The following is a 57,671-nucleotide window of genomic DNA, read 5'->3' on the forward strand; positions in this document are numbered from 1 at the left end:
AAAATCTAACCCACCAACACCCACTTCCCATATCACAGCGCCTTGCCGATGCCCTCGCTCGCCAGCGCCTGGAAGGCGGCCTCCTTCGCGATCGCCATCAGCCCCGAGAAACGCGAGCGGAGCGGACGCGGCTCGGCTCCTGGGGAGTCCGCGGTGAAGTAGATGTCCGTGGTGCTGCTCACCGCGGGCTGGGCCGGCGCCAGCGCGGCCGCCACCTCCACCTCGATGCGCGCCTCCTCCACGGCCTCGGCCTCGCTGTCCGGGGCGTACTCGTCCTGGCTCTCGTCGAGCACCTCGACCACCACCGTCCTGTCCGCCCGGAACTCCACGTCCTCGAAGCCCGGCACCACCACCGGCCCCGTGGGCAGCGGCTCGCCGATCGCCTCCTCCAGCTCCCGCAGGGCCTCCACCGCCGTGAGCTCCTCCGCCGCCCGCTCCAGCAGCTCCGCGTCCAGCTCCGCTTCCCCGGCCTCGGAAGGCCCGGCGGCGGACGAGGGCTCGCGCGGCTCCATCGGCTCCTCGACGAAGGCCCGCGCCTCCGCGGAAGCCGGTGCCTCGGCGGGCGAGGGCGGCGGCGTGACAGTCCTGGCGGCCGTCTCGCGCACCTCCGTCCGGGACGCAGCCTCCCGGGTGTCCCCGGTGGCCGTCTTCCGGGCTCCGGCGGCAGCGGCCGTCTCGGGCGTGGCGGTCTTCCCCTTGGGCGTCTCCGCCTTCTTCCCCCGGGCCTCGGCCTTCGCCCGAGCCTCCTTCACTGGCTTGGGGGCCGGCTTCGACTCCGCCCGCTTCGACTCCACGGGCTTCGGCGCGGCGGCCTTCTCCTTCGCGGCGGGCGCCTTCTGCGCCGCCTTGGCCGCAGGGGCCTTCTTCGCGGCGGGCGGCGTGGCGGGGGCCTTCTTCGGCTCCGGCGTGGTGGCCGCCGTGCTGGCCGCCTTGGGCTCCGAGGGACGCTGCGCGGCGCCCCGCTGGAAGGGATCGTTCCCGAGCACTCCCTTGGCCATGATCAATTCCTCCGCATCGCCGCCACGGCGTCCCGGGCGTGGAACATGGGAATGAAGCCGAGCTCCTCTTCGGCCCGCTCGCCGTCGGCGACCCATCCGTAATGCATGTAGTCGAGCAGCGCGGTGGGGAATCCCGGCCCCCCCAACGAGGTCATCGTCTTCAGGGCCGCACGGTAGAGCGGTCCGGGAAGGGGGAGCGGCTGCGCGCCCGCCTGGCGGATGAGCCCCGAGAGCGGCAGCACCCCCCGCCCCACGATATTGAACTCGCCCTCGGCGTTGGCGCTCATCGCCTGGTACAGCGCCCGGGCGGCGTCCTCCTCGTGGAGCGCCTGCCAGAGCGGATCGAACCCCAGCAGCGTGGGCACCACGCGGTGGGCCAGCATACGGGTGGCCGGGTTGTCCATGCGCGGGCCGAACAGCGGCGCGAAGCGCAGGACGATGACGCGCGTCTCCGGGTGGCGCTCGCGGTAGGTGCGCACCTGCCGCTCCACCTCGACCTTGTCGGTGACGAAGCGGCTGCCCGGGCAGCCCATGAGCGGCGTCTCCTCGTCCAGCAGGGCGGGGTTCTGGCCGCGCGCCCCGTAGAGCGCCGTCAACGAGGGAACAATCAACCGTGGCACCCGGGCGCGCCCCGCCGCGCTCAGCACGTTCATCGTGCCGATGACCTCGAGCTCGTGGGCCAGGGAGCCATCGCGCACCGGCCCATGCAGGAAGGCCAGGTGGTAGAAGACGTCCACGGGCAGCTCGGCGAGCGCGTCGGACAGCTCGCCCTCGGCGTCGTGCCGCGTGAGGTCCACGCGATGGAAATCCACCTTGTCCCCGGCCGGCTTGGCCACGTCGAGGACCAGGATGCTCTCCACGTCGGGGTCTCGCTCCAGCAGTGGCAGCAGCAGCCGGCCCATGTCACCAGCCGCGCCCGTCACCGCCACGCGAAGCCCCCCCTTGCTCGCCTGAGTTGCTTCCATACGGAAGGGGGCGTGATAGCTCAGAAGCCCCACGTTGTCAGCCGCGACGCGTCAGGATTGCTGGCCAACTTCTCACGTCCTGCGCATGATGTGACCTCCCATGGCACGTATCGCCCGTCTCAGTGATGTCCTCGTCAACAAGATCGCCGCCGGCGAGGTGGTGGAACGTCCCGCCTCCGTCGTGAAGGAGCTGGTGGAGAATTCCATCGACGCCGGCTCGCGCACGGTGCGCGTGGCGCTGGAGAAGGGAGGGCTGGGGCGCATCACCATCTCGGACGATGGGCAGGGCATGGGGCCCGAGGACGCGCGGCTGTGCCTGGAGCGCCACGCCACCAGCAAGCTGCGCGAGCTGGAGGATCTGTTCACCATCAGCACCAAGGGCTTCCGGGGCGAGGCGCTTCCGGCGATTGCCTCCGTGTCGCGCTTCACCCTGCACACGGCCGAGCCCGGGGCGCAGGTGGGCACGCGGGTGGTGGTGGAGGGGGGCGGCGAGCCGCGGGTGGAGGAGGCGCCGCCGCGGGTGGGCACGGTCATCTCGGTGGAGGATTTGTTCTTCAACACTCCGGCGCGGCGCAAGTTCATGAAGCGCGAGTCCACGGAGCTGCAGCACGCGGAGGAGGCGGTCATCCGGCTGGCGCTGGCGCACCCGGACGTGGGCTTCTTCGTGGAGCACGGGGGCCAGCAGCTCTTCACCAGCCCGGCGAGCCCCGGGGACGCGCGCGAGCGCATCGCCGCGGCGCTGGGGCCGGGGGTGCACCCGCACCTGGTGCCGGTGGAGGAGCGGCGGCTGGGGGTGAGCGTCACCGGGCACATCGCCTCGCCCGAGTACACGCTGCCCAACGCGCGCGGCATCTACACCTTCGTCAACCGCCGCTACATCCGGGACCGGGGCCTCAACAGCGCGATTCAGCGTGCCTTCCAGGAGTTCCTCGCGGCGGGGCGCCAGCCGGTGGTGGTGCTCTTCATCGACGTGGACCCGCGGGCGGTGGACGTGAACGTGCACCCGCAGAAGCAGGAGGTGCGCTTCGCGGACGCCAAGGGCGTGGGGGACACGGTACACGCGGCCCTCTCCCGCGCGCTCCGGGCCGCGCCCTGGCTGGGCAACAAGGGGGAGGGTGGGGGACTCGAGCCGCCCCGTCAGGCCGCGCACTACGCCATGGCGGTGGAGCGCTTCCTCACCCGAGCCCAGGAGGCCACGTGGGGCGCGCCGCTGCCGCTGCCGGGCACCCAGGACGCGCCCGCGCCCATGCCCGGGGCCTCGGAGTCCCTCTTCGGCGCCATGCCGCCTGTGCCCGGCTCCTCCTTCGCGCCCACCACGCCGCTGCTGCCGGGGCGCTCGCCCGCCTTCGGCCAGGCACTGCCCCAGCTCAACGAGGCCCCGCCCCCGGGCTACTTCGGCGCGCTGCGGCCCATGGGCGTGCTCGGCGAGCGCTTCCACGTCTGCGAGGGGCCGGGCGGCACGTTGGTGGTGCTCGACGCCCACGCGGCCCTGGAGCGGGCGCGGTTGATGACCTTCCAGCGGATGCTCGGGCGCGAGGAGCCGCCGGTGCCCACGCTCTTCGGCGCCACGGTGGAGCTGCCCGTGTCGGTGGCCAAGGCGCTGGTGGAGGGGCGCGAGGCGCTCGCCCGCCTGGGGCTGGAGGTGGAGCCCTTCGGTGGGACGACGCTCGCCCTCAAGGCGGTGCCGCCCGCGCTGGTGGGGGCGGATGCCCGGGCGCTGCTGGAGGCCCTGGCGCGGGCGCTGCCTCCGCCCGGCGCGGCGCTCGACGCGGTGTCCCTGGCCGAGGCCCTCCGGGTGCTGGCCTGCCACGCCGCGCGCCATGCCGAGGGCCAGCTCACGGACGGCAAGCTGCGCGCGCTGCTCGGCGAGCTGGACGCGGCCGACTTCCACCCCTCGTGCATCCACGGCACCGTGGTGGTGCTCGAGGTGCCGCTGCTGGAGCTGGAGCGGCGCGCGCTGCGGCCTCCCGGCTCGAGAATTTGACCTCCGAGGGCTCGCTGCTACGGTGCGCCACCTGCCTGTAGCCCCCCCCCGGGCGGACTGACGCGAGGAGAGCGCATGCGCGGCGTGATCACCCTGCGGGACGTGCTGGCCAACCTGGGCCTGGTCCGCCGGGAGTTCGGCTCGGCCTGCGTGGTGCGGTGCCTGCTCGCCGCGCTGTCCCGCCGCCGCACCACCTTCCTCGAAGTCGCGCTGCGCCTGAAGGACTCCTGAACGATGCGCCGTCTCGTCCTGCTCTCCGTCCTCCTCGCCGCCGCGAGCGCCTCCGCACAGGACGACTACGACGACGAGCTCGCGCCGCTCAACGGGGTGGGCCGGCTCACCATCCAGGGCGGTTGGCGGCTGTCCCCCAACGGCACCTTCTACGACAGCTTCTACACGCTGCCCGACTACCAGGGTGTCACCCGGGCCCCCGTCTCCCCGGGAGGCCCCTTCCTGGCGGGCTCCTTCGGCTACGCCATCACCGACGTCATCGAGCTGGGGATCGATCTCTTCGCCACCGGGGAGCAGCTGCGGCTCACGGGCGCGCCCACGCTCACCAACGTCACCTACGGGGCGCTGGTGGGGCTGCGCTTCCAGACGCTGCTGGATGTCCTCACCCCCGAGGGCGTGGTGCCCTTCGTGGGCTTCGCGCTCGGACCCACGCTGATGTATTCGCAGGCCGAGGGCGTGGGCCAACGCGAGCTCCTCACCCAGGCCTGGGCGGGCACCGTGGGAGCGACCTTCCGGTTCTCCGCCAGCTGGGGGCTCACCGCCGAGTACCGCCTGGCCTTCGCGCGCGGCCAGAGCGCCTTCGCCAACCGCCCCGAGTTCTCGGGTCTCTCCTCGTTCAACGGGGGAGGGAACTGGTTCGCGCTCGGGGTGACGTACCTGTGGCCGCCGGATCCGAGCCGGCCATTCACTTCACCGTAAGCAAGGGCTTGCCTCCCCGGCCCCTTGGCCCCAAAGAATGCACCGGAAATTCCTGGGGGCTCGGGGCCTGTTTCCGGGGCCGACACACGAACAGGTGTGACAGTCCACGAACCGCCCAGGGAGCCCCTGACGATGCGCGAAGAGGCCGAAATTCTTTCCGGGCCCAATAGGAAGATGTCCATGGCTGCTGCTGCTGAGTCGAAGCCCGAGCAAAACAAGGAACTGAGCGAGATCCGTAAGGAGGTCATCGAGGCCCGCAACCTCGTGATCAAGACGGACAGCCTGCTGAAGAACCTCCATGCCGAAGTGAAGTCGATCGGCAAGCGTCACGAGGATCTCCAGAAGAAGGCGTGGATCTCCTCGGGCGTGGCGTACGCCATCTTCGCGGCGCTGTGCGTGGCGGGCGCGGTGGTGGTGACGTCGGCGCGCAGCTCCAACGCGGGCGCCGAGCGCGAGCGGCTGGAGAAGACGGTGGCCGAGCTGACCACGCAGCTGGACAAGGCGCGCGTGGAGCAGACGGCGGTGGCCAACGCGCAGCGCCAGGCGGGCGAGGTCTTCCGGCTGATGACGACGCTGCCGGGCGACGAGCGGCTCAAGGGCGTGGACGAGCTGGTGAAGCTGGACACCTCGAAGCTGACGGCGCTGGAGCGCAACGCGCTGACGGACAAGGCGACGCAGCTGCGGCGGGAGATTGGCGACGCGGCGTTCGAGCGCGGCAAGTCGGCCTTCCGGCGCAACGAGATGAAGACGACGATCGAGGAGATGTCGCGCTTCGTGGCGATGAACCCGCCGCAGGATCAGCTGCTGGACGCGTCGTTCTTCCTGGGCGTGGCGTACAACATGGAGAAGAAGCACGAGCAGGCGGTGCCGCTGCTGGCGCGCTTCGTGGACGGGGACAAGAAGGCGAAGACGCGCGACTACGCCATGCTGCTGCTGGCGCAGTCCTACCAGGAGACGAACCAGCTGGATAAGGCGCTGTCGACGGCGCAGGACGCGCTGGGGGCGTACCCGGCGAGCGAGTTCGCCCCGCAGCTGCGTGGCCGTTCGGCCACGGTGCGCCGGCTGAAGGCCGGTGGGACCGAGGCGGCTCCTGCTCCGGCTCCGCAGCAAGCGGCTCCGGCGGCGGCGCAGCCCGCGGCGCCGGCTCCGGCCCCCGCGACGCAGCCCGCGCCCGCTCCGGCGCACTGAGAGTCGAGCGCAACTCCCCGCGAGGGTATCGAGGGCCCGGGTTCCAATCCCCGGGCCCTTTTGCTTTTACGGCGAGCCCGCCGGCCACACGGGAGCGTCCGAGAGCTCCGAGGGCCACACCGTGCCCCGGTTGCCCGGAATCTCGCGGCCGGTGGGGTCGGTGACGAAGTTGCCCACGTCGCCGAAGGCGCGCTCGGCATTCACCTGGCCGTCGCGCTGGCGCAGGGGCTCGACGGAAGCACCGCGCCGGACCGCGACCACTTCATGCGGCCCCGGACGCAGGTCCACCAGGGCGCCCTTGCGAGCGGCGTCGAGCAACTGCTGCTCGTTGCCGATGGGGTCGGCCACGGTCTTGGCCTTGAGCGTCCACACGAGCAGGCTGGTGGGCTCGCGGCCGGCGAAGGCGTGCTCGAGCAGATCCTTGCTGCCGAAGAACTGCTTGCCGATGTCGTTCTGGTTCACCGGCCCGGCCATGAGACAGATGCCGCCGAGGAGATCACACCCCTCGGGGATCTCCGTGGAGCCGGCCACTTCGGCGACGAGCGCACTGCGCGCCGCGCCCGCGCCGAAGGCCCGCACCGCGTGGGCGAAGGACAACCCCGCGGTCTCGACCTCGCGGCGGGAGAGCCCTCCGACGTAGATGCGCTGCCCCGCGAGCGCGAAGGCCTTGCGCCCGCGAGCACTGTTGCGAGAGAGCGCCCGCCCGAGCGCCAGGTCCGCCCACAGCGGCAGCCGGGAGATGAGCGTGTCGGTGACCCGCTCCAGCTCCTCGCGGACCGAGCGCAGCCGCTCCTTGCCGTGGGGCGTGAGCACGTCGATGCGCTCGAGCAGCACCAGCTCCTTCGCCCGCTCGCGGGGCAGGCCGGTGAAGCGGGCGAAGGCATTGTAGGCCGCGCGGCCCGCCTGCACGGTCAGCTCCTCGGGTACGTCCATGGGCTGCCGGGCCTGGTAGGGCACGGGAGCACTCTGCTCGGCGTTGACGCCGGGCTGGATGCGCTCGCTGCGCAGGGCCACGAGCGCCGCGCCGAGGCGCCGGGCCGTGGAGCGCTCCAGCGGAACGCGCTCCTCCTCGGAGACAGCGCCCACCTGGGCCACGAGCGAGATGCGCCAGCCCGCCGAGCGCTCGGCTGGAGTGAGGCCCACGAGCGCCTCCAATTCGCGCAGGGCGGCGGGGTCCTGGGGCTGATCGAAGGGCTCGAGGAAGACCTGGGCGCGCCGGGAGCCGGCCGAGGCGATGACGGAGGCGCGCTCCATGGCATCGGCGAGGACGCCGAGGTGCAACTCCTTGAGGTAGCCGATGGTGGGGATGTCATCGGCGTGGCGGAAGCGCTTGGCCCAGGCGCGCAGCGGCACGGTGACGAGGCTGGCCAGCGGCTTGTGGCCCACGAAGGTGAGCAGGAAGGTGAAGGGGGTGCGGTAGGGACGCGCGAGGACGACGTGGGTGAAGGCGGCGCCGTCGAGCACGGGCGCCTCCTTGCGGCCGATGCGCCGGAGCAGGGAGGCGGCGCGCTCGGAGTCGGCGGGGCCGAGCAGCACCTCGCGCTGGCCGCGGAAGTTGGTGGACTGGCGCGCCGAGAGCACGCCGAGCGAACACTCCTCGAAGAGCTCGCGCTCGGTGGGGGCGGGGCCGGGGACGAAGCGGGTGGGGCGCGGCAGCGCGAGCAGCGAGAGCAGCGTGCTGGCCTCCTCACGCGAGAGCGAGACGCGCGTGCGGTAGCCGATGGGGGAGGGCGACTCGAGCGACTCGGGGAGGTGATAGCGGGTGCGCTTCTCGCCGGGGGCGGCGAAGCGGGCGTCGCGGCGGACGCGGGATTCAGAAGGGGGGGCGGGGATCGTCACCAGCTCGAGCGGCTTGCTGGTGGACAGCTCCTCGACATGGATGGGCTTCCTCATGGCGCGCGAAGAGTGCCAGGGGCGGGAGCGGGTTGTCGCGCTCCCCCTTCTGGCGCCCTGCGTCATGACGCCAGGCTATTCGCCCTCCCGGGTCTCCGGGCATGCTCGCCGCGGCGGCCATCCCGGCCACCCGAAGGGAGCCCGATGTTCCAGGTCGACGGACGCAGCGTGGTGAAGCTCGGAGCGGAGGACGTGCCGGCCCTTCGGGGGCTGGTCGAGCGCTGTCACGCCTTCATGACGCTCGTCTACGGCGCCGTGGAGCCCGATGCCGCGGAGCAGCTCCTGGAAGGCCTCCCTCCGGACAAGACGCTCGAGGACAAGTTCGCCCTCGGCCTGTACGCGGACGGGACGAAGGAGCTGCTCGGCGTGCTCGATGCCGTCCGCGGCTTTCCCGAGCCCGACGAGTGGATCATCGGCATGCTCCTGATCGACCCGGATCACCGCCGCGCCGGGCTCGGGGCGCGCTTCGTCACCGTGTTCGAGCAGTGGGTGCGTGGCCAGGGGGCCTCGGGCATCCGGCTCGTCGTGCAGGAGCAGAACCCGGACGCGCTCCGCTTCTGGCAGAAGCAGGGCTACGAGGTCACCGGCATGACGCTCCAGCAGACGCCCCGGCGGCAGAACCTCATCCAGCTGCTGCACAAGTCTTTGGCCTCCCCGGCGCCGGGCGCTTCGTGAAGAATGGCCGCATGTCCATGCAAGGCAAGACGATCATCATCACGGGGGCCTCGTTCGGAATCGGAGCGGAGCTCGCCGCCATGCTCGCGGCGCGGGGGGCGAACCTGGTGCTCGCGGCGCGGAGCGAGGAGTCGCTCGGCGAGGTGAAGCAGCGGTGCGAGAAGGCGGGAGCAAAGGCCATCACCGTGGCCACGGATGTCACGGACCCGGAGGCGTGCCGGCGCATGGTCGAGCGCGCCATGGAGACCTTCGGGGGCATCGACATGCTCGTGAACAACGCGGGCACGTCCATGTGGGCGCGCTTCGAGGACATCACCGACCTCACGCTCTACGAGCGCCTGATGCGCGTGAACTACCTGGGGGCCGTCTACTGCACCCACTACGCGCTGCCGCACATCAAGGCGCGCAAGGGGCTGCTGGTGGCAGTCTCCTCGCTCTCCGGGAAGACCGGAGTGCCCCTCCGGACCGCCTACGCCGCGAGCAAGCACGCCATGCAGGGGTTCTTCGACTCGCTGCGCGTGGAGCTGCTCGGCACGGGAGTGGATGTGCTCATCGTGTCGCCCGGGTTCGTCGCCACGGACATCCGCGCGCGGGCGCTCGGCCCGGACGGTAAACCCGTCCAGGAGAGCAAGCGCGACGAGGAGCGCGACACCATGGATGTGCACACCTGTGTGGCCCAAATAGTCCGGGCCATCGAGCGCCGCGATCGCGAGCTGGTGATGACGGCCCGGGCCAAGGTGGGCATGTTCCTCAAGCTCGTGGCCCCCGGGCTGGTGGACCGCATCGCCTTGCGGGCCATGCGTGAGAAGGGCTCCTGAGCCTCACCCCGGCGATCCGTCGTGCGACCTCTGGGATTCGCCGAGCTGAGGCACCCCTTGTGACACAGCACACCCCTGCCCAAACGCCTACTCGGCGCGGACCCAGTACTGGGTGCGCCCGAGGAGTGCCATGCCGATGTAGCCGCGGACCTTCAGCTTCTTGCCGCCGTCCTCGACGGCGATCTTGCACTTGTAGGTCTTGCCATTGGCCGGGTCGAGGATCGTGCCACCCGACCACTCATCGTCGTCCTTCTCGAGGTTGCGCAGGATGACCATCCCGAGGATGGGCTGGTTCTTCAGCGCCCCCTCGCACTTGTCGCAGACCGGATTCTGCTCCTCGTTGGGCTCGCGGTAGAGCTTCTCGATCTTCCCGAACAGCTTGCCGCCCTCTTCGTAGATGGTGATGACGGACTTCGGCTTCTTCGTCTCGTCGTCAATGGTGGTCCAGCGCCCCACCGCTTTCGGCGCCTGGGCCAGGGCGCTCGTGGCGAACAGCAGGGTCAGCGTGGCCAGTCCAAACCAACGGGTTGCAGTCATTCTGAGATCCTCAGGCGCTGGGAGTCACATGCCGCGAGGGGCCGTGCGCCGCGGTAACGTCCCCTCCACGTTCCGTCCGAACTCAGCGGCTGAGCCTACCCCCAGAGCGGAAGCACCCAAAGTCCTCCTTTTCTCCACGAAAGAAACCCGGGCCATGGGACCCCAGGCCCTTCGGACTGACGGGCCGTGCCCGCTCGCTTAAGATGCCTGGTCATTCCAGAGCACGTCTTGGTGCCCAGCTCTCACCCTGCTTCGCGAGTCACCCGTATGCGCATCTCTTCCGCCCTCTCCCCGCTGTCCCTGCTTCTCCTTGTCACCGCGTGTGGCCCGACCTCCCTCGAGGATGCGCAACGCCAGGCCACTGATGCGGCCTGCGACTACTACGAGGAGTGTGAGGAGATCGGCTCCGGCGAGGGCCAGCAGTTCCAGGACCGGGACGAGTGTGAGGTGAAGTCCCGCGATTTCTTCCAGGCCGCGTGGACGGCGAATAACTGCCCCGCCATCAACGAGAAGGGGCTCGACACGTGCCTGGAGCGCATCCGCACCACGTCCTGCACGAGCGGGTCGGACTTCTTCAACACCGTGTTCATCGTCTGTGGCACGGGCTCGGTCTGCCAGGACGCCGAGGACTGAGCGCGCGGGCGGTTGCCCGGAAAATCCCGTCGCGGGTCCAAGCTCACGAACGCCGCAGGGACGAGGGAGGCGCGTCGTGAGGAAGCATCTGTTCACCGGGGTGTCAATGCTGGGGTTCGCCGCCGCTCCCGAGGCAACCAGGCGTTCGCCCCGACGGTGGGAACTACCCCGGGGGCAGCGAGTCGTGGGAGTCCACCCGCGGCACGCCCGCGTCACGAATCCGCGCCGGAGATGGAGCCGGGCGGGCTGCTGTTAGGATGCGAACGCCACAGGGGGCCTCATGAAATCCACCATGTCTTGGGTGGGCTGCGCCGTCGCGCTGCTCGCCTCACCCGTCTTCGCGTCGTCTCCCGCCGCTTCTCCGGCAACGGCGCCCGTCGCCCCCGCCAGTGCCCAGCAGGCCTCGCTCGATCCCAGCCGGATCGCGGCCCACCTGGAAGCGGAGCTGACCGGGGCCATCCAGTCCGTCGAGAGCCACGGCGCCCGGCTGGAATCCGCCCTCCAGGCCAGCGCGCAGGACACGTCCAAGGGCAGCGTGCTCGCCTCGGAGGTCCAGGCCCTCCGGGCCGCGCTCCCGGGGCTCGTTCGTGACAACCCGCACCTCTTCGAGGAGTTCCTCGGAGATCTCCAGACGTTCGAGCAGCTCGGCGGATCGCTCGCGGACGAGAGCGATGCGGCGAAGCGGCGCGAGCACCTGGGCGTGCTGCCGATGCAGGGGCCGGGAGTGACCGCGCGGCTGCTCGCGCACCTGCGCATGGGCATCATCCGGTTCGGCAACCGGGTCGGCGCCCCCCCGGCGCTCGTCGTCTCCGGCGGTGTCAGCCTGGGCTCGTACCAGGCGGGCTTCCTCTACTACTACACGCTCTTCCTCCATGACCGTGCCCGGGTGCTGCGCGCCATTCCTCCCGAGCACCGCACGGCGCTGATGGCGCTCGGGCTCGAGCTGCCCGAGGATCCTCCCAGCGGCTTCACCATCGTCACCGGTGCGTCGGCCGGCTCGGTGAATGCGTTGCTCTCGGCGTACACGGGCTGCCGCGAGCCGGAGCGCACCCCGGGCAAGAGCCTCTTCTTCCAGACGTGGAACACGCTCGCGCTCGAGTCGCTGCTGGAGCCGGGGAGCGTGGGGCTCGACCATGCCTTCTCGTCCAAGCCCATCACCCAGGCCATGGAGCGCCTCAAGAACCTGGATGCGGACGGCTGGAGGCACTGCCGTTTCTCCCTCGGCGCGACGACCACCCGCCTCCAGAGCCGGGAGATCGATCTCTCCCAGGCCGCCAACCTCCACCCCCGCACGGGCGAGCCGCTGCGCCTGGCGCGCTACACCGAGAAGTTCCTGCTCACCGCCCAGGGCGAGCCCGGCAAGGCTCCCGCGTTCTGCGCCTTCCCGGGGTGCGATGGCCAGCCGCCGTCCGGCGCGTTCTACCCCCGGCTCGCGCAGCCCGAGGGCAGCTCCATTCCCCTCGACAACGTCTTCAACATGGTGGCCGCCTCGGGAGCGTTTCCCACCGCCTTCGAGCCGCGCGTCATTCCCCACCGCTACTTCGATTCGGCGAAGGGCCAGTGGGTGGATGACACCACGACCCGGTTCGCCGATGGCGGCATCTTCAACAACAACCCCCTGGACCTGGCGCTGCGCATGTCCCAGTGGGAGAAAGCGGGCCTGCGCGGAAGCCACCGCTTCCTCTACTTCGATCCGAACGCCGTGGACTGGAAGTGGTCTCCCGAGGAGCAGCATCCCTGGGCGGGCCCGGGCCTGCTGTCCACCTTCGAGAACCTGCTGACGGGCTTCGCCGACACGGCGATGCGTGCCCAGCTCATGGACACGCTGGAGGCCGAGCCGGACGTGCGCGAGCGCATCGACGTGCCCATCCGCCACGCGCCGCTGGCGGGCGAGTACCTGCTCGCGATGAGCGCGTTCCTCGACGAGGACTTCCGCACCTTCGACTTCCACCGGGGCATGGTGGACGCCTGGCGCTTCGTGGCGAAGGAGTCCGACACGCGCATCCTGTTCGACGAGCTGGCCCACGCCAACCCCGAGGCGCCTCCCACGACGGTGGAGGTGGACTCGCCCCTCTTCGAGTGCTTCCTCGCCTTCGAGCAGTCCAAGGCCGACGAGCCGGCGGCGCTGCCCGCGTGCGGCCAGCTCCATGGGGAGGACAGCCGCAACATCCTGTCCCTCATGGCCGTCACGCGGAAGATGGGCAAGGACCCCTCGCTCTCGCAGAGCAACAAGTTCGAGCGCTTCACCCAGGCGCTCGCGGAGCGGGGCTATGTGTTCCGCTCGGGCCTGCTCCAGGGGCAGCGCGCCACCGCGCTCCAGGACAAGTTCCGTCAGGTCTTCGGGGACGCGGTGACGGAGATGAATCACCAGCAGCCGTCCTCGCAGCAGCTGGGCTTCGAGGTGGGCACCAAGCTCGCGCTGGACAGCGCCATCGCGTACCAGCCGGTGCCGTTCTACACGCTCGTGGGGGTCACCTCGGGCGGCCTCGAGTTGGCCATCTCGCCGTCGCTGAGGCACTGGAACGAGAAGGAGCTGCGGCTGCGCTCGGGCCTGCGCGTGGCCTACGGTGAGTCGGCGCGGTTCTCGGGCGGCGTCAGCCCTCCGGCGGTCAGCACGGCGGCGTACGTCAGTGGCGTCTTCGGCTTTGGCCTCCCGCCCCTGCGGTTCGAGTTGGGCGCGGGCCTGCTCACCGAGGCCTCCTATGTCCCCGAGACGGAGAAATGGGTGGCGCTGCGCTTCGCGGCGGAAGGTGCCTTGATGCTCGTGGCCGCCGAGCACCTGGAGATCAGCTTCCGTCCCCGGCTCTACCTGGACGGAGGCCGCGCGAGCGGGCCCCTGCACGTGACCACCACCCAATCCGCCGACGCGCCCCAGAAGTTCGAAGCGGTAGGCCTGTTGCTCGGCGTGGGCTGGCGTTTCTAGGTGACGGAACGCCTGGGGTCCTGTCACCCGGGCGTTGCCACGCGGGGCCGGGGGTCGTAAGACGGGCCCGTGTCCGAGCCCGATCCCCGGAAAGATCCCCGTTTCCGTCCCTTCCGAGCCGCCGCCTATGGCGTCTACATCGCCGTGGTGACGGCCTTCTGCCTGGCGATCACCATCAGCGTGACGCGCTCGGTGGCGGCGATGACGCCGGAGCGCAAGCCCGCGGCGGAGCCGGTGCTGTCCTACCGCGAGTGCCTCGACGGAGCGGACAAGCTGTGGTCCGAGCTGGAGAGCGAGCGCGAGAAGCTGGTGCGCACCTCGCCGGCGAGCAAGGTGGACCAGCAGTGGATGGACTTCCGCACCGTCTGGCTGCGGCGGCTGAGCGACCAGGAGGCGCAGTGCGCGCTCGAGTCGCGCGACCGCACGAGCCTCAAGGAGGTGTACCGCCGGCTGGAGGAGGTGCAGGACCTCTACACCATCCACGCGGTGCAGTACGCGGGCGAGGTGGGCGGTGCGGTGGACGCGCTGCGCGGGGCCTTCTCGGCGGCGCGGAAGAACCCCGCCGCCGGCCGCTTCTGAGCGCTTGCGTCAGCTGCCGCGGAAGGCCGGTTTGCCGCTGGCCTTGGGGCCCTGATGGAGCCGCGCGTGCAGCGTGTCCGTCACCAGGAACCAGAACTGGACGTTGCCGAAGCTGAGGATGTCGCCGTCCTTGAGGGTGGCCTCGCGGGTGGCGAGCGAGGCGCCGTTGAGGAAGGTGCCATTGGTGGAGCCGAGGTCCTTCACGGAGCAGCGGCCCTGGGGCTCGTTCCAGTTGAGCACGGCGTGACGCTTGGACACGGAGGCGTCGTCGAGGAACAGGTCACAGTCGGGCAGGCGGCCCACGCTCAGCTCCTCCATGCGCTCGAGCGGGGGGAGGGTGGTGATGAGCAGCTCCTCGAACTCGAAGAGGAGCGAGAGCATGCCCCGCTCGATGTCCGCGGGAGCGGCGACGCGGGTGGGCTCGAGCACGGCGGACACGGGCCGGCCGGGCGTGCGTTGGATGAGGACGAAGGGGCCGAGCTGACGGCGGAAGGCCCCGGTGGACAGTGACGCTCCGAGCGAGCGCAATTCCTGGATGGACAGCACGGCGCGGCAGCATGCCAGAAAGAAGCACGGCGGGCCCTACGAGCGTGTAGCGGGCTGTCGCGGGTGCGACGGACGGGTTTCGTTGACCGGGTAGTCAAAGCTCCCCTACAGTTTCCCTTTCGGCCCGCTCGCCGCCATCGTCGTGGGTGGCGGGGCGGGCCGCGGCGTTCACCTTTTGCAGTGAGAAGGAGCAGTGGAGATGAGCGAGAGCGGGAACATTCCGATGACCCCCTCGGGTCTGCGGAAGCTGAAGGCGGAGCTGAAGCACCTTCAGTCCGTCGAGCGCGGGAAGATCTCCAGGGAGATCGAAGTGGCGCGCGCGCACGGGGACCTGCGCGAGAACGCCGAGTACCACGCGGCCAAGGAGAAGCAGTCCCACATCGAGGGCCGCATCCTGGACCTGAACGACTGGATTGCGCGGGCGGAGGTCATCGACCCGAGCAAGCTGGGCGGGGACAAGGTGGTGTTCGGGGCGACCGTGGACCTGCTGGACGTGGAGACCGACAAGACGGTCACGTACCGGCTGGTGGGCGAGCTCGAGGCGGATCTGAAGAAGCGGTGGATTGCCGTGACGTCGCCGGTGGCGCGGGCGCTGATTGGCAAGAAGGTGGGCGACGTCGCGACGGTGCAGAGCCCGGGCGGCGTGCGCGAGTACGAGCTTCAGGAGGTCCGTTTCGAGGACCCCGAGCCGGACGCGGCGCCGGAGAGCTGAGCGGCCTCGAAAGGGGTAGCCGAGCGGGGGAGTGGGCGGAAGCTCGCTCCCCTGTGTCGTTTGGGTGGGCGGAGACAGGGGAGCGACTTAGGATGAACCGTTCGGAATCCACCTGTGAACCACCCGCTCGCCAGCCTCGTCGGACCCCTGAAATACGCCTGCCGGAGTGACTTCGCCCATCTGTCCACGGTGAAGGACCTGCGGAGTCTGTTGGAGCGCGCGCTCGCGGGGGCGTCGGGAGTAGACGGCGAGGCGCTGAAACAACTGCGTTCAGCGTTGCCGCACGTGGACCATCCGGAGCAGGAGCGGCGCAAGGCGGCGCTGCGCCGGGTCCTCGCGGGACTGAAGCTGAGCGGAGTGCAGCTGCCGGAGGAACTGGCGCAGGTCGCGACGCCGGTGCCCCCTCCCGCGGCCAGTGGACCCAACACCCCGACCGTGCCCCCCACCCCTCGCCCTCCGGGAGAGGGACGGGGTGAGGGTAGCGAGGGCCGAGGGTTGAACCCGCGCCCTCGAGCAGAGGAACGGGTGGACGTTCACGCTGAGCGAGTCCCGGAGTGGAAGTCGAGGGCTCCAATCCCGGGGCCACCGGGAAGCCGGACCGCGACACCGGCGATGCCACGCCATCCCGAGAACCCCATGGCCCGCCCTGTCTCCGCGCTGCCCACGCGCAAGAGCGCGGCACCGTCGCCAGCGGCACTCGCGAAGCCCGCGCCACCCCCGGAGGACAAGCCGAAGTCAGCGGGGAAGCGGAAGAAGAAGGCGGCGAAGGGGCAGGAGGAGTCGAGGGCGGAGGCGAAGCTGTTGTCGATCGCGCCGCGTTCGGGGCCACTGGCCATCCCGCTGAAGACGATGGGCAAGAAGCTGGGCCCGAGGCTGATCGCGGCGCTGAACAAGAAGGGGCTGAGGAAGGTCGGGGACATCCTGTTCCTGCTGCCGCGCTGTTACGAGGATCGGCGCAGGCTACAGACGATCGCCGAGCTGATGCCTGGGGAGCGCGGCGTCACGGTAGGCGAAGTGAAGCTGGCGGACTTCGTGCCGAGCCGGACGGGGAAGCGCTATTTCCGGGCGGTGGTGGCGGATCGCTCGGGGAGCATCGCGGCGACGTACTTCAACGCGGGCCCGTGGCTGAAGGCGCGCTTTCCGGTGGGCAAGAAGCTGGTGCTCTCGGGCGAGGTGCGCGCGTCGTTGTCGGGGCGCGAGATGGCGCATCCAGAGATCGAACCGGCGGAGGACCTCGAGAGCTCCTCGGTGCACTTCAACCGGATCGTCCCGGTGTACCCGGGCTTCGAGCGCGGCGATCAACGGATGTTCCGCGAGCTGGCCTCGATCGTGAGCGAGTCCTACGCGAACCACGTGGAGGAGCCGCTGCCGGAGTCCCTGCGCCGGAAGCTGGAGCTGATGTCGCTGCCGGAGGCGCTGCGCTCCATCCACTTCCCGCCGGGGGACGCGGATACGGAGATGCTGGACCGGCACCTGAGCCCGGCGCACCGGCGGCTGGCGTTCGACGAGCTCTTCTTCCTTCAGCTCGGGATGGGGCTGAAGCGGCAGGGGGTGAAGACGGAGAAGGGCATCACCTTCGATGTCTCGGCGCCGCGGCTCGACAAGGCACGGGGCGCATTGCCCTTCCAGCTCACGGGAGCGCAGAAGAAGGTCATCGAGGAGATTGCCCAGGACATGGGCCGCGCCGAGCCGATGAACCGGCTGGTGCAGGGAGACGTGGGCTCGGGGAAGACGGCGGTGGCGGTGGTGGCGTCGCTGCTGGCGTTGCAGGACGGCTACCAGGTGGCGGTGATGGCGCCCACGGAGATCCTGGCCGAGCAGCACGAGCGCACGTTCCGCAAGCTGCTGGAGCCGCTGGGCTACAAGGTCGGGCTGTTGAGCGCGGCGGGGACGGCGAAGCGCAAGCGCGAGGTGCGCGAGGCGGTGGCGCGAGGCGAAATCCACCTGGCGGTGGGCACGCACGCGCTCATCCAGGGGGACGTGAGCTTCGAGAAGCTGGGCTTCGTGGTGATCGACGAGCAGCACCGGTTCGGCGTGTTGCAGCGGCACACGCTGATGAGCAAGGGCGTGTCGCCGGACGTGCTGGTGATGACGGCGACGCCGATTCCGCGCACGCTGGCGATGACGCTCTACGGGGACCTGGACGTGTCGATCATCGACGAGCTGCCGCCGGGGCGCACGCCGGTGAAGACGCGGGTCTTCAACGACAAGCAGCGGGCGCGCGTGTACGAGGCGGTGGCGTCCGAGGTGCAGAAGGGCCACCAGGCGTACGTGGTGTACCCGCTGGTGGAGGAGTCGGAGAAGCTGGACCTGGAGGACGCGACGCGCGGGGCGGACAAGCTGCGGCAGGTGTTCCCGGGCGTGGAGGTGGGGCTGCTCCACGGGCGGATGAAGTCCGAGGAGAAGGACTTCGTGATGGACGCGTTCCGGGCCGGGACGGTCCAACTGCTCGTGTGCACCACGGTGGTGGAGGTGGGCGTGGACGTGCCCAACGCGTCGGTGATGGTGATCGAATCCGCCGAGCGCTTCGGCCTCTCGCAGTTGCACCAGCTGCGCGGACGCGTGGGCCGCGGCGCGGCGGTGAGCCACTGCTACCTGGTGGCGAACCTCGCGCGCTCGTCGATGGATTCCTCGGAGCGGCTGGGGGTGATGGAGCACAGCAGTGACGGCTTCGTCATCGCCCAGAAGGACCTGGAGATCCGCGGCCCCGGCGAGTTCCTCGGCACGCGCCAGAGCGGCATGCCGGAGCTGGCGGTGGCCAACCTCGCGCGGGACGGAGATCTGCTGTCGCTGGCCCAGCAGGAGGCGCGGCGCATTCTGGCGATGGATCCCCGGCTCGCGGCGCCCGAGCACCAGGGGCTGGTGAAGGCGCTCGAGGAGCGCTGGGAAGGCCGGCTGTCGCTCGCCCGGGTGGGATAGGGCGCGCGTCGTTGGGCGGAAACCCGGACCCACGACATGAAAACGGCGGCCCCCGGGAAGGAGGCCGCCGTTCGTGTTACCGGACGAGGGGGCTCACTTCGCGGTGAGCTTCCCCACGGCCACGTCGATGGGGCCGAGCGTGCCGGACTCGGACAGCGAGTGGGCCTTGGTCACGGCGAGCCGGACCGCGCCCGTGGGCAGCGTGGGACCGGTCTTCAGGTCCACCGCCACCGACAGCACCGCGCCCGTGGAGGACGCGGCCGGAGCGGCGGTGCCCTTCTGGAACACGCCCAGGGACAGGTCGCTGTCCTTGACGGTGCTCCGGAAGAGTTGCGGACCGCTGCCCAGGTCGAACACGTGGTTGAGCGCGTACTCGGAATCACCCGAGGCCAGCTTCGCCCAGCTCGCGCGGGGCGCGTCGGCGATGAGGCTCAGGTCCACGCCGCGGCTCTTCGCACCGGCGGGAGCCACCAGGTCCAGCACGAGGCGGTTGGTTGTGGACAGCCCGGTGTTCTTGACGAGCTTCCAGCCGTTGCCCGCCGGGTCCTCGTAGGTGATGCCCGACGAGGCGGCCGGCACGGTGACGACGGCGGAGGCCTGCTTCGTGCGATTCGCCGTGTTGGTGGCCACCACCGTGAAGCGGCCGGCGGCCGCGGGAGCGGTGTAGATGCCGGTCTTGGTGATGGAGCCCCGGCTGTCGCCACCACCCACGGACCAGGACACGTCCTTGCGGGTGGTGCCCGTCACGGTGGCCGAGAACGTCTGCTCGGCGCGCGCGGTGAGCGTCACGGCGGCGGGGGTGAGGGTGATCACCACGTCCCGCACCGTGAGCTCGACGGAGGCCCTCTTGGTCGGGTCCGTCACGCTGGTGGCGGTGACGGTGAAGGTGCCCTTCTTGTCCGGGGCCGTGTAGACGCCGTCGGGGGAGACCTCGCCGTTCTCCAGCCCGGCCACGGTCCACATCACGTCGGGGCTGGGAGCGCCCGTGACCTCGACGGAGAGGGCGGTGGTGGCGCCCTGGTCGAGCGTCGTGTCCGTCGCGGAGACCTTCACGGCCACCTGGCTCACCGTCACCTGGGCGGTGGCCTTCTTGGCTGGATCGGCCACGCTGGTGGCCACGACGGTGAAGGTGCCGCCGCTGGTGGGCGCCGTGTACACGCCCGCGTTGGTGATGGTGCCGTGGTCGTCACCGCCCTCCACGGACCAGTTCACCGCCTTGTTGCCGGCGGTGCCCGTCACCGAGGCGGAGAAGGACACGCTGCCCGTGGTGTAGGTGCTCTGATCGCCCGGGACGATGACCACGTCCACGGGGGTGACCGTGAGGGTGGAGATGGCCGTCTTCGAGGGATCGGCCACGCTGGTGGCGATGACGGTATAGGTGCCGCTCTGGGTGGGGGCCGTGTACACGCCCGTGGGGGTGATGGTGCCGTTGGCGTCGCCGCCTCGCACCGACCAGGTCACCGTCGAGTCGCCGCGCGTGCCCGCCACCGAGGCGTAGAGCACGATGCTGCCCGCGGACGGCACGTTCTGCGAGCCCGGGGTGATGGTCACCGCCACGGGGCGCACGGTGACGGTGACGGAGGCCTTCTTCGCGGGATCGGCGGCGCTGGTGGCCACGACGGTATAGGTGCCCTCCTTCGCGGGCGGCGTGTAGATGCCCGAGGAGGTGATGGTGCCGTTGGCCTCACCGCCCTCCACGGCCCAGTCCACCGCCGCGTCGCTGGAGCCCGCCACGCTGGCGGAGAACGCCACCGTTTCGCCCTGATCCACCGTCGGGCTCGTCGGCTCGACGGTGACGGGCATCACCGGCTCGACGGTGATGGTGGCCTTGTCCGTCTTCGAGCTGTCGAAGGCGTTGATGGCCACCACCGTGTACGTGCCCTGCTTCGCAGGCGCGGTGTAGACGCCCGAGGAGGTGATGGTGCCGCTGTCGTCCCCGCCCTCCACGGACCAGATGATGCGCGTCTGCTCGGCATCCTGGACGGAGGCGGTAAGGGTCGTCTTCTCTCCGGCCTTCACGGTGACGCTCTTGGGCGAGACGGTCACCGGTCCAGCGTTGGGATCGCCGCACGCGACGAGCGTTCCGAGCAGCAGCGGAACAATGAGCTTGATCAACGTTTTCATGGGTTACCGTCCGAACTGGCTGACGAAGAGGGTGACGTCGTTGTCGTTCACGGCACTATCGGCGTCGAGGTCCGCGGCCGTGCTGTAACCGGCCTCGCTCGAGCCGCTGCCGTACGACTGGGCAATCAGGCCCATGTCCTCACCGTCCACGACGCCATCGCCGTTGATGTCGCCGGTGTAGACGATGACGGTGGCCGTGGCGCTCGTGCCCTTGCTCGCGTTGCTGATGGCGACGACGCGGCAGGTGCCGGCCTTGGACGACGCCGTGTAGGCGCCGGTGTTGGTGACGGAGCCGCATGGCTCGCCGTCCTTCACGGCCCAGCTCACCGACGTGTCGGCCGCGTTCTCCACGCTCGCGGAGAAGCTGGCCGAGCCGCCCACCGCCACCACCACGCGCGCCGGCGAGAGGGTGAGGTAGGGCGCCGTGAAGATGAGAGGGGTGGTCGCCTCGCCAAAGTTGCCGGCCTCGTCGTACGCCACCGCCTTCACCGTGTGCGCGCCCTCGGTCAGCAGGGTGGCCTTGTAGGAGACCGTGAAGGGTGCCGACCAGGCCTGGCCCACGAAGGCGCCGTCCACGTAGTACTCCACGTGGGTGATGCGCGTGTCGTCATGGGCGGTGGCCTCGAGCGTGTAGTTCTCGAACACGCCCGACGCGGTGACGCTGTCGACCACCGGCGCGCTCGTGTCGTTCGTCGTGGCGTTGCGGGTGTCGAAGTCCACCTTGACCGTGGCGGTATTGCCCGCCGTGTCCACCGCGTCGACCGTCAGCGTGTGGGTGCCGTTGGTCAGGCCGGAGGAGTCGAACGGCACCGCGTAGCGGCCTTTGGGGTCGGGGCGCATGGCCACCCCGCTGCCGTCCACGGAGAACCGCAGGCTGGACGTCCACACGTTGTCGCTCACGGTGGCGTTGAGCTGGAGGGTGCCGGAGGAGCCATCCACCGACGCGGTGAGCGCGGGCTTGACGGTGTCCGGCGTGCTCGTGGTGAAGAGCGTCACGTCGTCGAGGAACATCTCCGTGTCGGCGCCGCGCGGCATCGGCTCGGTCATGTCGGCCTCGAAGACGAGCTGGATCGTCTGTCCCTTGTAGGCGCTCAGGTCGAAGCGGCGCTCGAGGTACTCGCCGTCGGTGACGTCCAGGTTCGAATACGTCCGCAGCGTCTTCTCCGCGCCGCTGGCGTCCCGCACCCTGGCGGTGAGGGTGTGGTGCACCTCCCCATCGAAGAAGGCGTCGCTGTAGATGCGCAGCCAGAAGCTGTAGATGGCCGAGGTGCTGTCCGCCGGGATGGCGACGCTCTGGCTCACGGTGGAGGTGTGGGGTCCCGCGTAGGCCCAGAGGAGAAGGAAGTTCGTACCCGCGTGGGCGAACCTGGCGTCGGGGTAGGCGAACACCCCGCCGGGCATGTCGGTGGAAATGGCCCAGTCGGCCGGATCCTCGCCGCGCAGCTCCTCGAAGCCCGGGTTGAGCACGAGCTGCTGGCGGTGGACGTCCACGTAGAACGTCACGGGGGCCGAGTCGCCCACGTTGCCGGCCGAGTCCACGGCGCGGGCCACGACGGTGTGCACGCCGTTGCTCAGCGACGCCGCGTCGAGCGCCAGGGCGAACGACGGGGCCGAGGTGCCCCGGGACGTGCCATCGACGAAGAACTCGACGGAGGCCACGTGGCCGTTGTCCATCACGTCCGCGAAGAGGCCCACCTGGCTGTCCGTCACCACGGCGCTGGCCGTCACGGCCGGGGCCTCGGTGTCGGCGTACTCCTCGCTGACGCGCAGCGAGAAGTCGTCCACCTTGAAGCTGGTGGCGGTCTCCGGCACGTCGTCCTCGTAGCCCTCCAGGTAGATGCGGATCGTCTGTCCCGCGTAGGCGCTCAGGTCGAAGCTGCGCTGCACCCAGCCGAGCGTCGCGTCCAGGTTGGACCAGGTGGCCAGCGTCTCCAGCACCGCGCCCGAGGTGTCGCGCACCTGCACCACGACGTAGTCGTGCACCTCGGGGCCCGTCTCGGTGGTGGTGAGGTTGAGGTAGAAGCTCAGCGAGGTGCGCTGCGCGGAGGCCGGAATGGTGACGTCCTGGTACAGGTTGTCCCGGTGCACGGTGCCGTCGCCGTAGCCGTTGAGCCACGTGAAGCCCACGCCCGTGCGCGCCCCGTCGGCGGGGTAGTTGATGTTGCCGCGGGGATCGGCCTCCCAGCCCTCACCACCGGCCTCGAAGCCCGGATCCTTCAGGAGCTGCGCGAAGGTGTGGGCCACGTTGAAGGTGACGGGGGTGGACGAGGCCGTGTTGCCGGCCTTGTCGAAGGCCACCGCCACCAGCTGGTGCGTGCCATTGGAGAACGGGGTGATGTCGAGCGAGCCCTCATAGGGCATCGAGGTGTCCGTCGCCACGCGGGCGCCGTCCACGTAGAAGTCCACGCGCGTGACGCCCACGTCGTCCGAGGCCGTGGCGTGCAGCTGGAGCACGGGCGCGCGGCCCGAGACGCCCGCGCTGACGGACGGCGGAGTCTTGTCGTCACGGGTGCCGGCCGAGTAGCCCACGTTGATGGCGGTGAAGGCGTTCTCCACCGCCCGGTACTCGGCGGACTGCGTGCCGAAGAGATCCTGCGCCGCCTTGAGGCTCGCCGTGCGGGCCGCCAGGTAGTTGGCCGAGGGGTACAGGTAGGCGGTGATGGCGCGGTACCAGATGGCCGCCGCCTTGTCGTTGCCGATGCCCGTCATGCCCGCGGGCAGGTACTCGCTGTTGACGTCGCTCTCCACGTCGAGCGGATCGGCGCCCTGGGACAGGAAGTAGTAGGCGCGGTTCATCGGGCCGCTGCTGAAGTGGACGTCGAGCTTCTCGAGGTCCGGGGACCACGCGTCCGCGCTGGAGCCGTCGTAGCTCGGCTTGAACATGTAGCGGAACGGGAAGAACGGGTTGAGATCCTCGCCGATCATCCAGTTGCCCTTGTCGCCATTGCCGATGGTGTCGCCGCGGCCATTGCGCACCCAGAACTCCGTCATGGTGCCGAAGATGTCGGAGTTGGACTCGTTGAGGCCGCCGGACTCACCCGAGTAGATGAGGTCGGCCGTGCGGGACATGACGCCGTGGCTCAGCTCGTGGCCCGTGACGTCCAGCGACGTGACGGACTTGCTTCCGCCGAAGACGTTGCCCACGCTGAAGGAGCCGTCGCCGTAGCTCATGCAGAAGCAGCTGTCGCTCCAGAAGGCGTTGTCGTAGTAGCTGTCGATGTGCACCCGGTTGTAGGTGGGCGTGCCCGCGTCATCGACGCCGAACCGGCCGTGGATGCGCTGGTAGTAGTCCCACGTCATCTGCAGGCCGAAGTGCGCGTCCACGGCGGCCGTCTGGCCGTTGTCGTCGAGCGTGGGCCCGTCGGGGATGTAGTCCTGGCCGTCGCCCCAGGTGTTGTCGTCGTCGAGGTAGGCGGTGAGCGTGGGATCGCTGTCACGCTCCGAGGCGTGGTTCACGTCGAAGGTGCGCAGGCCCTCGCCGTAGGTGCGCGTCGTGTCACGCAGCTCGAAGGTGCCGTCGGGGCGCTGCCAGGTGTTGATCTGCACCCGGCCGCTGTACTGGGAGAGGCCCTGGCCCACGGCGGCCACGGTCTCCAGCGACTTCCACTTCTTCAGCTGCTCGCCCGTGCGCGCGTCGAGGATGAAGTCCGTGTGGACGACGCCGTCCTTGGGGTTGTCCAGCTCGGTGTGCACGTGCCAGGCGAGCCGGTAGCCCGTCACCTGCTCCTGGAAGTCCGCCGCGTTCTGCTTCTTGAGGGGCTTGTCCGGCGCGAGGTTCACCCGGCGCGTCTCCGGGTAGATGATGAGCTCGGCGGTCGGCTCGGTGCCGAACGGGCCCGTGGGCATGACGTCGATCGTCGCCAGGGAGATGGCGCCCGCCATGTCCAGCACCGGCTGGGTGCCCACGCGGATGCCCGTGCGCAGGCCGTCCGTCGTCGCCGGCAGGCTCAGCCCCGAGGCATTCAGGTGGGTGATGGCCCGGGCGCCCCACACCGGCACGCCCTGGTGGAGCTGCTGGAAGTGGGCGTGGGTCTGGCCGAAGCGATCCGTCTGCGCGTGGGCCAGCTGGAAGTCATCCCGCTCGTTCAGCCCGAGGCTGGACTTCTGGGTCCGCAGGGCGGCGAGGGAGGTGGCCACCCGCGAGAGCTCCCGGGCCTGGAGCTGGGTCACGGCGGTGGGGGACAAGGGGGTGAGTCTTTCACCCGCCAGGGATGGGCTCGCCGCCAGGAGCGCGGCGAGGAGCAGAGGCCAGCGAGGCCACGGCATGGACATGGATTCACTCCACCAGACTGCGTCGAGGGGAGACATGGCCGGCCACCGCCACCCGTCACCGGGCACCAGCGCCGACAGAGACACGCTCCGCTGATGCTCGAAGAGTCCGGGCCAGCGACGATCAGGGGTTCTTCCCCTGGACTTTCGCCATCAGCACAGCGGACCCGGACTATAGGCAAATGAACCCTTGATTGAAACGGCGCGGACCCCGCCACCCACGAGTCGGCCACACGCGCGGAAAAAACCGGAGTTCCCCTCGGAACGCCACCCTGCCGGAGCGGGGCGGGTAGGGGATTTCCCGAGGGTCGCCCGCGGAGCAGGCGGCCGCGCGGGGACGGGGTGGACGGGGAGAGGCTCGAGGCCCCAGCGCTCAGCGCCGCGCGAAGCGGTTGACGAGGTGGGCGAGCGCCATCACCAGCTCGGCGGGATCCACGGGCTTGGGCACGTACACCTGGAAGCCGGCGCCGAGCGCGCGCGTCCTGTCCTCCAGCCGCGTATGGGCGGTGAGGGCGGCGGCGGGCACCCGGCCTCCCTCCTCGGGCGGAAGGGCGCGTACGCGGCGGATGAGCGAGTGGCCATCCTCGTCCGGCAGGCCGAGGTCCGAGACGAGCAGCTCCGGCGGCGAGCGCCGCAGCGACTCGAGGGCCTCGGCCGCGCACGAGGCGGTCGTCACGTGCGCCCGGCGCTCCTCGAGCACCGCCCGGAGCAGCTCGCGGGTCTCCTGCTCGTCGTCCACCACCAGCACGCGCACGCCGGAGAGGTCGGGCAGGTGCTCGGGCAGCAGTGCCTCCGGGGGCGCCGGGGGAAGCCCCGGGGTGGAGGACTCCGGGGCCTCCGGGGCACGCGCTCCGGCGAGCGGGAGCCGCACGGTGAAGCGGGAGCCCTGGCCCTCGCCATCGCTGTGGACCTGGACGGTGCCGCCGTGCAGCTCCACCAGGTGGCGCACGATGGCCAGCCCCAGGCCGAGTCCCCCGTACCTGCGGGTGGCGCTGCCATCCGCCTGGCGGAAGCGCTCGAAGACGTGGGGGAGGAACTCGGGAGGAATGCCCTGGCCCGAGTCGCTCACCTCCAGCTCCGCGTGCGTCTGGGCGCGCCGCAGCCGCACCGTCACCCGGCCGCCCTCGGGGGTGAACTTGAGGGCGTTGGTGAGGAGGTTGCCCGCCACCTGCTGCAGCCGCTGGGCGTCTCCCCGCACGGGCCCCACCCCGGACTCCAGCAGGGGCTCGAGGCGGATGTCCCGGGCCGCCGCCGCCGGGCGCACCGCGTCCAGCGCCGCGTCCACCACGGGCGCCAGCTCCACCGGCCGTTGCTCCAGGCGCATCCTCCCGGCGACGATGCGCGAGATGTCCAGCAGGTCGTCGACAATCTGCGCCTGGGCCCTCGCGCTGCGCTCCACCGTCTCCAGGGCACGCGCCTGCTTGTCGGGAGGGAGCGGGCCGGAGCGCAGGATGCTGGCCCAGCCGAGGATGGCCGTGAGCGGGGTGCGCAGCTCGTGCGACACGGTGGCGAGGAAGTCCTCCTTGGCGCGGTTGGCCTCCTCGGCGCGGTCTCGCTCCTGACGGGACAGCTCGAAGAGGCGCGCGTGCTCCAGGGTGATGGCCGTGCGGTGCGCCAGCTCCTCGGCCACGCGGACGTCCTCGGCGTCGTAGGCGCGGTAGCCGTCGCCGGCCGCCACGAGCAGCACGCCCAGCAGGCGCCCGTTGGTGGTGATGGGCACCGCGAGCCCCCGCAGGCCCACGAAGGCACGCCGCGGCTCGCGCCGGGACACGTCCGGCTCCGAGGCGAGTGCCTCTTCGGTCAGCGCCGGGAACACCACGGACCGGCGGCCCTCGAGGACTCCGTGCGGCGCGTGCGGCCCCTCCATCGGCCGGCCCGCCTTGCGCAGCCGCAGGGCGCGGACCGGATCCACGTCGCTGAAGGCCACCCGCTCGAGGGGGCCATCGCCCTGACGCAGGTAGACGCCGCACCACTCGCCGAAGCGCGGCACCAGGCTCTGGGTGAGGCGCTCCAGCGACTGGTGGATGTCGAGGGTGGAGGAGAGCGCGGCACTGGCCTCGGAGATGAGCTCCAGGGCCTGGCACGCGCGCCGCTGCGCGGTGATGTCGGTGATGGAGCCCACCCACTCGCGGATGGAGCCATCCCGCTCCAGCACGGGGACGCCGCGCGACACCACCGGGGTGTACGAGCCGTCGGCGCGGCGCAGGCGGTACTCCACCTCGTAGAGCCCCCGGGTGGAGAAGGCGCGCTTCCACGCGGCCGCGGCCTTCGCCCTGTCCTCGGGATGCACGGCCTCCAGCCACCCCGAGCCGTTGCGCCACTGCTCACGGGACTGGCCGGTGAAGGCGCACCAGGTGGGCGAGTCCTCCTGGAAGTGGCCCGTGGCGTCCGTCGTCCAGAGGAGGGTGGAGGTGGCCACCACCAGCGAGCGGAAGCGCGCCTCGCTGCGGCTCAGGTCCGTCACGTCGAAGGCGAACGCGGCCACGCCGTCCACCCGCCCGGCGGCGTTGCGCAAGGGCTGGCAGGTGAGGTGGAAGCGGTGCTCCTCGCGCTGGCCACTCGGGCCCCGCACCCGCAGCGACACCTGCTCCAGCACGAAGGGCACGCCGGTGACGTACACCCGGTCCAGCACCTCGAGCAGCCCCTGGCCCTCCAATTCCGGCAGGGCGTCGCGCGCGGGCCGGCCGAGCACCTCGCGGCCTCCATGCAGCTGCCGGTGGCGCGGGTTGGACAGCTCGAAGACGTGCTGGGGCCCACGCGTCACGAAGGCCACGGCGGGAGCGCTCATCACCAGCGCGTGCAGGCGCGTGTACTCGGCCTCCACCTGCTTGAGGGCCGTCATGTCCCGGAGCAGCACGAGCAGTCCCTCTCCGGTGGGGAACACCCGCGCCTCCAGCCAGGCCCCGAGGGGCGCGAGGTACTCCTCCACCGTGGTGGGCACGCCCTGCGCGAGCGCGCGCTGACAGGCCCGGCCCAGCTCCGTCTCCTCCAGCTCCGGCAGGCGTGTCCACAGCGTCTGGCCGAGCAGCTCGGTGCGGGCGAGGCCCAGCAGCCGCTCGGCGGCGGTGTTGACGTAGGTGGGTCGCCCGTGGACGTCGAGTGCGAGCACTCCGTCCGTGACGACCTCGAGGAGGCGCTCGAGTCGCGGCGGCGGGGAGCCGTGCGTGTCCGTCAGGGGTAACATGTGCGGCAGCGTGACAGGTCGATCGCCCGGCGGCTCCCCACCGCTCCGCCCCATCGCCCGGCAGTGAACGGGGGGGGCCGGGATTCTCGGTCGCCAAGGTGCCCAGCGTTGGGCGGCGCACATCCGGGCCGCCACGGATCGCCGCACGTCCTTCTGCCAGTCGGGCGTGCCCGTGCGGCCGGTGTCGGAGTAGCCTGCGAGCCGCGGTGCGAGGGGGCCATGAACCTTCCCAGAGAGCTGATCGAGGCGGTACGCAGGCATCAGGTCGTTCCCTTCGTGGGAGCGGGCGTGAGCATGGGGGTGAAGCGGGAGCTGTTTCCCTCGTGGAAGCAGCTGCTCGAGGGGCTCGCGGAGAGGCTGGAGCAGGAGGCGCTTCCCGAGCCGGTGATCGCCGAGGTGCGGCAGCGCATCGCCGGGGGAGACTTCCTCACGGCGGCGGAGCTCGCCTTCAAGGAGCTGGGGGCGTTCCGCTTCAACCGCTTCCTGCGCGAGCGGCTGCGGGTGCGCCGGCCCACCGACGCGGATCTCTCCGTCGTCCGGGCGCTCTGGGCGCTGAAGCCCGAGGTGATGCTCACGACGAACTACGACGACGTCCTGCTGTGGGGCCGGGAGGGCACGGAGCCCATCTCCAACGACCAGGAGGACGAGCTGCACCTGATGGACGCCGAGGCCTCGCCCGACACGCCGCGGCTCTGGTACCTGCATGGCACCATCCACCGGCTCTCGACGCTGATCCTCGGCGGGGCCGATTACACGCGGCTCTACGGGGACGGGACGCAGCAGGATGGCCGCTACTCGCACTACACGAACGCGCTGGTGCGGCTGCGCGATTGGATCCGTTCCAAGCCCTTCCTCTACGTGGGCTTCAGCTTCAGCGACCCGTACGTCATCAAGCAGCTCGAGCACGTGCTCGGAATCACCAAGGGCCGGCAGGTGCCGAGCTTCGCGCTGATGAAGAAGGGGAGCATCGAGCGCGGAGCGCTGTGGCCCCGGTACAACATCCAGCTCATCGAGTACGAGGACCACGGGCCGCCGCTGGCGGCGTGCTTGAACGCGCTGGCGCGAGCGGCCTTCGGGCAGCCGCCGGCACCGGCCTCCCTCGATCCCTTCGCCTTCCTGTCCCCCGGGCCGGCGCACCCACCACCGCAGGCGGCGCCCCGCGCACCCGTGCCCTCGCCGGGCCCCTTCGCGCTCGAGTCCTTCTCGCTCCCGGCCCAGGCCGGCCCGAGCGAGCCTCCCGTATCCCAGGCGGAACCCTCTGTCCCGCTCGACCCGCCACACGTGCTCCGGCCCGCGCTGGAGCAGGAGTGCGCGCGGATCCTCCGGAGCGAGCAGCGGCTGGTACTGCTCGCGCCCGAGGAGGGAGGCGCGAACTCGCTCGCGCGGCGCGTGGCGGCACAGTACGGGAAGCAGGTGACCTGGCTGGTGCCACCGAACCTGCCGGAGTGCACGGAGACGGACTACTGCCGGGCGCTCGCGGAGGACGCGAAGGTCACGAGCTCCGATGCCCTGGTGGCGCACTTGCGGAAGCGGGCCGAGGGACTCGGGCGTGAGCACCTGCTCGTCCTGGGCTGCGAGTGGGGGCCCTTGGGACACCTGGACCTGCTCGGCAAGCACCTGCTGAGGTTGATGGAGGGGACGTCGACGGTGGAGTTCCACCTGCTGGTGGCGGGCGGCGAGCGGATGGCGCGGCTGCTCCACGAAGCGCCGGAGTCCTCTGTGTACAAGGACGCGCCGCGCCGCGAAGTGCCCGGCTTCACGGTGGACGAGGTGCGCCAGTTGCTCGAGGGCGTGGGCCTGAACGGGAGCCAGTGGGCCGGGGACGTGCACGAGGCCACGGGCGGCCACCTGGGCCTGCTGAAGGAAGCCCTGCTCGGAGCGGGAGCGCTCGACCGGGAGTCGGTGACGGCGAGGCTGGTGCGCAGCCCCTCCGTGCGGGGCGCGCTCCAGGAGCGGCTGCGCGAGGACGAGCGCAACGGCTACACGGGGAGGCTCAGCTGCCGCTTCGTGCTGGAGGAATTGCTCGCGGGCCGGACGGTGGAGGCGCTCGAGCCACTGGACCACCGCACCAGGTACCCGGAGGTGCGGCTGTTCTTCGCCGGGCTGGTGCGCGGCGACGCACAGGGGAAGACGGTCCTGCGATGCCAGGCGGTGGAGCTCGTCGCGAGGGAAGTGCTGGCGCGCGACGACGCGCGGGCATGAGGCACTTCAGCATCCCGTGTCGTGCGGTGCCTCCGCCCGCTGTCTGAGAGGAGGGGGCTCCGGCCCCGGACTCGTCAGCCGAGCAGCGAGGCCACGAGGGCCATCCAGTCGGTAGTGGGAGGCAGGCGTCCCTCGGCGTGCTCGGGGCGGCCACCGCCACGGCCACCGGCGGCCTCGGCGGCGCGCTTGAGGAAGGCCCCGCAGCCGAAGCTGGAGCCACTGCCGCGGGTGATCAGCACGGCCAGGCCCTCGGGGGCGCGGCCGGCGAGCAGCACCACGGCCTCGGGCTGGCTGGTGAGACGCGCGGCGACGGAGCGCAGGTCCTCGGGCGTGGCGCCATCGAGCACGGCCACCACGCGCTTGTCCGGGGACTGCGCGAGCTGGGCGGCGAGCTGGGCGGCGGTGGACTCGGCGAGCTTCGCCCGGGCGGCGCCGAGCGCCTCGCGCACGTCGGTCAAATCCCTGCGCAGCTTGTCCACGGAGGCGGTCACATCGAGCGGTCCGCACGAGAACGACCGGCCGAGCGCGCGCAGCGTCGCGGCCTCCTGCCACAGCTCGCTTCGGGCGCGGCGGCCCGCGGAGAAGAGGACGCGGCCCTTGCCCTTGTAGCGCTCCACGCCCAGCACCCGCACCATGCCCACCTGCGCCGAGCGCGTGCAGTGCGTCCCGCCGCAGGGCGACACGTCGAACCCGCCGATTTGAATCACGCGGACGTTGTCCGTCACCTTGGGGGCGCGGCGCAGGGGGAGGGCGGCCAGCTCCTCGGGCGTGGGGAAGAAGGCGCGGATGGCGATGTCGTCGTCGATGATGGCGTTGACGAGGTCCTCGGCCTCGGCGACGCGCCGCTCGTCGAGCACGTCCAGGTCCACGTCGAGGGTGCACAGCGTCTCGCCCAGGCGCGAGGACACGGTGTGGGCGTTGGCCACGTCCACCAGCGCGCGCGACAGCATGTGCTGGCCGGTGTGCAGGGCCATGTGCACGCGGCGGCGCACGCGGTCGATTTCACCCGTCAGCTCGGCGCCGACCTCGGGGAGCCCGGTGCCCTCGGGCAGCTCCAGCACGTGGTGCACCACGCCCGCGTCATCCACCTGCACGTCGCGCAGGGCCTGGCCCCCGAGCACGCCCCGGTCGGCCATCTGGCCACCGGCCTCGGGGTAGAAGGCGGTGCGGTCGAGCACGACGGACGGGGCTCCGTTCCACGTGCCATGCGCGAGGACTCGCCCGCTGAAGCGGAAGAGGAAGGGATCGCTGTAGTAGAGGCGCTCGGTGGGGGTCATGACTCTGAAAGCAATAACACGCGGGCTACTTGGGCCCGTAGCGCGTCTTGAGCTCGGCCATGGACAGGCCGCTCCAGCGCGAGAGCAGCTCCACCACGTCCTTCGCGTGGAGGAAGTGGAGCGTGTCCCCGGAGAACACGGAGAGGAACACGCCGCCGCAGTGGGGCAGCTTCGCGCCGCTCGACTCCAGGTAGTCCACCAGCCGCGGCAGCATGTACTCGAGCAGCCAGGCGCGGACGTTCTCCTGGGGAAGCACGAGCTCGTAGCTGGTGGCTCCGGAGAGCTCGTCGCCCGCGCTGTCGCGGATGCGCGCGATGGCGTGGTTGGCCTCGAGGGCGGGCGCGCGGTCGAAGGCGAGGCGGATCAGTTCATCGGCAGCGGCGTCCATGCGGGTTCCTCCGGCGCGGATTCCCACCACGCGCCTTGCGCGAGTGCAAGCGAGAAGACACCTCCCCCGGGCTCCCCCCGCTGCCCTGGCGTGGGAGCGGCCAGCGCTGCGCCTGCCCGCCTCGCCGTCGGCTCCACTGTTCACCTCGCACTGGTGGACGGGACGACGGGGAGGGGAATCATTCCCATGATGAACACACCATGAAAGCCCTCGCGTGTGTTCTGGGTGTGCTGGCGTGGGTGCTCGCACTGCCGGCCCGTGCGAGCGCCGAGCCCTCCGCCTGGGGCGAGGACGCCATGGAGAAGGTGCGGCCCCAGACGGCACCGGGCACCCACACGAGCGTGCGGCTGTTCGCCGCGCGCAACGAGTTCGTTTCCTTCCAGGTGGGACTGCACGGAGGGGACTCGGGGTGGAGCGGGGTGAGCGCGAGCCTGCCCGCGTTGCTGGGTCCGGGCAGCATCGAGGGCGCGGACCTCGTCCTGTACCGGGAGACGTTGCTGCTCACCACCCATCCGACGCCGTACTCGGAGGTGGGGTGGTGGCCGGATGGGCTGGTGCCGGACGTGGACGAGACGGTGGGCGAGAAGCGCCAGGCCTTCCCGATGGACGTGCCCGCGCGCGAGTCGCGAGCCCTCTGGGTGGACGTGCACGTGCCGGTGGATGCGCCCCCGGGCGAGTACCACGGCACGGTCGAGGTGAAGGGCGCCGGGTACCTCGCGCGGGTGGAGGTGCTCCTCACGGTGGTGGACTGGGAGATGCCGAGCACGTCGTCGTTGCGGACGAGCTTTTCCGTGTGGACGCCCGCCGTGTGCAAGGCCTTCACGGGCCAGAGGACTTGCTCGCGGGAGGAGCAGCTGCGGCTGTTGGCGTACCTCCAGAAGCTGGGGCTCGAGCACCGCCTCACGTTCACCAGCCGTTTCGATCCCCAGGACCTTCCGGACCCCGCCACCTACGACACCTGGTGGGGGCCGTTCGTCAACGGGACCGCGCCCCTGCGGCTGCCCGGTGCGCGGATGACGTGCGTGCCGTATGGGGGGCCCTTCTCTCCCGAGCGGCTGGCGGACTTCGAGGCCCAGATGGACGCGCGTGGTTGGCAGCCCCTGGCCTTCACCACCGTGGGCGACGAGCCTCCCTGGCACATCTCCTTCGACGAGGTGCGCGCCCGCGCCTCGCTGTCACGGCGGATGGCGCCGCGGCTGCGGACGATGCTCATCATCGGCTCCCTCGAGGAAATGGAGCGGCAGGGGCTGACCGGCTTCGTCGACCTCGCCGTGGTGCTGGTCGATTACCTCTACGGGGAGGAGGCGCGCTCGCGGGGGGGCGGGTCGTTCCCGTCCTACGAGTCGTTCCTCCGCCTGCCGGACCGGGAGCTGTGGCTTTATCAGAGCTGTAACGCCCACGGCTGCGGCGGCCCCCTCCGGCCCGAGAACCTTCCGGGACAGGGTTGGCCCTCGTACATGGTGGATCGTCCGTCCACGAGGGCGCGTGCCCTGGAGTGGATCTCCTTCCAGGTGGGCGCGACGGGCGAGCTCTATTACCAGGTGGTGGAGATGCTCTCCACGGCGTGGACGAACCAGTACGCCTACGGGGGCAATGGTGACGGGACGCTCCTCTATCCGGGAACGGTCTCCGCCATTGGAGGGAGCACCGGGGTGCCGCTGCCTTCCATGAGGCTCAAGCTCATCCGCCAGGGGATGCAGGACTACGAGTGGTTGAAGCGGGTCGGGGACGCGGGAGACGCTCCGTTCGCCCGGCAGGTGGCGCGAGAGGTCATCCCCTTTCCCTGGCGCGTGCCCGACGGCGGCGAGGCCTTCGAGCGGGCCCGTGTGCGGCTCATCGAGCGCTACCTCACGCTCATGGGCCTCGTGGTTCCCGAGTCCGTGGCCACGTACCTGCGCGAGCACCCGGACCCGCCTCCGCGAGACGAGATCCGCCCCGTGCTCTCGGCGCAGTGAGGGAGGACCTGCGCCGTGCCGCGCGTGGGATTAGGTTTTGCCCCATGGGTGACGTGGAGCTCGCGGAGGCACTCCGGCGGCAGGGCATTTCCGATACACGTGTGCTCGAGGTCATCCGCGGCCTCGAGCGGGCGCGGTTCGTCCCGGCGGCCATGCGGGAGGCGGCCGGGCAGGACACGCCGCTGCCCATCGGGCACGGGCAGACGATCAGCCAGCCCTTCATCGTGGCGTACATGACCCAGGCGCTGAATCCCCAGCCGGGGGAGCGGGTGCTGGAGATTGGGACGGGCTCGGGCTACCAGACGGCCGTGCTCGCGAGGCTCTGCGGCGAGGTGTACACGATGGAGGCCGTCGCCGAGCTCGCGGGGCCGGCGCGCGAGCGGCTGGAGCAGCTGGGGTTCCACAACATCCGCTACCAGGTAGGCGACGGCACGGCTGGCTGGCCGGAGGCCTCGCCCTTCGATGCCATCATGGGCACCGCGGCCCCGGAGCACCTGCCTCCAGCGCTCTACCAGCAGCTACGGCCCGGGGGGCGTCTGGTGCTGCCGGTGGGCCCGCGCCATGGAGCACAGGAGCTCATCCGCGTCACCCGGCCGCTCGAGGGAGGAGCGCCCCAGGTGGAGAAGTTGCTGGGTGTGCGCTTCGTCCCCATGACGAGCGCGCCCCCGCCTGACTTCCTGCACTGAGGCCCCCCACCCATGCATTGCCCGGGTGGAGCGGGGCCGCTAACCTCTCGGCCCATGATCATCTGCCCCGTGTGTGAGCACCAGCAGGCTCAGGGCGCCGAGTGCGAAGTCTGTGGAAAGAAGCTCATCGTGACGGGCCCGGTGGCGGTGGCGGTGGCGCCGCTGGCGGAACTGGAGCAGACGCAGCTGGCGGGAGGCCGGGCGCCGGTACCTGTCGCGGCGATTCCCGACCTGGAGCTGACGGCCCAGCAGGCGGTGCCGACGGTGCCCGTGCAGGCGATGCCCGACATGGACACGGGGCGCGCGGCGGCGGCGCCCAACGTCATGGTGGCGCCCATTCCGGACGTGGACACGGGGCGCGCGGAGTCGGACGGACACCGGACGGCGGCGCCCGTGGGCCCGGTCGTCTGCCGCTACTGCCGCAACGTGCAGGAGAGCGGGGCCGTGTGCGACCGCTGCGGCATGCGGCTGCCCAAGGTGCGCGCGGCCCAGCCCGTGGCGGCCGCGAAGCTGCCCCAGTCCGGTGAGCGGACCTCGTGCCCGAAGTGCCACTCGCCCGCGTACGCGGGCCGGGCGTGCGTCACGTGCGGTATCCTCGTTCCGGCGGCGGAGTGAGCCCATGAGCGCGCCCGTCTTCCGCGCCGAGTATGCCTGCAGTGAGGGGTGCGGCTTCCGCGCCTCGCTGCTGGAGGTCGTCTACCGCTGCCCGCGTTGCCAGGGGTTGCTGGAGGTGGCGCACGACGTGGAAGCGCTGCGCTCGGTGCCCGCGGAGGAGTGGCGGCGGCGCTTCGAGCAGCGCTTCGGCTCCTCGCGGCTGCCGTACGCCTCGGGCGTCTGGGGCAAGCACGAGTGGGTGTACCCGCAGCTGCCAGCGGAGGACATCGTCTCGCTGGGAGAGGGGCGGGTGCCGCTCAAGCCGCTGCCGCGCATGGCGGCGGAGCTGGGACTGGCGAGCCTGGACTTGAAGGAGTGCGGCGTCTCGCCGACGGGCAGCTTCAAGGACTGGGGCATGACGGTCCTGGTGTCGTCGGTGAAGCACATGCGCGCGAAGGGCGTGCCCATCCGGGCGGTGGCGTGCGCGTCGACGGGGGACACCTCGGCGGCGCTGTCGGCCTACTGCGCGGCGGCGGGGATTCCCTCGGTGGTGTTCCTGCCCAAGGACAAGGTGTCGCTGTCGCAGCTGGTGCAGCCGGTGGCCAACGGGGCGCGGGTGCTGTCGCTGGACACGGACTTCGACGGCTGCATGCGGCTGGTGCAGCAGGTGACGCAGGACGCGGGCCTGTACCTGGCCAACTCGATGAACTCGCTGCGCATCGAGGGGCAGAAGGTGGTGGCCATCGAGCTGTGCCAGGACCTGGGCTGGGAGCCGCCGGACTGGGTGGTGATTCCGGGCGGCAACCTGGGCAACGCGAGCGCGCTGGGCAAAGGCTTCGAGCTGATGCTCGCGCTGGGGCTGATTACGCGGCGGCCGCGGATCGCCGTGGCGCAGGCCGAGCGGGCCAACCCGCTGGTGCGCTCCTTCCGGGGCGGCTTCAAGGAGCTGGAGCCGATGAAGGCCGAGCGCACGCTGGCGTCGGCGATCCAGATTGGCAATCCGGTGTCGTTCCGGCGCGCGGTGCGGATGCTGAAGAGCTTCGACGGGGTGGTGGAGGACGCGACGGAGTCCGAGCTGGCCAACGCGGCGGCGAGGGCGGACCGGGAAGGCACCTTCACGTGCCCGCACACGGGCGTGGCGCTCGCGGCGCTGGAGAAGCTGGTGGCGCGGGGCGTGATTGCGAAGGGTGCGCGAGTGGCGGTGGTGTCCACGGCGCACGGGCTGAAGTTCCCGGACTTCAAGGTGGGCTACCACCGGGGCGCGCTGGCGGACGTGACGAGCCGCTACGCCAACCCGCCGGTGGATCTCCCGGCGGACCTGGGCGCGGTGAAGAAGGCGCTCGCGGACCTGTGAGGGCCGGCCCCGGAGACGGGGTCAGTCGCTCGTGACGAGCAGGGGAGTGGAGAGCGGGCGCTCCTCGCAGTCGAGCGCCGTGCCATCCTCCCACGCGAGCATCAGGAAATCGGCCGGCCCGTCGAGCGCGATGATGGGGTGGTGCCAGACGTTGGGGCGGTAGTTGATGCCCTGGCCGGGGCCGCACACGAAGGCGCGCAGGCCGGAGAGGTCCGGCTCGCCGCGAGCATCATCCGGGCAGACGACGACGAGGAAGCGCCGGCACGCGAGCGGCGCGAACATCTGGGTGGAGCAGGGGTGGCGCTCGAGGAGGCGGACCTCGAAGGGGAGGACCTTGGCCACCGAGCGGAACACGGCGAGGTTGGGCTGGGCGCCGGGCCGGCTGTTGGTGAGCTGGGCGATCCGGTCATACCGGGTGGCCGTTCCCTGATTGGCGCTGGAGCCCCCGGAGAGCTCCAGGCCGATGACGTCGCCGAAGGGGGCGAACGCCTCCCGGGTGAGTGGCCGCGCGTGGATGGGCATGCCGGCGGAGTCTAGCGCGGGGCGGGGGTCCAGGAGTGGGACGGGCTTCCGGCGACTCGACGTGGCCCCCGGGTTCCGCTAGGTTCGCCGCCCCGTGAACGCAGAAACGCAGAATCTCCACGAGCAGCTCGAGCGCCTCCAGGAGGCGCTGTCCACCCGGCAGAGCACGCTTCTCTTCGCCCACGCGGGCATCTCCTTCATCGTCTCGGTCATCCTCGGATGCGCCACGGCCAAGCTCTTCTGGGACTCGGCGAGGGCGCCGTACGTGGCGTGGCTGGGTCTGGCGGCGACCGTGGGCCTGGGCCTCTACGGGCTGGTGCGCTACCGCCAGGGCCGCACGGTGCTGGCCGACGAGCTGGTGCGCTTCGAGACCCTGCTGGAGCTGCGCCGCCGTCTGCGTCTGGACGATCCCACGGCGCTGCTGCCCCAGTGAGCCCGGCCCGGAAGCCCGCTCGCAGCGGGCGTCTCATCGTCCTCGAGGGTCTGGACGGCGCGGGCACCACCACACAGGTGGAGCGGCTGGCGTCCGCGCTCCGGGCCGAGGGCCACCCCGTGCTCACCACGCGCGAGCCCTCGGACGGGCCGGTGGGTGTCCTCATCCGGCAGGCGTTGACGGGCCGCATGGTACTGCCCGGTCCCTCGGGCACGCAGCCCCTGGCCCCCGAGACGCTGGCGCTCCTGTACGCGGCGGATCGGACGGATCATCTCCGCGCCAAGGTGCTGCCCGCGCTGGAGGCGGGGCAGGTCGTGCTGAGCGACCGTTCCGTGCTCTCGTCGCTGGCCTACCAGGGGGCGTCGCTGCCCATGGAGTGGGTGGAGGAGATCAACGCCCACGCGGTACCGGCGGACCTGACGCTCTTCGTCGGGGTGTCCATCGAGGTGGCGGCGAGGCGGCGGGCGGCGCGGGGAGGCCCGGAGGAGCTCTTCGACGCCGAGGAGAAGCAGCGCCGCATCTCCAAGCAGTACGAGGCGGCCATCCGGCTGCGGGGCAAGCGCGAGCACGTGGTGCGCATCGACGGGGACCAGTCGGTGGAGGCCGTGACGGCCGATTGTCTGGCGCACGTGCGCAAGCTGCTCGGACGCAAGCCCGGACGCGCGGCGGTGCGGTAGAGTCCCGGCCGCATGGAGCCCACCGGCGCGGCGGCGGTCATCATCGGCAACGAGGTCCTCACGGCGAAGGTGGTGGATGCCAATGGCCCCCACCTCATCCGGCGTCTGCGCGAGGTGGGCATTCCCCTGCGCTCGCTGGAAATTGTCCCGGACGAGGTGGACGTCATCGTGGAAGCGGTGGCGCGGGCCCGGCTACGGGCCCAATACGTCTTCACCAGTGGCGGCATCGGGCCCACGCACGACGACGTGACGGTGCGCGCGGTGGCGCTGGCCATGGGGCGCAGGGTGGTGCGGCTGCCGGAGATGGTGGAGCTCATCCGCCAGAAGGCCGTGGACGCTCCGACGGCCGAGGCCCTGCGCCTGGCGGATGCGCCCGAGGGTGCGGTGCTGATCGCCCAGCCGGGGAGCTGGTACCCGGTGCTGACGGTGGAGGACGTGTTCTTGCTGCCCGGGGTGCCGCAGCTCTTCCGGGCGCAGCTCGAGGCGGTGCTGTCGCGGCTGAGCGGCACGCCGGTGCACCTGCGGGTGCTCTACCTCGGCCTGGGCGAGAGCGCCGTGGCGTCGGTGTTGGACCGGGTGGCGCTGGATATGCCGCATGTGGCCATTGGCTCCTATCCCATGTTCGACCGGACACTGGACTACTCGGTGAAGGTGACGGTGGAGAGCGTGGAGAAGGACGCCGTCGAGCAGGCCGTGGCCCGGCTCCAGGCGGGGCTGCCGGCGGGCTCGGTGCTGCGCACGGAGTAGGTGTAGGTCCTCCCTGGCGCCCCTCCGGCCGGGTGTGAGGGTGAGCTCTCGAGTCCTGTGAAACCGTTCACAGACACCGGGAGGGGGAGGGCGCACCCTGGTGGGTAGATAGGGGTCGAAGCCACGAAATCCGTGCTGCCCCTGTCAGAGGGGAACCATGTCCGACACGTCGCGGCAGCAGGAGGACGGGGCCGTTGCACACACTTCCAGCCAGCAGCCGGAAGAGGCTCTCTCGGACTACGAGCACCTGGCGGAGGCCTGGGCCCGGCAGGGGTGGCTGGTGCGAGCCATCGCGCTGTGCAAGGTCATCCTCCGGCTCGAGCCGGATCATGAGCCGACGCGGCGGCTGCTCGCGGAGCTCGACTCCCGGCGGATGGATCCGCTGGCTCCTTCGGGGCCTGCCGTCCCGAGGCTCCTGGCCCGGGTGGCGGCCACCCTGGCGCGGGCGAGCGGGGAGCCGGAGCCGGCGCGCGTCTCACTGCTCGCGCGGCTCGGCGAGAAGGAGTTCCTGTCGGTGATGGAGGCCCTGGAGCTGCGGGAGTTCCAGCCCGGGGACGTCATCGTCGAGGAGGGAGAGCCGGGCAACTCCATGTTCGCCCTCGTGGAGGGGAGCGTGGAGGTGGTGCGCACGCTGAAGTCGGGGCGGCGGCGCACGGTGGCCTTCATGGGCGAGGGCGACTTCTTCGGGGAGATGTCGATCCTCTCCGACGTGCCGCGGCTCGCGAGCGTCAAGGCCTTCGAGCGCACGGCGGTGTTGGAGCTCTCGCGGGAGCGGTTGGAGCACATCATCCAGCGGCACCCCGCCGTGGCCGAGGCGCTGCGGACCTACCAGCGCGAGCGCCTGCTGAATGACGTGATGCGGGGCAACGCGCTCTTCCGGCTGCTGTCGCCCGAGCGGAGGGAGGCCGTCGCCCGGGACTTCCAGCTGTGCGCCAGGCCCGCAGGGGCGACGCTGCTCGAGCAGGGCAAGCCGGTGGATGCGCTCTACCTGCTGATGCGGGGGCGGTGCCAGGTGCTGCATCCCCAGCCGCAGGGCGGCGAGCAGCTCGTGCGCACGCTGGGGGAGGGCGACATGTTCGGGGAGATCGCCCTGATGTTGGGCCTGTCGGCCACCGCCACCGTGCGCGCGGAGACGTCCTGCCTGCTGCTGCGGCTGGACTGGGGCAGCTGCGAGCGGCACCTGCTGGATCAGACCGGGCTGTGCGAGGCGCTCTCGCGGCTGGGCAACGAGCGCCTGCTGCACTCCGCCGGGCTGCTCTGGGCGCCCCCGGCGCGCGGCGAGGCTTCGCCGGGCGCCTGAGGTCCCACTTCCGAGGAGCCCCTACGCGTTGCCGGGGGGCTCCACGCCGGGGCTCGGGGAGACCGGGGCCTCCAGGTTCACCGGGGCCACGCCCCGCCGCAGCACGGAGTTGCGGTAGCCGTAGGCGAAGTAGACGACGAGGCCGATGGCCAGCCAGATGCCGAAGCGCTCCCAGGCGTGCACCGGCAGGCCCTTCATGACGAAGAGGCACGCGGCGGCACCGCCGAGCGACACCGGCCACACGAAGGGCACCTTGAAGGGCCGGGGCCGGTCCGGCTCCTTGAGGCGCAGCACGGGCACGCCCAGGCACACCAGCATGAAGGCGGACAGGGTGCCGATGTTGGTCAGGTCGTACGTGGCGGCGTCATCGGCCACCAGCGAACCCACGGCCACCAGCACGCCGGTGATGAGCGTGGTGACGTGGGGCGTGCGGTACTTGGGGTGGATTTTGGAAGCCCACGGGGGCAGCAGCCCGTCGCGCGCCATGGCGTAGAAGATGCGCGGCTGGCCGTACTGGAACACCAGCAGCACCGCCGCCATGGAGACGACCGCGCCCAGGGAGATGATCCAGCTGAACTGCGTGAGCCCCGCCACCTCGAAGGCGTGCGCGAGCGGATCCGACGACTTGAGCTGCTGGTAGGGGATGAGGCCCGTGGCCACGGCCCCGACGATGACGTAGATGACCGTGCACACGGCCAGTCCGATCAGGATGCCCCTGGGCATGGTGCGCTGGGGATCCTTCGTCTCCTCGGCGGCGGTGGAGATGGCGTCGAAGCCGATATAGGCGAAGAACACGATGGCCGCCGCCTGGTGCACGCCGATGAAGCCATTGGGTGCGAAGGGCGTGTAGTTGGCCGGGTTGATGTGCAGCGCGCCCACGCCCACGAAGATCGTGAGCACCAGCAGCTTCACCACCACCATGACGTTGTTGACCCGGGTGCTCTCCTTCACGCCGATCACCAGCAGCCAGGTGATGAGCAGCACGATGAGGAAGGCCGGCAGGTTCACCAGCACGGGCAGGCCGAAGAGGCGCGGCGCCGTCTCCAGCAGGCCGTGGATGGCCGGATCCGTGCTCGCCTGCACGTTGTAGTAGCCGTGCGTGAGCCAGTCCGGAATGTGCACCCAGGGCGAGATGAGCGAGTTGAAGTACCCGCCCCAGGCGATGGCCACCGCCACGTTGCCCACCGCGTACTCGAGGATGAGATCCCACCCGATGATCCAGGCGATCAGCTCGCCCAGCGTCGCGTAGGAGTACGCGTAGGCGCTGCCGGCCTGGGGGATCATCGACGCCAGCTCGGCGTAGCAGAGCGCGGCCAGGGCGCACACGCCGCCCAGCAGCAGGAAGGACACCACCAGCGCGGGGCCGGCGCCGTGGCGGACGACCTCGCCCGTGGGGAGCACCTCGCCAGCGGCCGCGGTGCCCAGCGTGGAGAAGATGCCGGCGCCAATGACCGCGCCGATGGAGAGCATGACGAGATCGCCCGTGCCGAGCGCGCGCTTCAGGCCCCCGGACGACTCTCCCTCGGGGAGGAGGTCGGCGATCTGCTTGCGTTGAAAGAGGGAACGCATGGGTAGGCCGGGATTACCACGTTCCCACCCACCGGGTCTCCTCCCGGCCGTGCCGCGCCGCGTTGGCTCCTGGTGGGGAGCGCCCCGGGCCCGCCCTGGAGGAGGGCGGGGAAGCTGTCAAGCACTGGCTGGCTGCCCGGAGGGTGCTCATGGGACTTGTCCTCTGGCCAGCGGGCGGCTAACTCCGCGTTCTCCGAGACTCGTGAGGAAGGGAAGGGGAGTCATGCAGGTCGTCAGTGTGAAGAAGGCGCTGGAGGGTTCGGTCGCCCCGGACACCAAGATCGAGGTGCGCGGCTGGGTGCGCACCCGCCGTGACTCGAAGGCGGGCATCAGCTTCGTCAACGTGAGCGATGGCTCGACCTTCGATCCGATCCAGGTGGTCGCGCCCAATACGCTGCCCAACTACGAGAAGGAGGTGCTCCACCTCACCGCGGGCTGCTCGGTGGTGGCCCGGGGCACGCTCGTGAAGTCGCAGGGCAAGGGCCAGTCGTTCGAGATTCAAGCCGAGGAGGTGAAGGTGCTCGGCATGGTGGACGACCCGGACACCTATCCCATCCAGCCCAAGCAGCACACGCTGGAGTTCCTGCGCGAGGTGGCCCACCTGCGTCCGCGCACCAACACGTTCGGCGCCATCACCCGCGTGCGCCACGTGGCGGCGCAGGCCGTGCACCGCTTCTTCCACGAAGAGGGCTTCTTCTGGGTGAACACGCCGATCATCACCGCCAGCGACGCCGAGGGCGCCGGGCAGATGTTCCGCGTGTCCACGCTGGACGTGGTGAACCCGCCGCGCACGGACGCCGGGAAGATCGACTGGGGCAAGGACTTCTTCGGCAAGGAGGCCTACCTCACCGTCTCCGGCCAGCTCAACGTGGAGGCGTACTGCCTCGCGCTGTCCAAGGTGTACACGTTCGGCCCCACGTTCCGCGCGGAGAACTCGAACACCACGCGGCACCTGGCCGAGTTCTGGATGATCGAGCCGGAGATCGCCTTCGCGGACCTCAACGAGGACGCGAACCTGGCCGAGCGCTTCCTCAAGTACGTCTTCAAGGCGGTGCTCGCCGAGTGCGCCCCCGACATGAAGTTCTTCGAGGAGCGCCAGCAGAAGGGCGTCATCGAGCGCATGGAGAAGTTCATCAACTCCAGCTTCGAGCGCATCGACTACACCGAGGCCATCGAGATCCTGAAGAAGGCCAAGAAGAAGTTCGATTACCAGCCGGAGTGGGGGAACGATCTCCAGACGGAGCACGAGCGCTACCTGACGGAGGAGCACGTGGGCCGGCCGGTGGTGGTGATGAACTACCCGGAGAAGATCAAGGCGTTCTACATGCGCCTGAACGAGGACGGGAAGACGGTGGCGGCGATGGACGTGCTGGCGCCGGGCATCGGGGAGATCATCGGCGGCAGCCAGCGCGAGGAGCGGCTGGACATGCTCGACAAGCGCATGCAGCAGTTCGGCCTCAAGCCCGAGCACTACCAGTGGTACCGGGATCTGCGGCGGTACGGCTCGGTGCCGCACGCGGGCTTCGGGCTCGGGTTCGAGCGGCTCATCGTCTACATGTGCGGACTGCAGAACATTCGCGACGCCATTCCCTACCCGCGCGTGCCGGGCTGGGCGCAGTTCTGATTCACGAAGCACTCCCTCGCGCAACCCTCCCTCTCCCACCGGGAGAGGGTTGGGGTGAGGGTATGTACCTCCCGGGTTCCCCCCCTCGTCCCCGCACGGCGTCCCGTGGTAATCGGGTGGCATCTGACGAGGGGAAGACATGTCCCGGTTACCGTTGCTGGTGCTGTTCGCCGCACTGCTCGGCGGGTGTGAGCCCGAGCCGACTCCGCCCCCTTCGGGCACCTGGTCCCTGGTGGCCTCGGGAAGGCCCGAGGCGCTCCTGTCGGTGCGCGGCCGCTCCCACCGGGACGTCTTCGCGGTGGGCATGGATCGCGGCCGCGGTCCCGGGCTGCTCCACTACGACGGCCTGGGCTGGTCGGAGCTGGTCCCCGGGATGCGGTTCGATGCCTGGGCGGTGCTTCCCTTCCCGAACGGGGAGGCGCTGATGGCGGGCTCCAACGCCACCATCCTGCGCTACGACACCAAGGGCCAGTTCACCCGCATGCGCACGCCGGGGCTCGCGCGCCACACCGTCTACGGGCTGTGGGGCACCAGCCTGGAGGATGTCTGGGCGGTGGGCAGCGGTCCCAACCGGGGCGGCTTCGTGTGGCACTACGACGGCTCGGTCTGGCGCGAGGTGGCGCTCCCCCATGCGCAGTTGCCGCGCACCGCGGATGGGGACCTGCTGCCCTTCTTCAAGGTCTGGGGCAATGGCAAGGGCGACGTCTACGTGGTGGGCGCCCAGGGCGTGGTGCTCCACTCGCACGAGGGCGGGGCCTTCGAGGTCATCCCCACCGGCATCGCGGATCGCCTCGTCTCCGTGTCCGGCACGGGCGACACGGTCGTGGTGGTGGGCGGCCGCGTGGGCGGCAGGGTGCTGGAGCTGAACGCCTCCGGCCAGTTCGAGGACAAGACGCCCTCGGGCTGCCAGATGCTGCAGGACGTGACGATCACCGCGGATGGCACCGGCTACGCCGTGGGCACCTACGGCCAGATGTTCCGCCGCGAGAACGGTCAGTGGAAGCTCGTGGACCACCGGCTCGACTTCCAGGTCCAGTTCCTCCAGGGCGTCTGGGTGGATCCCGAGGGCGGAATATGGACCGTGGGCGGCAACGTCCAATCCCCCAAGCTGGATGGCGGCGCGATCGGTCACTTCGGCGGGGCGGTGACGCCGGCCAGGCCCGTCCCTTCAGAGCCCGTCGCTCAGCCGGCCACGTGCCCGGAGGATCAGGTGGACCCTCGTCCGACGGGCTCCATCGCCCGGCGCTGGAACGAGCAGCTCCTGGGAGCCATCCGGAGGGACATTCCCCGCCCGACGGTGCACGCGCGCAACCTGTACCACGTGTCCGCCGCCATGTGGGACGCGTGGGCCGCGTATGACGCGACCGCGGATGGCACCTTCGTGCACGAGAAGCTCACCGCTCCCGACGTGGCCCAGGCCCGCGCCGAGGCCATCAGCTACGCGGCCTACCGGGTGCTCGCGCACCGCTACACGACGGCCCTCGGCGGGAAGACGTCGGCCGCCTGCTTCACGGCCTTCATGAAGAAGCTGGGCTATGACCCGGACGACACCACGTCGACGGGGGACAGCCCGCGTGCCCTGGGCAACCGCATCGGCCAGGCCCTCATCGACTTCGGCGCCAATGATGGTGCCAACGAGAAGAACGACTACGCGGACACCACCGGCTTCTCCTTCGTCAACGCGCCGCTCGTGGTGGATGAGCCGGGCTCGGTCCTGACGAATCCCTCCGTCTGGCAGCCGCTCAATCTGGCGGTGTCCGTCACCCAGAATGGCATCGACACCCAGTCGGGTGTGCAGGGCTACATCGGCGCGCACTGGAGGAACGTCACCCCCTTCGCCATGACGCGGCCCTCGGGCGGCGGCCTGTACCACGACCCGGGGCCGGCGCCCGCGTTCGGCGAGGCCGCGATGCGCGACTACGTCGTGGATGTCATTCGCAAGTCCAGCCAGCTCGGCGGCAGCGTGCTGATGGACCTGTCCCCGGGCACCACCGGCAACAACAGCCTGGGCGCCAATGACGGCACGGGCCATCCGGTGAACCCCGTCACCGGCAAGCCGTACGCGTCTCAATTGGTGCGGCGCGGGGACTTCGGCCGCGTGCTCGCCGAGTTCTGGGCGGACGGGCCCAGGTCCGAGACGCCTCCGGGACACTGGAACGTGCTCGCCAACCAGGTGGCGGATGCGCCGGACTTCAGCCGCCGCCTCTTCGGCACCGGGGAGGTGTTGGAGCCGCTCGAGTGGGACGTGAAGGTGTACCTGGCCCTCAACGGCGCCGTGCACGACGCGGCCATCACCGCCTGGGAGATCAAGCGCCAGTTCATCACCGTGCGCCCCATCTCCCTCATCCGCTACATGGGCGGGCTGGGCCAGTCGTCCGACCCGTCGGGTCCGTCCTACCACCCCAACGGGCTGCCGCTGGAGACCGGGCTCATCGAGCTGATCACCGAGCAGAGCTCGGCGCCGGGGCAGAAGCACGCGCACCTGGCGCGCTTCCAGGGCCAGGTGGCCGTGTACGCGTGGCGCGGCGAGCCGGGAGACAGGAAGAACGAGGTGGGGGGCATCGGCTGGGTGCGCGCCGTCGAGTGGATGCCGTACCAGCTGCGCACCTTCGTGACGCCGGCCTTCCCGGGCTTCATCTCCGGACACAGCACCTTCAGCCGCTCGGCCGCCGAGGTCCTCACCTCGCTCACCGGCAGCTCGTACTTCCCGGGGGGCCTGGGGGAGTTCGTGGCGAAGCGCGACGAGTACCTCGGCTTCGAGCGGGGCCCGTCCTCGGAGCTCCGCCTGCAGTGGGCCACGTACCAAGACGCGGCGGATCAGGCCGGGCAATCGCGCCTGTGGGGCGGCATCCACCTCGAGCCGGACGACCTCGTGGGCCGCCGGCTCGGATACGACGTGGGGCTGGCGGCCGTCGAGCGCGCCCGGGCGTACTTCGACGGCACCGCCGTTCCCTGACGTGTCTCAGTAGTGCCAGGGGAAGCGCTTGTAGTCCTGCTTGCGCTTCTCCAGGAAGGCGTCGCGGCCCTCCTGCGCCTCCTCGGTGCCGTAGGCGAGCCGCGTCGCCTCGCCCGCGAAGAGCTGTTGGCCCACCAGCCCGTCGTCGGGCAGGTTGAAGCCGTACTTGAGCATGCGCATGGCCGTGGGGCTCTTCGAGTTGATGAGGCCCGCCCACTCCAGGGCCACCTCCTCGAGCTGCTCGTGCGGCACCGACGCGTTCACCATGCCCATGGCCGCGGCCTGGTCCGCCGTGTAGTTGAGGCCCAGGAAGAAGATCTCCCGCGCCTTCTTCTGGCCCACCTGCCGCGCCAGCAGCGCCGAGCCGTAGCCGCTGTCGAAGCTCGCCACGTCCGGATCCGTCTGCTTGAAGAGCGCGTGCTCCTTGCTGGCCAGCGTCAGGTCGCACACCACGTGCAGGCTGTGCCCGCCGCCCACCGCCCAGCCCGGCACCACGGCGATGACAATCTTCGGCATGAAGCGGATGAGCCGCTGCACCTCGAGGATGTGCAGCCGGCCCAGCTTGCCGGGATCCGGCTTGCCCGCCTCGTCACCCTCGTACTTGTAGCCGTCCTTGCCGCGGATGCGCTGGTCCCCGCCCGAGCAGAACGCCCAGCCGCCGTCCTTCGGCGAGGGCCCGTTGCCAGTGATGAGCACGCAGCCCACGTCCGTCGTCGTGCGCGCGTCCTCGAGCGCGGTGTACAGCTCGTCCACCGTCTTGGGACGGAAGGCGTTGCGCACCTCGGGGCGGTTGAAGGCGATGCGCACCGTGCCCTGGTCCACCGCCCGGTGGTACGTGATGTCCTCGAACTCGAAGCCTTCGACCTCGCGCCAGCGCGAGGGATTGAAAATGGCTGAAACCTTCATGGTCTTTCACTCCTGGCGAGGGGCGCGACCCTAGTCGCCAGGAGCACGGGGCGCTACCAGATACCGGGCAGCTCGCGCTGGAGCGTGAGGTCCTCGAGCGTGGTGCGGAGGATGAACGCCAGGCTCAGTAGAGGAACTCGGACAGCGTCCAGGTGCGCTCGGCGAGCCGCTGTTTGACCTCCTTGAGGTACGGCAGGGCGCCGCTGTAGCGCACGTCCTCGTCCCCGTCGTACCAGTCGCCCGAGTACCACGCGCCCACGCAACCCCACTCGTCACCCTTCACGTACCCGCCGTGCTTGCCCGGGTCGTTCATCCAGGTGAACTCGCCCTCGTAGCAGGCGCGCCGCCACGCCAGCGAGTAGTCCACGTTGTAGGCGCTGCTGTCGCGCGCGAGCGGGAACGTGCCCGTGTGCACCGTCGTCCTCAGCTGCAACAGGCCGTAGCTCGCCCCGCTGTCGCCCACGGTGGACTGCCTCCACCAGCTCTCCACCACCGCCACCGAGCGCACGAGGTCCTCGTCGAAGCCCCACTTGCACGCGCCCCACTGGAGGATCTCATCCGTGGTACCCGTGAAGTCTCCGTCGATCCTCGGGGTGATGCGCGCGTTGAACGCGTCACTGGCCCCGTCGATGAGCACGTCGGGGATGTAGTGGCCTCGCGTCTGGTTGGCCTGCGCGTTCTCGGGGCGGGGCTCCCACGAGGAGCGCCGGACCCGCGCGGCGCACTCGGCCCCGGAGGGCAGGGTGGCGCCGGGCGGCAGTGTCGCGAAGTACTTCGGATCCTGCTGCGGCTGATCGCCCCCCGGCCCGGCCACCGCCGGGTCGTCTTTTCCGCAGCCCTGCGTGAGCGCGAGCAGCACCATCAGGGGAGCGAGTGTCGGACGGAGAAGACGCAGGGTGACCTCGGAGTGGGAAGGGCGATCAGCCGGGGAGTTTCAGGGGATGAGTTGCAGGTCGTCGATGTAGAGCGTGCCCTGGTCGGTGCCCGACTGGTCCTGGATGTAGATCTCGCGCAGCGAGCCAGCGCGCACCCCGATCGTGCTGAATGGGATGGTGAGCTGCTGCCAGGTGCCTGGCTGGATGGAGTGGCCCAGCGCCTGATCCAGGCGGATCTCCCCGAGGAAGTTCGAGCCGTCGCTGAGGATGATGCGCGCGATCTGCCCGCCCGAGGTGCCACCGTGCACCCACAGCGAGAGCGTCTTGTAGCGGCTCAGGTCCACGCCCGTGTTGGTGTGGAAGTAGAGGGCCGACCAGCTGTCCAGCTCGACGGAGAGGGCGGACGTGCCCGCGTGGACGATGCCGCTCGAGTACAGGTTGTGCGTGGCCCAGCTCCAGTCATTGAAGCCGGCGCCGAGCCCGTCGGCGTAGAGGGAGAAGGCCGGCGTCGTCGGGGGCGGCGGGGGCGTGCTGGCCTTCACCAGCCGCATATCGTCGAGGTACACGGTGGGCTGGTCCGTGCCCGTGTCGTCCTGGATGTAGATATCGCGCACGGTGCCGGTGGACAGGCCCACGGAGCTCAGCGGCACGACGACCTGCTGCCACGTGCCCGCCTGGATGGGATGGCCCATCACCGTGTCCAGCCGCACCGAGCCGAGCGGCGTCGAGCCGTCATAGAACGCCACCCGCACGCCCTGGCCGCCGGTGGTGCCGCCGTTCACCCACAGCTCGAGCGCCGAGAACTGGTTCGCGGCGAGCCCCGAGGTGTGGTGCAGGAAGAGGGCGTTCCAGCCATCGAGCTCGGCGGAGATGGACGCGACGCCGCTGTGCACCACGGTGCGGTCGCCGAGGCTGTGCGTGGCCCAGCTCCAGTCCGCGAAGCCATCACCCGTGGCGTCGTCGTAGACGGTCGCGTTGCCCGAGGTGTCCCCCGTCACTCCATCCATCAGCGCCACGCCCTGCGCGACGGTGACGGGCTTGAGGTTCTTCGTCTGGAGGTAGTCGAGGATCGCCTCGAAGTTGGCCTGGTTGATCTCCGTCTCCTGCGTGGGCGTGCCGCTCACGAACTGGTGGAAGGTGAGGATGAGCCAGCTGCCATCGGCGGCGGCGCTGTCGATCCACCCGCGCACGGTGGCCACGGTGACGGCGCTGTTCACGTCATAGGAGCGCAGCTGGAGGATGTTCGAGTCCTTGAAGTTCTGCCCGCCGTTCACCGTGCGGTGGCTGCGGTAGTACTTCTGGATCGTGGTCAGCACGCTCGCGTTGTAGGCACCGTAGGGCGAGGCGAACGAGGGCATCGCCGACAGGCCGAACTGCGTCTTCAGCCACGCCTGCGAATCGCGCAGCTCGGTCTCCACCTCGGTGGCGGACAGGGTGGTGAGATCCCGGTGCGTCATCGTGTGGGCGCCGATCTCATTGCCCTCGGCGATGATCGTCTGGAGCTGCGGCACCGTCATGTAGCCGGTCCACCCGTTGCGGATGCCCTCGGTGACCAGGAAGTAGGTGGCGGGGAGGCCGCGCGCGTTGAGCGCCGGGCGCGCCCCCGTGAACTGCGACGGCCAGCCGTCATCCAGCGTGATGCTCACCATGCCCCGCTGGAACGGCGTCGAGGCCCCCGCGGATCCCGCTCCCATCAACAGCGCCACCACGAGCGCGCTCAGCACTCGCTGCAACCCATTCAAACCGCCCATAGGCACCTCATGTGATGGACTCCCCCTCGTCCGAATGGCGGCCATCATAGAGAAAGCGAAGGAGAAGCAATGAATCCGCTATCTCTTGCGATTTCTGGAGGTACTTGGATCTACGGGAAACCACGGACTCACAAGGTGGCGAGCACCCCGATGCGATGCCCGTCCTACGCCCGGCGTGAACAGGCGGAGATGCGTTGCAGCACGGCCTCGCGCACCGGCTGGGGGAGGGACTCGATGACGACCCGGCGCAGCACCCCCTGGGTGAAGGTGGCGCCGCGGAGGATCTTCGCCTCCTCCAGCTCCTTCCACGGCGCGGCGAGCTGATCCGCCGGCAGCCCCAGGACGCTCGCGGCCAGCTCCAGGCGGAAGTCCGCTCCCGTGAGCGCCACCGTGCGCGCGAGCCGCAGCGCATCCGGCGAGAGCCGCTTGAGCCGCTGCTCCACCAGCCACATCACGCGATCCGACGTGGGCGGCACCGCGGGGAGCGTCCCGTTGAAGACTCCGGACGCGACGAGGCTGCGCACCGTCTCGATGATGAAGAGCGGGTTGCCTCCCGTGTACCGCGCCATCTCGGAAGCGCTCGCCTCCAGCCCGGGCACGGACATGCTCGCGAGCAGCTCGCCCACCGAGCCCGGCGCCAGCGGCTCCACTTCCAGCCACGCCGCCAGCCCCGCCTCCCGGTGCTCGCGCAGCCGCTCCTCGAAGCCGGGGGCCAGCTCGCCCGTGCGGAAGCAGGTGAACAGCCGCAGCGAGTCCTCACCGGGTGGGTTCTCCATCAGCAAATCCTGCACACGCAGCTGGAGCTCGAAGCTGGCCGGATCGCAGCGGTGTGCGTCGTCGAGCACCAGCGCCGCCATCTCCTCGCAGCAGGCGCGAATCAACCGGGCGAGTGCCTCGGCCAGCCGCGCCTTCTCCTCGGGGCTGGAGGGCAGGGGAGGCGCGCTGGGGCCGAGCTCCGGAACGAGCCGGGCGATCTCCTGCCGCACCCACGGCTCCAAGGGCCGCTCCGGCGCGAGCCCCAGGACGGCCCGGGCCACCCGGGCGCTCGTCGCGTAGGGCGTGGTCGCATCCGCGGGCCGGGCCGCCACCAGCAGCCACGAGCCCTGGGCACTACAGAAGTCGGACACCAGCCGCGTCTTCCCCTGGCCCGCGTGCCCGAGCACGTACACGGGCCGGCCCGCCGTCCACGTCTCCTCCAGTACCGCCCACTCGTGCTCGCGCCCGACCAGCACCGGCGGGGAGAGCACCAGCAAGGGCACCTCGTCGGCGTGACGGGTCCGGGCGCGCTCCGTGTCCGTGGGCCGTTCTATCTCCTGGGCGAGCGCCCGCGTCTCCGGGGAGGGATCAATCCCCAGCTCCCGGTGCAGCACGGCCTGGCAATCGCGGTAGGCCTGGAGCGCCGAGGAGCGATCTCCCTGCCGCAGGTTCAGGCGCATCACCATGCGCCAGGCCTGCTCGGAAGTGGGCTGGAGGTGGAGCTGGCGCCGTGCCGCGTCGAGCGCGGCCCCGAGCTGGCCCTCCTGTTCCAGGCGAAGGGCCTCGGCCTCGGCGGCGCGGCATTGAAGGTAGTGGAAACGCGTGCGTTGGACGCGGAGCCACTCGTCCAGCTCGGAACAGTCGTCGTAGGTGAAGCCGGCGAGCAGCTCGCCCTGGAGGGTGGAGAGCCGCGAGTAGTCGTGCGCCTCGAAGCCCGCGTTCATGAGGCGGGTGTCGATGAGCAGGCCCTCGCCCAACCAGACGGGGTCCTCGCCCACGAGGCTGTGCTCGCCCAGGGTGAGCCGGAGCCGGCGCAGCAGCTGGCGCAGGTTGCCCCGGGCCGCCTTGTCGGGCGTGTCCGGCCACAAGAGGCTGGCGAGCCGGCTGCGCTCGGTGGGGCCCTCGATGGAGAGATAGGTGACGAGTGCCGCCGCCTTGCGCTCCAGGTGCCTGGGCCCGAGTGGGGCGGAGACAACGCGCGCACGTCCGAGCAATTCGATACGTGTGGCCTCTGTATCCATAGCCCCCTCCCAAGGTGGGTGGATTCTTCGCGCCCCATCAGGTCGGCCGCAAGGAGGTTGTGAGGGGGGTGCGCGCGTGAAGACAGACAGCAGTCACACCGCAGTCACGCTCGGGACCGGGGTGTGACGGCCTCCATCACGCGCTGATCACACCTCGGCGGCAAGGTTCTCGTCAGGTCGCGGGTTGCCGGGCCCGCCGATGAAGAGAAGGAGGGGGGAATGATGTCTTCGTCTCGCGGTGTGAAGCGCTTCACGGGGGTTGTGCATGTCTGGGGTCATGTGTCTCCTCGCGAGGCCTGTCCTCGCGCAGAACGCGCCAGTGCCTGTCGTGGCCCCGGTGCCGTTTCCGGCCACCACGCCCGCTCCGGCTGCGGCGGGCGCTCCGGCTCCGGCCGTGGCCAAGGCTCCGGCCCCTCCGCCGATCGTCCTCAAGGCGTCGAGGCCTCTCCGGGCAGCGCGAGCCGCAGCAGCGGGTGGGCGCTCGATGGTTTCGGCGGGGTGGCCTTCCTGCCGGTGGACTTCAACAGCCGGGATCGCCGCCAGACGTTCAGCCTGGGCGGCATGTTCGCACTGGGCGGCGCGGGCTTCCCGGCCAACGTCTACACCGGGCTGACGCTCAAGGTGTCCTTCCTCTACCTGAACGCCGGGTTCAACGTCCGGAAGGCCGCGGGGGAGAACGCGTCGTTGCTACCGACACACGTCGCCCGAGGGGTTGCAGGTCGATCCGAGGTGAGGGGCCGCTGGGGGGTAGCCCCTCACCTCGGGTCATTTCATCACGAGACCAACAGACCCAGGCGCTGACGCAGGCGCAAGAAGTCGTCGGTGAGGATGTACGAGAGCACCTGCTGCAGGTCGGCGCGCTCGCGCAGGGCCTGCAACAGGGGCTCGGCATTGTCGATGCGGGCGGTGGCGAAGTGCGGGTCCTCGCGCAGCACCATGGTGAGGCCCACCGACACGTCGCCGCACATCAGCATGCCCGCGCGGTCCGCCGAGTACGAGAGGCCCTCGAGCACGGGCTCCAGCTCCACCTTCGACTGGGGACCCAGCTCCAGGGCGGCCGGCTCCAGCGCCTTGAGCGCCTTGCGCGAGTAGGCCCGGCGGTACTGCTTCACCAGCTCCTCGTTGTTGCGGCCCAGCGCGGTGAACTGCGGGGCGTAGATGCGCACCGAGTTGCCGAACAGGTCCACCGTCTCACCGCGCGACAGCTTGCTGAGCACCGCCGTCTTGTTCACCAGGCCCATCACCGCGCGGCCGAAGAGGAACTTCTGCTCGCGCACGTTGAAGCGGCGCACCACGTCCTGGCCCACGCACACCGACAGGGGCTCGGTCGTCTCCATGCCGATGAGGCCGCGGCGGGCCTGGTACACCTCGAACTCCTCCACGCCGAACACCTGCGCCACGGAGCGCACGGCCTTGAACACCGCGTGGTCCGGCTTGAGCTTGTCGGTCTTGCGGTCCACCCCGAGCAGCTCGAGCTGGGCCGGGTGCAGCTTGCTGAGCTGGTCGCCCACGGCGCGCAGCACCTCGACGAGCGGCCCACGCGACGAGGGGTGCATGAGCCCCGCGTCCACGTCCGCCATGGTCAGCCGCTCCTGCGTCTCCATGGGCAGGCGGCTGCGCATCTCCGTGTAGAAGGCCATCTCCACTTCATTGGCCGAGCGCAGGAAGTTGAGCACCGACGCCGCGCAGAAGGCCTTGTCGTTCTGCTTGAGGCCCTCCCACAGCCGGAAGAGCGCGTGCAGGCTCTCCACGCGCGTGGGCTCCAGGCGCAGCAACTGCCGGTGCTCCTCGATGGCGAGCTGCGAGGCCGCCGCGTCGCGCATGTACAGGTTGGCCAGGGCCGCGCGCGCCTGCACGTGGGTGGTGTCCCCGTCGACGATCTGCCGGTACAGCGTCACCGCGCGGTTGGGGTCCTCCAGCGGGCCGGCGAACAGGTCCGCCACCTTCAGGCGCAGCGAGGCCGCGCGCTTCGTGTCTCCGGTGTTGTGCGCCTGGACGGCCTGGGCCTCGAGCATCCGCGCCAGCTCGGGCAGGTTGCCGGCGCGCTCGTACAGGCCCACCAGCCGGTCCACCAGCGTCGCGTCGCCCGGGGTGAGCTCCAGCGCCTGGCGGTACAGCGTGGACGCGGAGGCCCCGTCGTTGAGCCCCTGCTCGTGAATCTCGGCCAGCGACACGGTGTGGCGCGCGCGCTCGGCCACCGGCAGCTCCAGCTCGAGCAGCTTCTGCAGGCACTCCACCGCGCCCGCCCAGTTGCGTACCTGCTGGAAGAGGGTGGCCAGCCGCTCGAGCACCTCGGCGTTCTGCGGCATCGCCTCGCGCGCGGCGCGCAGGTGCACGGCGGCGCGGGCGGGCTCGGCCAGGTGATCCTGGTACAGCGCGCCGAGCGTGAGGTTCAGCTTCGCCAGGAGGGCGGCCTCCCCCCCGAGCTGGAGGCGCTGGGCGAACAGCGCGGCGGCCTCGGCGTGGCGGCCGTCCTCCAGCAGCAGCTGGGCGCGCAGCTCCAGGACCTCCAGGTGGTTGGGCTGGATGGACAGGGTGCGCTCGAGCAGCTCCAGGGCGTGGACGCGGTTGCCCAGCGCGGAGAGGTACGTCTTCGCCGCGCCGAAGAAGGCCGTGGCGGCGGCGGCGGTGTCACCCTGGGCCAGCCGGGCCTCACCGCGCCGCTCCTGCAGCGTGGCCAGGTCCGCCGCGCCTCCGCGCGAGGCCAGCAGATCCTCCAGGCCCGCGGTGGCCGTGGCGTCGAGCGGATCCCTCTCCAGCGCCAGGCGGTACAGGGCGATGGCGCCGTCCGAGTCCTGCAGCGGGCCCGCGGCCAGCTTCGCCGCGGCGATGAAGGCCTCGATGGCGCTGCGGGGATCCTTGCTGGTGCGCGCCTCGCTCTCCAGGAGCACGCGGGCGGAGGCGGTGTCTCCCTTGCGGGCCAGCACGCGGCGCAGGCCCTGCATCGCGGGCAGGCACTGCGGCTGGAGCTGGAGCGCCGCGCGGTAGGCCTGCTCGGCGCGGGTGGGGTTGTTCAGCCGCGTCTCGTCCAGCTCCGCGCTGCGCAGCATCAGCTCCACGCGCTCCAGCTCGTCCGACACCACCTGGAGGCGGCGGATGTAGAGCTCGGACAGCCCGGCCGCGTCGCCCGTCTGGCGCAGGGCGCGCTCCAGCATGAAGGCGAGCCGCGGCTCGCGCGGGTTCTCCACCACGGCACGGCGCAGGGCCTCCACGTCGGCGCCCTTGTCCAGGTCGGTGGCGGCGTTCACCCGCAGCGCGGTGTGCAGCCGGCCATCCTTCACGCGCTCGGCGAGGCGCAGGCGCAGCTCGCCCCGGCGTGCCCGGTCACCCGCGCGGATGCGCTCCAGCGTCTTGAGGGCCACCAGGTGGTGGGGCTCCAGCGCCAGCACCGCCTCGCAGCACTGGGCCGCGCGCGCCGGCTCCTGGAAGCGGTCCAGGTACAGCCGCGCCAGCTTCACGTACGCGGCCACGCGGGCGCCCGGTGTCTGCGCCATCTGCGTCTCGCGATCCAGCAGCGCCACCAGCTCCTTCACGTCCTCGTCGGCCAGGAACAGGCGCTCCAGCGCGCGCAGCGTGACCGTGTGGCCCGGCGCCAGCCGCAGCACTTCCTGGAAGACCTCGATGGCCATGTCCGGCCGCTTGAGCTGGTCCTCCCAGATGGTGGCCGCCTGGTAGAGGGCGTTGGCGCGCTCGAGGGGGTCCGTCCGGTTGGCGGCGTCCGAGCGCAGCACCTCGATGAGGCTCTCCCACGCGCCCTGCGCCTTGTAGAGCCGCGCCAGCGCGCGCAGCGCCGGGAAGTGGCTCGGCGCCAGCGTCAGCACCTCCTGGTAGCAGGCCACGGCCTGGTGCTCGTCCTTGAGGCGGTGCTCGTACAGCTCGCCAATCTTGTAGATGAGCGCCGCGGCGGCCTCGGGGTTGGCGGAGAACTCCGCCTCGGCCCGGTACATGCGGCTGAGCTGCTCCCACTTGCTCTCCTGCGCGTACAGCCGGCCCAGGGCCTTGAGCGCCGGCAGGTACGAGGGCGCGAGCGTGAGCACGCGCTCGTACGCGGTGATGGCGCCCGCGCGGTTCTTCAGGTGCTCGTCCAGAATCTCCGCGTTGCGGTGGTAGAGCGAGAGCACCTGCTTGGTGTCACCCACCAGCGAGGCCTCCACCTCCTGGTTGTCGATGAGCTCCTGGTAGCGCCCGGCGCGCTCGAGCAGCCGCGACAGGTTGCGGATGGTGGGCAGGTGGTCCGACGCCAGCTCGAGGATGCGCCGCATGCACTCGATGGCGTGGTCCAGGTCACTCAGGCGCTCCTCGTAGATGAGGGACACCTTGTTGAGCGTGGTGATGAGCTGATCCCGGTCCTGCGTCTGGAGCAGATCCTGCTCGTACATGGCCACGAGCTCGGCGAAGCGGCTCTGGCGCTCGAAGAGGCGGGTGAGGGCCTTCTGCGAGGGGAGGTAGCCCGGCTGCAGCTGGAGGCAGGTGTTGTAGCGCTGGATGGCCTCCTCCTGCCGGCCCAGCCGCTCCTCGAGCACCTCGGCCGCCTTGAACATGCGCGCGGCCTTCTCCTTGGGGTCCTGCGCGGCGGCGCTCTCGGCGTCGAAGACGGAGACGAGGCCTTCCCAGTTCTGCGTGCGGTAGTAGAGCTTGCCCAGGCCCGCGAGCGCGGGGACGTGGCCCGGAATCCGCGCGATGATGGCCTGGTAGCGGGCGATGGCGTCCGTGTCGCGCTTGAGGTCCTCCTCGTACAGCGCGGCCAGGCGCAGGTTGATGGCCACCAGCTCGCTCTCGTCGTTGATGCTGCCCACCCACGCGAGCAGCACGTCGGAGAGCTCCTCGAAGCGCTGGCGGGTCTCGTAGATGTTGGCGAGCGCCGAGAGGATGAGCGGCTCGTTGGGGCTCACGCGGCGCGCGTCCAGCAGGGCCGCCAGTGCCTCCTCCTTGCGCCCGAGCCGCTCGTACATCTTGGACAGCTGCAGCCAGGCGGAAGCGCCCTGGGCCCCGAGCACCTCGGCCTCGGCGGACAGCACCTCGAGCAGCTCCTCGGCGCGGCCCTCGCGCACGGCCACGCGCTTGAGGGCGTTGAGCAGCAGCGGATCCGAGTGGTCCTGCGCGAAGGCCTCGCGGAAGCACGCGGCGGCCAGGTCCGGACGCTTGATGCGCTCCTCGAGCACCATGCCCGCGGCGCAGAGGTAGTGGGCGCGCAGCTCGGGCGTCTCCAGCGTGGCGGCCAGCAGGCGGTACACCTCGACGAGCGAGGGGTAGTCGTTGCGCGCGGCGAACATGGCCTCGAGCTGGGTGAGCAGCGTCACGTCCTGGGGCTGCAACTCCAGGGACTGGCGCCAGGCGGCGGCGGCGTCCTCCTCGCGCGACAGGCGCTCCTCGAGCAGCGTGCCCTTCTCGAAGAGGAGCGCGGCGCGGCCGGCGGGCGTGTCGGTGGCGGCGAGCTCGGCCTCGAGCAGCTGCACGGCCATCTGCCAGTTGCCCACGTCGGCGAAGAGGCGGCGCGCGGCGCGGATGTTGGCGAGGAAGCGGGGCGCGAGCCGGTAGGCCTGGTTGTAGGCCATGGCCGCGTTGCGCGGGTTCTTGAGCGGGTCCTCCCAGAGGCGGCCCATCTCATGGAAGAGCAGGGCGGCCTGGGGCTCGGTACCGAGGGCGCGCGCCTCGCGCTCCAGGGTGACGATGCGCTCGCGGGCCTCCTGCTCGGGGCTGGAGGCAGCGGGGAGCGTGGAGAGCTGCGAGGCAAGGGCCTCGGTGGTGCCGCTCGGGCGCGTGGGAGTGCCGCCCAGCGTGACGGAAGGCACGGATACACCCGGGGAGGTCGAGGAGGGCATCCTCGGCAGATCGTTTCGCTCGCTCATGGGAAAGCCGGCTCCGTGAGGGGAATCAAGGCATCAAATGCAGGCCTGCCAGGGGTCGTACCATGTGGTTGGCGGGTCCCTCAAGTTCCTGACTTTCTTGGAATTTTGCCCGCTGTATGGCCGCCTGCCGGG

The 57,671-nt window shown here is 70.6% G+C and carries 40 protein-coding genes; 23 read left to right on the top strand and 17 right to left on the bottom strand.

The window, feature by feature from the left end:
- Positions 1 to 32: 32 nt before the first annotated feature.
- Both ACJ8AN_RS11370 and ACJ8AN_RS11375 read right to left on the bottom strand, forming a co-directional pair.
- Positions 33 to 998 carry a hypothetical protein gene (locus ACJ8AN_RS11370; protein WP_407755314.1) on the bottom strand — a complete coding sequence of 322 codons (966 nt, stop codon included), beginning with the start codon at positions 996 to 998 and terminating at the stop codon, positions 33 to 35.
- Positions 999 to 1,000: 2 nt separating this feature from the next.
- Positions 1,001 to 1,963 carry an SDR family oxidoreductase gene (locus tag ACJ8AN_RS11375; RefSeq protein WP_407755315.1) on the bottom strand — a complete coding sequence of 321 codons (963 nt, stop codon included), beginning with the start codon at positions 1,961 to 1,963 and terminating at the stop codon, positions 1,001 to 1,003.
- 100 nt (positions 1,964 to 2,063) lie between these two features.
- On the opposite strand from ACJ8AN_RS11375, the gene mutL reads away from it, so the two are divergent.
- From mutL to ACJ8AN_RS11395, 4 genes are all read left to right on the top strand, one after another.
- A complete protein-coding gene (gene mutL, locus ACJ8AN_RS11380) occupies positions 2,064 to 3,947 on the top strand; it encodes a DNA mismatch repair endonuclease MutL (RefSeq protein WP_407755316.1) in 1,884 nt (627 codons plus the stop codon).
- Between the two features lie 75 nt (positions 3,948 to 4,022).
- On the top strand, positions 4,023 to 4,178 hold the full coding sequence (locus tag ACJ8AN_RS11385) for a hypothetical protein (protein WP_407755317.1): 156 nt from the start codon (positions 4,023 to 4,025) through the stop codon (positions 4,176 to 4,178).
- A 3-nt stretch (positions 4,179 to 4,181) separates the two neighbouring features.
- Positions 4,182 to 4,877 (top strand): hypothetical protein, encoded by a 696-nt coding sequence (locus ACJ8AN_RS11390; protein ID WP_407755318.1) that lies wholly within the window; start codon positions 4,182 to 4,184, stop codon positions 4,875 to 4,877.
- Positions 4,878 to 5,057: 180 nt separating this feature from the next.
- On the top strand, positions 5,058 to 6,065 hold the full coding sequence (locus tag ACJ8AN_RS11395) for a tetratricopeptide repeat protein (protein WP_407755319.1): 1,008 nt from the start codon (positions 5,058 to 5,060) through the stop codon (positions 6,063 to 6,065).
- A 66-nt stretch (positions 6,066 to 6,131) separates the two neighbouring features.
- On the opposite strand, the gene ACJ8AN_RS11400 is transcribed toward ACJ8AN_RS11395, so the two are convergent.
- Entirely contained in the window at positions 6,132 to 7,958 is a 1,827-nt protein-coding gene (locus ACJ8AN_RS11400; RefSeq protein WP_407755320.1) for a hypothetical protein, read from the bottom strand.
- Between the two features lie 144 nt (positions 7,959 to 8,102).
- Between ACJ8AN_RS11400 and ACJ8AN_RS11405 the strand changes: the two genes are divergently transcribed.
- Complete coding sequence (locus tag ACJ8AN_RS11405; RefSeq protein WP_407755321.1) at positions 8,103 to 8,633, top strand: GNAT family N-acetyltransferase; 531 nt, start codon at positions 8,103 to 8,105, stop codon at positions 8,631 to 8,633.
- A 17-nt stretch (positions 8,634 to 8,650) separates the two neighbouring features.
- Positions 8,651 to 9,451 carry an SDR family oxidoreductase gene (locus tag ACJ8AN_RS11410; RefSeq protein WP_407755359.1) on the top strand — a complete coding sequence of 267 codons (801 nt, stop codon included), beginning with the start codon at positions 8,651 to 8,653 and terminating at the stop codon, positions 9,449 to 9,451.
- 87 nt (positions 9,452 to 9,538) lie between these two features.
- On the opposite strand, the gene ACJ8AN_RS11415 is transcribed toward ACJ8AN_RS11410, so the two are convergent.
- Complete coding sequence (locus ACJ8AN_RS11415; RefSeq protein WP_407755322.1) at positions 9,539 to 9,988, bottom strand: DUF2147 domain-containing protein; 450 nt, start codon at positions 9,986 to 9,988, stop codon at positions 9,539 to 9,541.
- 267 nt (positions 9,989 to 10,255) lie between these two features.
- Here ACJ8AN_RS11415 and ACJ8AN_RS11420 point away from each other — a divergent pair, with 267 nt between their 5' ends.
- From ACJ8AN_RS11420 to ACJ8AN_RS11430, 3 genes are all read left to right on the top strand, one after another.
- Positions 10,256 to 10,621: a DUF6184 family natural product biosynthesis lipoprotein gene (locus ACJ8AN_RS11420; protein ID WP_407755323.1), complete on the top strand. Its 366-nt coding sequence runs from the start codon at positions 10,256 to 10,258 to the stop codon at positions 10,619 to 10,621.
- Positions 10,622 to 10,913: 292 nt separating this feature from the next.
- Positions 10,914 to 13,544 carry a patatin-like phospholipase family protein gene (locus tag ACJ8AN_RS11425; RefSeq protein WP_407755324.1) on the top strand — a complete coding sequence of 877 codons (2,631 nt, stop codon included), beginning with the start codon at positions 10,914 to 10,916 and terminating at the stop codon, positions 13,542 to 13,544.
- A gap of 69 nt (positions 13,545 to 13,613) precedes the next feature.
- Positions 13,614 to 14,123, top strand: coding sequence for a hypothetical protein (locus tag ACJ8AN_RS11430; RefSeq protein ID WP_407755325.1), 510 nt, complete (start codon positions 13,614 to 13,616; stop codon positions 14,121 to 14,123).
- 9 nt (positions 14,124 to 14,132) lie between these two features.
- Here ACJ8AN_RS11430 and ACJ8AN_RS11435 read toward each other — a convergent pair whose 3' ends face one another.
- On the bottom strand, positions 14,133 to 14,669 hold the full coding sequence (locus tag ACJ8AN_RS11435; RefSeq protein WP_407755326.1) for an FHA domain-containing protein: 537 nt from the start codon (positions 14,667 to 14,669) through the stop codon (positions 14,133 to 14,135).
- A 199-nt stretch (positions 14,670 to 14,868) separates the two neighbouring features.
- On the opposite strand from ACJ8AN_RS11435, the gene greA reads away from it, so the two are divergent.
- Together greA and recG are read left to right on the top strand one after the other, a co-directional pair.
- Positions 14,869 to 15,381, top strand: coding sequence for a transcription elongation factor GreA (gene greA, locus ACJ8AN_RS11440; protein WP_407755327.1), 513 nt, complete (start codon positions 14,869 to 14,871; stop codon positions 15,379 to 15,381).
- 198 nt (positions 15,382 to 15,579) lie between these two features.
- Complete coding sequence (gene recG / locus ACJ8AN_RS11445; protein ID WP_407755360.1) at positions 15,580 to 18,300, top strand: ATP-dependent DNA helicase RecG; 2,721 nt, start codon at positions 15,580 to 15,582, stop codon at positions 18,298 to 18,300.
- Between the two features lie 93 nt (positions 18,301 to 18,393).
- Here the strand turns inward: recG and ACJ8AN_RS11450 are convergent, their stop codons facing one another.
- From ACJ8AN_RS11450 to ACJ8AN_RS11460, 3 genes are all read right to left on the bottom strand, one after another.
- Positions 18,394 to 20,424 (bottom strand): hypothetical protein, encoded by a 2,031-nt coding sequence (locus ACJ8AN_RS11450; RefSeq protein WP_407755328.1) that lies wholly within the window; start codon positions 20,422 to 20,424, stop codon positions 18,394 to 18,396.
- Between the two features lie 3 nt (positions 20,425 to 20,427).
- On the bottom strand, positions 20,428 to 24,609 hold the full coding sequence (locus ACJ8AN_RS11455; protein ID WP_407755329.1) for a M4 family metallopeptidase: 4,182 nt from the start codon (positions 24,607 to 24,609) through the stop codon (positions 20,428 to 20,430).
- A gap of 457 nt (positions 24,610 to 25,066) precedes the next feature.
- On the bottom strand, positions 25,067 to 27,877 hold the full coding sequence (locus ACJ8AN_RS11460; protein ID WP_407755330.1) for an ATP-binding protein: 2,811 nt from the start codon (positions 27,875 to 27,877) through the stop codon (positions 25,067 to 25,069).
- Between the two features lie 219 nt (positions 27,878 to 28,096).
- Here ACJ8AN_RS11460 and ACJ8AN_RS11465 point away from each other — a divergent pair, with 219 nt between their 5' ends.
- Positions 28,097 to 30,079, top strand: a complete 1,983-nt coding sequence (locus tag ACJ8AN_RS11465; protein WP_407755331.1) for an SIR2 family protein — start codon at positions 28,097 to 28,099, stop codon at positions 30,077 to 30,079.
- Positions 30,080 to 30,153: 74 nt separating this feature from the next.
- On the opposite strand, the gene ACJ8AN_RS11470 is transcribed toward ACJ8AN_RS11465, so the two are convergent.
- Together ACJ8AN_RS11470 and ACJ8AN_RS11475 are read right to left on the bottom strand one after the other, a co-directional pair.
- Positions 30,154 to 31,356, bottom strand: coding sequence for an alanyl-tRNA editing protein (locus ACJ8AN_RS11470; RefSeq protein WP_407755332.1), 1,203 nt, complete (start codon positions 31,354 to 31,356; stop codon positions 30,154 to 30,156).
- Between the two features lie 25 nt (positions 31,357 to 31,381).
- A complete protein-coding gene (locus tag ACJ8AN_RS11475; RefSeq protein WP_407755333.1) occupies positions 31,382 to 31,744 on the bottom strand; it encodes an STAUR_1299 family protein in 363 nt (120 codons plus the stop codon).
- Positions 31,745 to 31,944: 200 nt separating this feature from the next.
- Between ACJ8AN_RS11475 and ACJ8AN_RS11480 the strand changes: the two genes are divergently transcribed.
- Genes ACJ8AN_RS11480 through thrC form a run of 4 tightly spaced genes read left to right on the top strand, consistent with a single transcriptional unit; the run spans position 31,945 to position 36,333 of the window.
- A complete protein-coding gene (locus ACJ8AN_RS11480; protein ID WP_407755334.1) occupies positions 31,945 to 33,699 on the top strand; it encodes a glycoside hydrolase domain-containing protein in 1,755 nt (584 codons plus the stop codon).
- 44 nt (positions 33,700 to 33,743) lie between these two features.
- Positions 33,744 to 34,385 (top strand): protein-L-isoaspartate(D-aspartate) O-methyltransferase, encoded by a 642-nt coding sequence (locus ACJ8AN_RS11485; protein WP_407755335.1) that lies wholly within the window; start codon positions 33,744 to 33,746, stop codon positions 34,383 to 34,385.
- 54 nt (positions 34,386 to 34,439) lie between these two features.
- A complete protein-coding gene (locus ACJ8AN_RS11490; protein ID WP_407755336.1) occupies positions 34,440 to 35,000 on the top strand; it encodes a hypothetical protein in 561 nt (186 codons plus the stop codon).
- A 4-nt stretch (positions 35,001 to 35,004) separates the two neighbouring features.
- Positions 35,005 to 36,333 carry a threonine synthase gene (thrC, locus tag ACJ8AN_RS11495; protein WP_407755337.1) on the top strand — a complete coding sequence of 443 codons (1,329 nt, stop codon included), beginning with the start codon at positions 35,005 to 35,007 and terminating at the stop codon, positions 36,331 to 36,333.
- 21 nt (positions 36,334 to 36,354) lie between these two features.
- On the opposite strand, the gene ACJ8AN_RS11500 is transcribed toward thrC, so the two are convergent.
- Complete coding sequence (locus tag ACJ8AN_RS11500) at positions 36,355 to 36,855, bottom strand: ureidoglycolate lyase (RefSeq protein ID WP_407755338.1); 501 nt, start codon at positions 36,853 to 36,855, stop codon at positions 36,355 to 36,357.
- A gap of 94 nt (positions 36,856 to 36,949) precedes the next feature.
- Between ACJ8AN_RS11500 and ACJ8AN_RS11505 the strand changes: the two genes are divergently transcribed.
- The 4 genes from ACJ8AN_RS11505 (at position 36,950) to ACJ8AN_RS11520 (ending at position 40,012) form a co-directional block, all read left to right on the top strand.
- Positions 36,950 to 37,288, top strand: a complete 339-nt coding sequence (locus ACJ8AN_RS11505) for a hypothetical protein (protein WP_407755339.1) — start codon at positions 36,950 to 36,952, stop codon at positions 37,286 to 37,288.
- On the top strand, positions 37,285 to 37,965 hold the full coding sequence (gene tmk, locus ACJ8AN_RS11510) for a dTMP kinase (protein WP_407755340.1): 681 nt from the start codon (positions 37,285 to 37,287) through the stop codon (positions 37,963 to 37,965). The genes ACJ8AN_RS11505 and tmk overlap by 4 nt, the downstream gene beginning before the upstream one ends.
- Positions 37,966 to 37,977: 12 nt before the next feature.
- Positions 37,978 to 38,712, top strand: coding sequence for a competence/damage-inducible protein A (locus ACJ8AN_RS11515; RefSeq protein WP_407755341.1), 735 nt, complete (start codon positions 37,978 to 37,980; stop codon positions 38,710 to 38,712).
- A gap of 157 nt (positions 38,713 to 38,869) precedes the next feature.
- Positions 38,870 to 40,012, top strand: coding sequence for a cyclic nucleotide-binding domain-containing protein (locus ACJ8AN_RS11520; protein ID WP_407755342.1), 1,143 nt, complete (start codon positions 38,870 to 38,872; stop codon positions 40,010 to 40,012).
- A gap of 21 nt (positions 40,013 to 40,033) precedes the next feature.
- Here the strand turns inward: ACJ8AN_RS11520 and ACJ8AN_RS11525 are convergent, their stop codons facing one another.
- On the bottom strand, positions 40,034 to 41,581 hold the full coding sequence (locus ACJ8AN_RS11525) for an amino acid permease (protein WP_407755343.1): 1,548 nt from the start codon (positions 41,579 to 41,581) through the stop codon (positions 40,034 to 40,036).
- A 223-nt stretch (positions 41,582 to 41,804) separates the two neighbouring features.
- Here ACJ8AN_RS11525 and asnS point away from each other — a divergent pair, with 223 nt between their 5' ends.
- Both asnS and ACJ8AN_RS11535 read left to right on the top strand, forming a co-directional pair.
- Positions 41,805 to 43,205: an asparagine--tRNA ligase gene (gene asnS / locus ACJ8AN_RS11530; RefSeq protein WP_407755344.1), complete on the top strand. Its 1,401-nt coding sequence runs from the start codon at positions 41,805 to 41,807 to the stop codon at positions 43,203 to 43,205.
- 139 nt (positions 43,206 to 43,344) lie between these two features.
- A complete protein-coding gene (locus ACJ8AN_RS11535) occupies positions 43,345 to 46,161 on the top strand; it encodes a vanadium-dependent haloperoxidase (protein WP_407755345.1) in 2,817 nt (938 codons plus the stop codon).
- Between the two features lie 6 nt (positions 46,162 to 46,167).
- Here the strand turns inward: ACJ8AN_RS11535 and ACJ8AN_RS11540 are convergent, their stop codons facing one another.
- The 4 genes from ACJ8AN_RS11540 to ACJ8AN_RS11555 all read right to left on the bottom strand — a co-directional run bounded on the left by ACJ8AN_RS11540 (position 46,168) and on the right by ACJ8AN_RS11555 (position 51,690).
- Positions 46,168 to 47,067 carry a 1,4-dihydroxy-2-naphthoyl-CoA synthase gene (locus ACJ8AN_RS11540; RefSeq protein ID WP_407755346.1) on the bottom strand — a complete coding sequence of 300 codons (900 nt, stop codon included), beginning with the start codon at positions 47,065 to 47,067 and terminating at the stop codon, positions 46,168 to 46,170.
- Positions 47,068 to 47,191: 124 nt separating this feature from the next.
- Positions 47,192 to 47,929 carry a hypothetical protein gene (locus ACJ8AN_RS11545; protein WP_407755347.1) on the bottom strand — a complete coding sequence of 246 codons (738 nt, stop codon included), beginning with the start codon at positions 47,927 to 47,929 and terminating at the stop codon, positions 47,192 to 47,194.
- A gap of 72 nt (positions 47,930 to 48,001) precedes the next feature.
- Complete coding sequence (locus ACJ8AN_RS11550) at positions 48,002 to 49,693, bottom strand: polysaccharide deacetylase family protein (RefSeq protein WP_407755348.1); 1,692 nt, start codon at positions 49,691 to 49,693, stop codon at positions 48,002 to 48,004.
- A 164-nt stretch (positions 49,694 to 49,857) separates the two neighbouring features.
- Positions 49,858 to 51,690 (bottom strand): BTAD domain-containing putative transcriptional regulator, encoded by a 1,833-nt coding sequence (locus ACJ8AN_RS11555; protein ID WP_407755349.1) that lies wholly within the window; start codon positions 51,688 to 51,690, stop codon positions 49,858 to 49,860.
- Between the two features lie 498 nt (positions 51,691 to 52,188).
- Here ACJ8AN_RS11555 and ACJ8AN_RS11560 point away from each other — a divergent pair, with 498 nt between their 5' ends.
- Positions 52,189 to 52,491: a hypothetical protein gene (locus tag ACJ8AN_RS11560; protein ID WP_407755350.1), complete on the top strand. Its 303-nt coding sequence runs from the start codon at positions 52,189 to 52,191 to the stop codon at positions 52,489 to 52,491.
- Here the strand turns inward: ACJ8AN_RS11560 and ACJ8AN_RS11565 are convergent.
- On the bottom strand, positions 52,464 to 57,539 hold the full coding sequence (locus tag ACJ8AN_RS11565) for a tetratricopeptide repeat protein (RefSeq protein ID WP_407755351.1): 5,076 nt from the start codon (positions 57,537 to 57,539) through the stop codon (positions 52,464 to 52,466). The genes ACJ8AN_RS11560 and ACJ8AN_RS11565 overlap by 28 nt on opposite strands.
- Between the last annotated feature and the right edge of the window lie 132 nt (positions 57,540 to 57,671).

Source organism: Archangium sp. (genome assembly GCF_045802675.1).
Lineage (GTDB): Bacteria > Myxococcota > Myxococcia > Myxococcales > Myxococcaceae > Archangium.

What these genes read in the sequence shown, in the direction of transcription:
- ACJ8AN_RS11370 (WP_407755314.1), bottom strand. Translation starts at nt 998, where the DNA reads ATGGCCAAGGGAGTGCTCGGGAACGATCCCTTCCAGCGGGGCGCCGCG.
- ACJ8AN_RS11375 (WP_407755315.1), bottom strand. Translation starts at nt 1,963, where the DNA reads ATGGAAGCAACTCAGGCGAGCAAGGGGGGGCTTCGCGTGGCGGTGACG.
- mutL (WP_407755316.1), top strand. Translation starts at nt 2,064, where the DNA reads ATGGCACGTATCGCCCGTCTCAGTGATGTCCTCGTCAACAAGATCGCC.
- ACJ8AN_RS11385 (WP_407755317.1), top strand. Translation starts at nt 4,023, where the DNA reads ATGCGCGGCGTGATCACCCTGCGGGACGTGCTGGCCAACCTGGGCCTG.
- ACJ8AN_RS11390 (WP_407755318.1), top strand. Translation starts at nt 4,182, where the DNA reads ATGCGCCGTCTCGTCCTGCTCTCCGTCCTCCTCGCCGCCGCGAGCGCC.
- ACJ8AN_RS11395 (WP_407755319.1), top strand. Translation starts at nt 5,058, where the DNA reads ATGGCTGCTGCTGCTGAGTCGAAGCCCGAGCAAAACAAGGAACTGAGC.
- ACJ8AN_RS11400 (WP_407755320.1), bottom strand. Translation starts at nt 7,958, where the DNA reads ATGAGGAAGCCCATCCATGTCGAGGAGCTGTCCACCAGCAAGCCGCTC.
- ACJ8AN_RS11405 (WP_407755321.1), top strand. Translation starts at nt 8,103, where the DNA reads ATGTTCCAGGTCGACGGACGCAGCGTGGTGAAGCTCGGAGCGGAGGAC.
- ACJ8AN_RS11410 (WP_407755359.1), top strand. Translation starts at nt 8,651, where the DNA reads ATGCAAGGCAAGACGATCATCATCACGGGGGCCTCGTTCGGAATCGGA.
- ACJ8AN_RS11415 (WP_407755322.1), bottom strand. Translation starts at nt 9,988, where the DNA reads ATGACTGCAACCCGTTGGTTTGGACTGGCCACGCTGACCCTGCTGTTC.
- ACJ8AN_RS11420 (WP_407755323.1), top strand. Translation starts at nt 10,256, where the DNA reads ATGCGCATCTCTTCCGCCCTCTCCCCGCTGTCCCTGCTTCTCCTTGTC.
- ACJ8AN_RS11425 (WP_407755324.1), top strand. Translation starts at nt 10,914, where the DNA reads ATGTCTTGGGTGGGCTGCGCCGTCGCGCTGCTCGCCTCACCCGTCTTC.
- greA (WP_407755327.1), top strand. Translation starts at nt 14,869, where the DNA reads ATGAGCGAGAGCGGGAACATTCCGATGACCCCCTCGGGTCTGCGGAAG.
- ACJ8AN_RS11450 (WP_407755328.1), bottom strand. Translation starts at nt 20,424, where the DNA reads ATGAAAACGTTGATCAAGCTCATTGTTCCGCTGCTGCTCGGAACGCTC.
- ACJ8AN_RS11460 (WP_407755330.1), bottom strand. Translation starts at nt 27,877, where the DNA reads ATGTTACCCCTGACGGACACGCACGGCTCCCCGCCGCCGCGACTCGAG.
- ACJ8AN_RS11465 (WP_407755331.1), top strand. Translation starts at nt 28,097, where the DNA reads ATGAACCTTCCCAGAGAGCTGATCGAGGCGGTACGCAGGCATCAGGTC.
- ACJ8AN_RS11470 (WP_407755332.1), bottom strand. Translation starts at nt 31,356, where the DNA reads ATGACCCCCACCGAGCGCCTCTACTACAGCGATCCCTTCCTCTTCCGC.
- ACJ8AN_RS11475 (WP_407755333.1), bottom strand. Translation starts at nt 31,744, where the DNA reads ATGGACGCCGCTGCCGATGAACTGATCCGCCTCGCCTTCGACCGCGCG.
- ACJ8AN_RS11480 (WP_407755334.1), top strand. Translation starts at nt 31,945, where the DNA reads ATGAAAGCCCTCGCGTGTGTTCTGGGTGTGCTGGCGTGGGTGCTCGCA.
- ACJ8AN_RS11485 (WP_407755335.1), top strand. Translation starts at nt 33,744, where the DNA reads ATGGGTGACGTGGAGCTCGCGGAGGCACTCCGGCGGCAGGGCATTTCC.
- ACJ8AN_RS11490 (WP_407755336.1), top strand. Translation starts at nt 34,440, where the DNA reads ATGATCATCTGCCCCGTGTGTGAGCACCAGCAGGCTCAGGGCGCCGAG.
- thrC (WP_407755337.1), top strand. Translation starts at nt 35,005, where the DNA reads ATGAGCGCGCCCGTCTTCCGCGCCGAGTATGCCTGCAGTGAGGGGTGC.
- ACJ8AN_RS11500 (WP_407755338.1), bottom strand. Translation starts at nt 36,855, where the DNA reads ATGCCCATCCACGCGCGGCCACTCACCCGGGAGGCGTTCGCCCCCTTC.
- ACJ8AN_RS11515 (WP_407755341.1), top strand. Translation starts at nt 37,978, where the DNA reads ATGGAGCCCACCGGCGCGGCGGCGGTCATCATCGGCAACGAGGTCCTC.
- ACJ8AN_RS11520 (WP_407755342.1), top strand. Translation starts at nt 38,870, where the DNA reads ATGTCCGACACGTCGCGGCAGCAGGAGGACGGGGCCGTTGCACACACT.
- ACJ8AN_RS11525 (WP_407755343.1), bottom strand. Translation starts at nt 41,581, where the DNA reads ATGCGTTCCCTCTTTCAACGCAAGCAGATCGCCGACCTCCTCCCCGAG.
- asnS (WP_407755344.1), top strand. Translation starts at nt 41,805, where the DNA reads ATGCAGGTCGTCAGTGTGAAGAAGGCGCTGGAGGGTTCGGTCGCCCCG.
- ACJ8AN_RS11535 (WP_407755345.1), top strand. Translation starts at nt 43,345, where the DNA reads ATGTCCCGGTTACCGTTGCTGGTGCTGTTCGCCGCACTGCTCGGCGGG.
- ACJ8AN_RS11540 (WP_407755346.1), bottom strand. Translation starts at nt 47,067, where the DNA reads ATGAAGGTTTCAGCCATTTTCAATCCCTCGCGCTGGCGCGAGGTCGAA.
- ACJ8AN_RS11545 (WP_407755347.1), bottom strand. Translation starts at nt 47,929, where the DNA reads ATGGTGCTGCTCGCGCTCACGCAGGGCTGCGGAAAAGACGACCCGGCG.
- ACJ8AN_RS11550 (WP_407755348.1), bottom strand. Translation starts at nt 49,693, where the DNA reads ATGGGCGGTTTGAATGGGTTGCAGCGAGTGCTGAGCGCGCTCGTGGTG.
- ACJ8AN_RS11555 (WP_407755349.1), bottom strand. Translation starts at nt 51,690, where the DNA reads ATGGATACAGAGGCCACACGTATCGAATTGCTCGGACGTGCGCGCGTT.
- ACJ8AN_RS11565 (WP_407755351.1), bottom strand. Translation starts at nt 57,539, where the DNA reads ATGAGCGAGCGAAACGATCTGCCGAGGATGCCCTCCTCGACCTCCCCG.